The following is a 57,671-nucleotide window of genomic DNA, read 5'->3' as shown; positions in this document are numbered from 1 at the left end:
TGGAATTCCGACCTCATCATCACCGGTGTGGTATCTGGTTCGGGTCAACTCACCATCGAAGGGGATTCCGGAGTCAATCGACTTACCAACAATGCTAATACTTTCTCTGGCAATATCGTATTGGATGCGGGTACGTCAAGAATCGCTGTGGGCTCACTTGGGGGAGGAACCTACAGTGGTGTCGTCAGCGGAGAAGGAACTTTCGAATATACCGGTTCAGGCATCCAGACTGTGACCGGAACAAGCTCCCATACAGGTTCCACTACAATCAGCACCGGCACATTCTTTGTTGACGGTGACTACTCAAGTTCATCCTTCACAATAGCAGGAGGAGCAGCCCTCGGTGGCTCAGGTGACTTGGGGAATGTCTTCTTTGACGATGGCGCTTTGCTTGACGTCTTTGGTGGTGTCTTGACCCTCGGCAGCGCAGCGACTCTCTCATTTGCTGACTTTGGATTCGATGACCTCGTGAATAGCTCTTGGATGACCGATGGCGAAGGAACCTACACCCTTATCGATGGTGAATTCACCCTTGATTCTACTGGATTGCAAAACTTTGGTGCCGCCAACGCATTGGACCGGGGGGATGGCTACAAGGTCTACTTCGGCGAGGGCAGCCTGGTCTACTCCGTCGTTGCTATTCCTGAGCCTGGGGTATCTTTGCTGGCTGGATTGGGAATGTTCGCACTCATCCGCCGCCGTCGTTCTTAGAACCGAATTGTCTCTCCGCCTTGAGGGACGATTTATTTGGGCTCGGTCACATTTTTGATAGCCGGAAGTCGTTTCGATGACTTCCGGTTTTTTTGTCTGGGAAGACTGGGTTGGTTTTGCAGAATGAAAAATGCCTGACCCGAATAGCGCTTGGTCAAGCGGGCTTTCGATAGGTCGAGCGGTGCGGGATTTCTTCGAAAAGGTGCCGGAGTTTGGTGAGCATTCGGGAGCTTTTGGCTCTTCTTTTGACAACTCGGGGTTCTCGTCGATCTGGTCGAATATCCAAAACCTTGGTTGCCCGGACTTCTAAATAACGTTCTCGTAAGTTCCTTCTGGTTAGATAGTGAAGTTTGTTTTGACATCACGCAGTCGGACCTCAATTTCCCAGAGCTTGGCGTAGAGATCGATGAGTTCCTTGTTGGGATGTCGAATCGGATCGAGGAGGTCGGCAACAACTACCAAAACCTTCTTCTCTCCACTTCGGCTTTCGTATCCCATCTTAATGTAGCGGAGAGTCAGGGTCTTGGGCAGCGCCTTCCAATCCTCTTGGGATAGCTCACAGGAGCTTGGCCGCGAAGATGGCTTTTGCCAACCGCAGGTCTCATAGCCCTCCGCAAAGTTGAACCGAGCTTCCGTCGAACGCTTTGAGTGTCAGTCCGCGCCAAAGGTCTCGCCGCGACACCCGTTCGGAAAGGTGCCGCGCAGTCTTGTGAGCGATGGCTTGCAGAAAATCCCCGGGAAGAGCGCGGCGAGCCTCGCAATAGGAGCCGGTGGACGACGAGGGTGGCTTGATTTTCACGACGGAATCCGAGAAAAGAATATCATCAAAGAACTCACTGAAACCTTCGAGATATTCGCGAAAAAATACTCACGAGTTGCTCGAAGCCGGGCTTGGCAACGACACTTGGCAGCGGAAAGAATGATAGTCGGAAAGTCGGTCAGAAGCGGTTGTTTGATCACGCTTTCAATGCGTTTCTTGGCCGGCTTTCCGTTCAATAGATTTTAACGAAATGCGGCTTAACCCAACTCCATTTGGGTTAAGTATTTTTAAGTCTGCTCCTCGTTAATCTTTCTTGGAATTGGCCATGGTAAGTCCTGTTCCAATCTTTCTGGTCTCCTCCAAATCCCAAGTTTCCCAGTAGTAGAACATTCTGTAGCTGGTGCGTTCGGGAGACCTATCAGTGTCGGATGCCCCGACCTCCAGAAGAGCAGTTTTACCATCATTGGCCACAGCTCCCAAGTCACTCACCCATCGATCCCGGATCTTCATGTCTGGATGCTTACCCAACATCACCACATCTTTCTCCCATCCATTGTCTGTTAGACGAAAACGCGTGATCCCCGAATAGAATCCCTTAGCGGTCATGATCTTCACCAGCATTACCGTCTTATCCTCACTAGTCACCACATCGGCAACTTCGTAGGGAGCCTTCCAACCAAAGATACCAGACCCGTCTGAATCTACGATTTTACAGCGGTCATCCTCCTGAACAAAAGTAAACGTTGTTCCTTTTAGCTTCCACGATAGCTTGTCCTTCAAATTGTCCTTAACCGAGTAGGAATGCGGAGCAACCGTTACCTCGCTTTCATTGGCGAGCATTGATGTCGCAAGCGCGATGATTAGGAGCAATGATCTCATAGTTTCCGACTAACGTTCAACAACACCCAATCCGTACGACTCAGCGTGCTTTTGATGGATCTATCACGTATCCCTCTCCGGTCAACTACAGCGAGGGGCAGAGCTTCAACTAGCGAGAAAAGGTGACGAATCCCCTACGGTCTAGGAAGTTCTCCCGATGGCGTGCGCTCCTTCTTCTCCGTCTGAGGGTCGAAAGAAAAAAGGCGGCTTCGTCTCCACGAAGCCGCCTTCCCTACACGGTCCTACCACAAGACGTAAGCTACTCTGACAATTCTTCGAGGCGGACAAAGAGTCTGCCCGGCTCATAATCGAATTCGACCGAACCTTGCCCGCTGGCATCGGTGGTGAGCGAGCCTCCGGTTGGCACGACGGTGGTCACGAACCCGGTCAGGTCTTGGCTCGACTTCAAAGTATAGGTCGTCGAGGGCTCGCCCGAAAAGGTCAACGCAACGGTTCCACCCGATACCGAAATCCCAGTAATTTCGAGATCAGCGGCAAGAACTCCAGGCTCCGCGTAGAGACGGACCAAGTCGAAACGAGGTTGGTCGTCCCCACCATCGGAGTTGTCACTTTCAATCAGCACCGCAACCTCCGAAGCAGTGGTGGTGGCCTGATAGCTCAAATAACGTTCATAGTATTCGTTCAACTCTTCTTCCGCATGCTCGAAGGCGCCAATCTCGATCGGGGTGCCATTGTCGAAAATGAGGGAGACGGTGTATTGCGAGGACCCATTCGACTGATTGTTTGTGGTATTCAGTTGGAGATGGAAGACCTCGCCAGGAGTCACCCCATGGGCGATGGGGGCGGATTGGAATTCGCCCACGGAATCATCATTCACGAATCCATAGAAAGAACCATCGTAGGCAACCGAGGAGCTATCGAATCCGATGAAGCCGTCCACGCTGCGCGCTGACCACCCGGGGAGGGTTGCGACTTGCCCCGCCTGACCCGCTGCGAAGCGAGTAGTCGCGGACGCGGGATTGGAGGGATTGGTGCCACCCGTGGTGTCCTCGAACGAACCGTTGGAGATGGAGAAATCCATCAGGATCGTCGGCGTGGGAACATCGTTCTCATCATTGGGGTCGGTGCCGAAGACGTTGACCTCGATCGAATCCGAAAACTCATCCCGGTCCGTATCTTGCTCAAAAGGATCGGATCCAGCCGCCTTTTCCGCGCCATCGTTCAGGCGATCGTGATCCGCATCGGGATCGAGCGGATCGGTCCCGTCGTCATTCAGTTCGACCCCGTCGGTCACTCCATCTCCGTCGGTATCCGGATTGTTGGGATCAGTTCCTTCATCAAACTCGAACAGATTGTCGAGACCATCGGGCTCGCGATCCCCATCCGCGCCATCGACCCCGATGCTCGAAGTGGGGTCCAACCCGTTGTCATTCTCCCACCAGTCAGGGAGATCATCATCATCGGTATCTTCCTTTGTCGGGTCGGTGAGATTGGCACTGCCGATTGCGGCGTCAACCTCATCCCCATCCTCAATGGTATCATCGTCGGTATCCTTCCGGTTCGGATCGGTGACATAACCACCTCCCAAGGAGGGAGACACCTCATCTCCATCTTCGATTCCGTCCCCATCGGAGTCCGCCGTCAAGGGGTCGGTTGGAGCCCCGCCATTGCCGACCCCAACGAAGTTCCCTTCACTATCGTAGGGATTCAGCAAGCCATTGATTTCTTCTTCATTGGTCAGGTTGTCCGAGTCTTCATCCGCATTGGGATCGAGAATGGGTTGGGTCAGAGTCAAGGTGACATCATCGAGATAGACCTGGTCCCCCTCGTTGGCACCGTCCGAACCATTGTTATCGACGAGAATACTCAGTTGAGCCGTGGTATAAGCGGCAGGAGCCAGGACGGACCCGAAAGCCGACTCGTCCCTCAAGATGAACCCAGTGGTCACGTTGTCCGCAAGGGTCCCCTCGGGAGCATCGTTTTCGGTGTGATTGACGATGGTAAAGGGCACCAGCTCTTCGCTCGCCAAACCAGCATCAAAGAGAATCGCAGGAGCTACGGAAAAGTGATTGTCGCTTGTCTTGTTCGCTCCGGTCCAGAGACTCAGTCGAAAGACATCTCCCCGAAATCCGCTACCGACGTCTTCCGAGAGTGCTTCTACCTCCACCGCATTGTTCACCAGAAGAACGCGCCGGCTATCGAGAAGCCCCCGGTTGGGAGAGCTATCCTGACCGTTGGCCGGGGGCGGGTCGGTAAAGTCATTAACCTGGGAGCCATCCAAGCCTCCGAAACCGGTCGAGTCGAGAGTCCAGCCATCGATAGTGATGGTGCCATTGCTAACCGCAAAGCGGTCGTCGGTGGTGCCATTCCCGCTCGTAGAGCCGGTCCGCATGCCAAGGTTTCCGTCCAGAAGCTCGCTTTCAAATCCCCCATTGTTCAGGGTAGGGCTGATTACTGGAACTTGGGCCAAAGCCACGGTGATGCCCGAACACATTAGGGCAGGAATCGTAAATAGATGGTTTTTCATACTGAATATAAAATGTTGTGAGTGCCAATTCCCACCAAGAGGCCCATCAATCACTTGGGGGGCTTCTTTGGGGGCCGGTTGCTCAACGGAAAGAATTTTTTCCCCTCGGCGCTATCGGCGACGGCGGAGAACGAAAGGAAGAGCCAAGAGACTCAGTAGGGCCGAGGAGGGCTCGGGAATGCTGGTGACGGTCAGGGTCACATCATCGATGTAGACTTGATCCGACTGATTCGCACCGTTGGAATTGTTGTTGTCCACATCGAGAACAAGCTGGGCTGTTGAATAGTCAGCGGGCGCAGCAACCGAACCGAACGCGGCATTGTCTCGCTCGATAAAGCCATTGGTGACGTTATCAGCCAACTGCCCGTTGGGAGCATCGGAAATCGTGTGAGAGATACTTTGGAATCCAACGGTTTGTTCGGAAGGAAGGCCAGCGTCGAAGACAATGGAGGCATCGAGAGTGAAGTGCGTCGCCCCAAGGTCGTTGGACCCGGTCCAGAGACTCAGCTGAAAAAGATCTCCCCCCAAACCACTGGTCAAGTCGTCCGACAAGGCGGTCGATTCCACCCGGTCATTGATGAGGAAGACCCGGCGTGATTCGCCCCGACCCCGATTGGGTGCGGCGTCTTGTCCGTTAGCTGGCGCAGGGGTGGTGAAGTCGTTGATTTGAGAGCCATCCAATCCTGAAAATCCTCCGGTGGAAATGGTCCAACCAGGGACTTTAATGGTGCCATTATTAGCGGCGAAGCGATCAGTAGCGGCATTGGAATTGCCATCACCACTGGACCCTCCAGAGAGAACCGTGCCGCCGAGGGCGACCTCGAACCCTCCGTTATTGAGGGTTGGACTAATGAGGGTGGTGGTTGCTGCACTCGAAATAGAAGTATATGTCCCGATTGCAGTTAGGGTAAGTAGGCTAGAGTTTTTCATGCGTTTTCTTAGGATTTAAGTTCATGGTTCGGAAGGGATTCTACCTTCTTCACCATTCGCCAGTATCCTAGGATACGCAGGAAAAGTTATGTAAGGGAGATTTGCGACTTTTGCTCTCTCCGCCAGATTCCGGGCGTCGTTCCAACTATCTTTCGAAAGTGATGCCTCAAGCTTTTCACATCCGCAAAACCAATATCTTCTGCAATTTCAGTAATTGCAGATGAGGTCGTAATCAGCAGGTGCTTCGCCCGATTGATGCGGAACTGGTTGATGATTCCGAGAGGCGATTCCCTCAGGTCTTTGCGAAACTGTCGTTCAAGAACCCGACGCGAAACTCCACAGCTGCGAGCCAGGCTTTCCACACTAAATGATTCGCAGGGATGGTTGTTGCGGATAACGACCAAAGCCCGGCGGGTCAGGAGAGAGAAAGCCACTCTTTCCCTTTCTTTCTGGGGATTTTCTACCACTTGGCCGGCCTTCCCAGTTGATGAATTTCAGCAATCTCCTCACTACTCATCGCCCGCCGGAGCAAGAAGAATTCGTCGATTCGACCGCAGAAATTTCGCTGCTTGGGCCAGCTCGGTCCTGCTGGCGAACCCCAATGACCGATGTTACATTTCCCAAAACGGACCGGACAATCCGGGTCGATCACGGTCTCTGCCACCAAACGGCCATCTACATAATATCTGACATCTCCTGAGGAGATACTAAAGGTAGCCGCGAGATGGGTCCATCTACCGATTGGAACCGTATCTTCTTCACTTTTGATTCGATATATTTCCGGTGAATTCAAACTGGGATTCTTTCCCAACTGAGACCCCTGAACCGCACCATCATCCAGCAACTGCCAGTGATGTTCGTGTCGTTCATAGTTATCGGTATTGAAAATGGCGGTGATATAACTATCGAACCGTTCCACCTTCAACCAGGTCGAGAGGGTAAACTCCGGGAACTCACCATCAATCTCGAGAAAGACCCGGTCGCCCACATTCTCAAAAAGGAGAGCACTGCTGTTCGGCTGCCTGCCCCGCACCCAGGTGGCGCCATGAATGCGACCATTGACCGCTTGCGGATTCGCGCGATTCACCAGTCTTCCGCTGGATGACTCGTCAGGTTGGAAGTCGTAGAACGCGACCATTTCCCCATCGGCGAGTAGCCTGTCAGTGAGCTGACGGCCGAGAGTTTGCGAGATGTCCTTAGCGGTCCGGAATTCCTCCTCGCGAGGTTGAGTCAAAACCACCGCTGCCGAGCCTTCTTCCCAGCCCGCGGCATACCCTTCCCGAACGAGCCGCGCTTCCTTGGAACCCTCTTCGTGCAATTCCACTTCCCCCGAGAAGACATGAACCTCCGTCTTCTGGTCCGGGTTGACCGCGATCCCAAACTCGGTGCCGAGGTCGACCACGTCAACCTCAGGGGCATCGATGCGGAAGCCGGTCGCGCGGTCGGAAATGCGGGCGCGAATCCGCCCCTCGGTGAGAAAGACATGCATATCGTTCTTGATGGTGAAATCGGCGGGCCCCTCCACCACGAACTTGGCTCCGGTGCGAAACTCCAGCTCGGCGATGCCTTCCTGCAACTCGTAGCGACCCACTTCGAACTCGTCTCCTTCCGGGGCGAGGTTGGGGGCGAAGCGAGTGTCGAGCTGGTTAATCATTCTGGCGAGAGCCTGGGTGGCCGGCTTCGCGCTATCCGCCACTTGAACGGGCGATGATTTCTTTTGCAGAAGAAAGCCAAGGAGACTTGCGAAGACCACCGCTGCCGCGACGGCGAGGAGAGCGCGTCTTTTTCCAAATCGAGGCGAGACAAGATTTTCAGCGCCTTCGGGAGGTAGAAAGCTCTGCGGCATCCCCAGCAGATCGCCCGTTGCATCGGAGAGAAGCTCGTTGCGCAACAAGGCCTCGGTCACCAGTTTGTCCGAAGCATACTCGACTGCGGTCACACTTTCCCGAAGGATTTGATTGAGGCGGTCGCGCTGCTCCACGGACAACTCCTCTTCATCAGCCAAGGCCAAGAGGCGGTCAAGCTCGTCAAACTCAGGATGGTCGTTGCTCATGATTGGGACTCCGGCGAGGTATTCATGCGGGTATCGATGCACTCCTTCAGGTTCTTGCGAATTCGGAGGAGGAGGCTTTTCACTCCATCAATAGAGCGATTGCAGCTAAGGGAAATCTGCTCGATGGACTTACGATGCGCGTAGTAGAGAGACAGAATGGTGCGCTGCTCATCCTTGAGCTTGACCAGACAAGAGCGGAGAGCTTCCTGCCGGCGGGGGACACTTTGGATCCGTTCTTCGGTCACGGTTTGGAGACTTTCCAGAACGTCGGCGTCGAAGATGAGACGGTCTCTTTGCCGATCCCGATAGAAAGACAAAATCTGAAAGCGCGCCAGGGTGAGGGCCCAAGGCAAGAAGGGCCGCGAGGAGTCGTAGGACTCATGATTTCTCCACAGCTGAATGTTGGTCTTTTGGAGAATATCCTGGCTGTCATTCGAGTTCGCCACCGACGCCATGATGTATCCCAAGAGCTGGGACTGGTTGCCAGTGAGCAGGGTCACGAAGGCTTCGTCTGGTTCTGGAGGTCGTTTGGTCAAGGGAGATCGGTGGTGCCTATCATCTCTTGTCCACCGCGAGAGGCAACGGTGTCACTTTCTACGCATTTTTTCGAAAAAACTTTTGCGAAGCGCTCTCTTGCCGATGGGCACTGGACCTGAAATGGACTGAAATCTCCGGCAACGAAACCGGCTATGATACGAAGTTGAGGTCTTCGCGGAAGGGAGAAATGCGACTAAGCGTGGGGAAAGTGACCAGGCGCTCAGGGACATCTCTTCGCTCGCTTTTTTCGATAGATTCAGGGAAATTTCGGGTCAGGTTTCTGGGAGTTGGGCAGTTCGGTTGTGTGATAAATGCTTCCCCTTTTCGTGCGGCTGCCTTCGGGTTGGCCCTTCCCGCGCTGCTGGTTTCGCTTCCCGCGGCCGAGCTCAATATCGCCCGCAAGGACGTTCATCCCTACGTGCGTTCGGAGGGCTCGCGGGCTGAACATCGCTACTCCGACGCTGCCGTGAACTCGGAGCGCGTCTATGATTTCTATCGTCGACAGGCGGAGTATTACCTCGCGATGGCTCCCGAAGAGGTGCCCGATCTCTTGCCTGCCTTTCCCGGTCTGGACCGGGGAGAGTTCGGGCATTGGGGAAAGTATAACCAGAACAATTATAAGAATGATGATTGGAACCGGATGGAGGTCGGCACCGTTGTTGGAGCCCCCCTCCATGCCTCCGGAGTGGGCGCTCTGAAGGGAGTCAATGTGCGTCTGGGTGAGGAGGGTCTCATCGCGGCCTGCTTCGATCCCGTCACGCTGAGCTATCCGGTGATTTGGGACAGCTCCAAGCAGTTTCTCAAAATCAATCCTTTCCGCTGGGGCCTGGCTCGGGGCACGCAGGCGGGGGGCCGGACTCTTTTCCACTACAAGCCTGCGGCCTATCCCGGCGACACGAACCTCCCCGTCTATCGAGGCTACTATCGCGCTGGGAGCGAGGTGGTCTTTGACTACGATTATGAAGAGAAGCCGGTTCTCGATCGTCCAGGCACCATCGTGCTCGGCGACGAAGCCGGTTCGGTCTTCACCCGCACGATGAGCTTTCCGCAAGGGGTGCCAGTTTCGGTCTTTCCACTTGTTCAGACGCCAGCTGACTGCGAGGTGTTAGAGGACGGCGTCTACCAGAAGGGAACGCAGACCACTCTGGTGACAATCAGCGGAGAGATCGCGGACACGGCCCTGACGCGCGATGAGAGCGGCCTTGTCTCGCTGCAACTAGGCGAGCAAAAGGACGCGGGTCTCATCCGAATTTCCATCTGGAGCGGCGCCAACGCGGACCTCGATCTCGCCAAGCAGACAATCACGGAGACTCCCCTTCGCATCCCGAACAAGGCTTTGGAGGAAAAGCCGCAATGGCCGGAGACCATCACCTTGAATGGCGAGCTCGGGGACGAGAGTGGAGCTTACGCCATCGATACCATTCCCGTCCCTTTCGAAAATCCTTACCGCTCCCTGATGATGTTTTCGGGAGTGGCTTTCTACGATGACGGAACCGCTGCGGTCTCCACGCTGATGGGTGACATCTGGACGGTCTCGGGATTGGACGCCGACCTCTCCGAGGTGAAGTGGAAGCGCTTCGCCACCGGCATCGCCATTCCCTTTGGCCTGCAGATCATCGACAACGAGCTTTTCGTCTGCGGCAAACAACAGATCACCCGCCTCCACGACCTAGATGGAAATGGCGAAGCGGATTTTCATGAAAACTGGAGCAACAAGTACCTCGACGACCACGGTCACCCGCACATCTATGGACTGGAAAAAGACGACGAGGGCAACTTCTACCTCATCTACGAATACGCGATTGCCCGCATCGACAAAGACACCCGCGAGGTGGAAGTGATCGCCACTGGAGTTCGCAATTGCATGGGCTTCGGGTCGACCACCCTGGATGACGAGTTCACCATCTTGGCTGCTCCCCAAGAGGGGGACTGGACCCCGGCCTCCATGATTATCCGACCCCAACAGGGCGGCTTCTATGGCTTCGAGCCCGGTCGCAAAAAGGTCGATTCGGTCTCGCTGCCTCTCTGCTACATCCCCCGGGGAGTGGATAACTCGACGGGTGGTTTTCTCACCATCAAAGATGAGCGGTGGGGACCCTTGAGCGATTCGGTCATTGGATTGAGCTACGGGAGCGGCAACCACTATCGCGTGTTGTTCGATTCCGGCCTCCACGGTCAGGCCGCCACAGTTCCCCTGCCCGGAGACTTTCCCGCAGGGCTGGTGCGAGCTGTTACCTCCCCCACCGATGGGCAGGTCTACACCGTCGGCACCGATGGTTGGGGAGACTACGCGATGCAGTCGGGATGCTTCGGACGGATTCGCTACACGGGCAAGGCGATGGTTTTGCCCGACTCCTTCCAAGCTGTGGCCAATGGACTCCACATCCGCTTCAATGAGACCCTGGATGCGACGAGTGTGGAGGAGCTCTCGAACTACTTCGTGCAACAATGGAACTACGAATATGCCTCCCGCTATGGGTCGCCCGAGTTCTCGGTCAAGGAGCCTGGAAAGCTTGGTCACGATCGGGTCGAAGTTGCCTCCGCCCGCTTGTTAGAAGATGGACGCACTGTGTTTCTCGAAATCCCCGAGCTCGCTCCAGTGATGCAGATGCATGTTTATATGAAGCTGAAGACAGCAGCAGGTCAGGAGTTCAAAAGCGACCTCTTCCCCACCATCATCGAGTTTGACGAAGCCACCCGGTTCGAAGGAATGCAGGAAGTTCCATTCAAAGAGACCACTCGCCTCGTCGCGCGCATCAAGGGTGCGAAGCCTCCCCGGACGAAAGGCTCTTTGACACCACCGGACGAAACCTGGGGTGACGCCACTCGCATTTTGATCGAGACCAAGGAGGGGCTGCAATTCACGCCCAATGCTTTTCGAGCTCGCCCGGGAGAAAAGCTGGCGGTGACGCTGCGCAACCCCGACGTCATGCCTCACAACTGGGTGCTCACCCAGGTCGGTACCGAGAAGTTGGTGGGAGAAGCCTCGTTCAAGATGCTCAACGATCCCGAAGCCCAGGCGAAATCCTATCTGGAGGACGAACAGCAAAAGAACGTGGTGGCCCACACCTCCGTCATCGATCCCAGCTCCGAGCAGACCATCTACTTCGAGGCGCCAAGCGAGCCCGGCGACTATCGCTACATCTGCACTTTCCCCGGCCACTGGCAGGTCATGCAGGGAGTGATGACCGTCAGCGAGTGATCCGAAAGCGGAAACCGCTTTCCCTCCCAAATTGAAAAACCGCACTCCTCCCGGAGTGCGGTTTCGGGGTCTTTTTTGCTATGTGGGTTACGGGATGAATAACAAATTCCAGAATCGTTTCGACTAACGGCCGCCACGAGGAGGATGGGGAGGACGTCCTCCCCCTCCGGGACCTCCTTCTTCACCACCAGGGCCGCCAGTGGACTCGTCAGGCTTCATCTCCTCTTCCTCGAGCTTGCCACTTTCGTCTTCGTCCAGTTCGAGCAAGGACTTGGTCGCCCTTGCGATCTCTCGTTTGGAAAGAGTCCCATCACCATTCTGGTCTAAGGAAGCCATGACCGGATCGACCGGAGGAGGACCGCCGCGACGGGGTTTTTCTTTTTCCTTATCATCGCCCTCGGGCTTAGGCGGGGCCGTCTCTTCCTCGGAAAGCCGCCCGTTGTCATCGGTATCGAGTGAGGCCAGAATCTCGGAGGCATTGGTGATTTCTTCCGCAGAGAGCGCGCCGTCCTTATCGACATCGAGGGCCTCGAAAACCGGAGACTTGGGTCGCGGTGGGGGCCCTTGACCTGGTTGGTCTTGTGCGAGAAGGATGCCGCTGCCGGCCATCAGAATCAGGATTGTCGCTTTCATATTTTTCGTTTGGTTGGATTACGACGACAAAGTGCCTGCGCTAGATTTGGATTTGATGTCAGTGGGGGCCCTTTCTGGTTAAGAGTTTGTAAAGTTGCCTTCACTCCGTTCGATTTTTCTTTGGCGAGACGGCCACTTCCCGCTATGCCATCGCCATCATGGCTCGCATTAACGAAAACTTCCTGAAGCTGAAAGCTGGTTACCTTTTCCCTGAAATCGCCCGCCGGGTGAAGGCCTTCAACGAGGCCAATCCTGAAAAGGCAGCCCGTCTGATCCGTTGCGGTATCGGCGACGTCACCGAGCCCCTCCCCGAAGCGGCGCGCAATGCGATGAAGGCGGCAGTCGACGAGCTCGGCTCCCGCGACACTTTCCGCGGCTACGGTCCCGAGCAAGGTTACGACTTTTTGCGGGAGTCCATTGTGGAGAATAATTACTCCAAAGTCGGAATCGGCGCGGACGAAATCTTTGTCTCCGATGGCTCCAAGTGCGACTCGGGCAACATCCTCGATATCCTGGGACCAAACAACCGCATCGCGATCACCGACCCCGTTTACCCCGTCTATGTCGACACCAATGTGATGATTGGCAACACCGGCGAAGCCGATGAAGACGGTCGTTACGAGGGGCTCGTCTATCTCCCCTGCAATGCGGAAAACAACTTCGTCCCCGCCATTCCCGAGGAGCCCGTCGACCTGATCTACCTCTGCTACCCCAACAACCCCACCGGTGCTTCCGCCACTCGCGAGCAGCTGACCGCTTGGGTCGAGTATGCGCGCAAGCACGACGCCATCATTCTCTTCGACGCCGCCTACGAGGCCTTCATCCAGGACCCTGAGGTCCCCCGCTCGATCTACGAGATCGAAGGAGCCCACGAATGCGCTCTCGAGTTCCGCTCTTTCTCCAAGAACGGCGGCTTCACTGGCGTCCGTTGCGGTTGGGTAGTCGCTCCCAAGACTGTCTTTGGAACGACCGAAACCGGAAAGAAAATCTCCGTGCGCGACCTCTGGTCCCGTCGCACCTCCACCAAGTTCAATGGCGCCAGCTATCCCGTCCAGCGGGGCGCGGAAGCTCTTTACAGCGAGGAAGGCAAGGCGCAGGTCAGCGAATTGATCACCCACTACATGGAAAACGCGCGCCTCCTGCGCGAAGCCTGCGAAAGCATCGGCCTCTCCGTCTACGGCGGCGAAAATGCTCCCTATGTCTGGGTCGCCTGTCCCGAGGGCGTGAGCAGCTGGGAAATGTTCGACCGCATGTTGGACGAGGCCCAAGTGGTGATCACACCCGGTTCCGGATTCGGTGCCGCGGGTGCGGGTTACTTCCGCATCTCGGCCTTCAACTCCCGCGAAAATGCAATCGAAGTTTGCGAACGGATTAAGAAGAATTTGGGATAATTATAAAAATTCCCGCGCTTTTGAACGACTGTGATTGAATTTTGTCAAAATAGTCGCTAAGCAGGCACGGGATATGAAACAAAACAGAAAACCCCCTCTTTTTCTGTCTCTGGCGGCAGGGCTGACCCTGCTGACCGGCTGTGTCTCCGATCCAGATCACGAGGCTTCGCTTCAGGCCAAGGAAGCTGCGGCCAAGTCCCCACTTGCCCTCTTTAGTGCTCTAGAGAGCCAAAACGAAGAGCTTGCGCTTGGGATCTTACGGGTGAAGTCCGGCCAAAGAAGCTTGGACGAGGCGGGCCGTACTCCCCTGATGGTTGCGGCCCGAACCAACAGCACCCGGGTTGCCTGGGAACTTTTGCCTGAGAAAGCCACCTCTCTTCCTAAGGACGAGACCGGCCTCAATGCCTTGGTTCACGCCGCGCGCGCGGACGAAATCTGGCTGGTGGGAGAACTTCTCAAGCGAGGGGCTTCCCCGAATGTCTTTCTTCCTGGCGGCGGCACCTTGATTGCGGAATGCGCGGCCGAGGGTCGAAGCGCGGCAACCCAACTTCTGTTGGAGAATGGCGCCCAAATCAATTCCGAGGATTCCGAAGGCAACCGCCTCGTTGAAATCGCGGCACGCCAGGGATTGGTTTGGTTGGTGAAGGACCTCATTGATCGCGGCGCTTCCTTTGGCGGAGCCGAACACCTGGAGGACGACGAGCAAATCCATCTTTCCCACGTAGCGGCTGAAGCCGGAGAGCCCGAACTGATCGAGATTCTGGCCAATCGCGGAGCGGATCTATCCGCCACCAACCAATACGGAGAAAGCCCCGTCCACATTGCAATCGGCAGCGGTTCCTTCGACGTGCTCAAGCCGCTTTTTCAGCAAGGAGTTTCCCTCGATGCCGCTGATGACAGTGGCGCCCGCCCTATTCACCTCGCGGTGATGCACCGCGACCCTCTCAGTCTGCGGGAGCTTCTCAGCCTGGGTGCCAATCCGAATTCACCTGGCCCCGAAGGCAAGTTGCCCATCGAATATGCCTTGGAAATGCGGGACTATGAGTTCGCAACTCTCCTGATTCAGTACGGTTCCATTACTCCCTCCACCTTGCTGTATACCGCGATCGAGGACGGCGACCGGAATCTGGTTGATTTTCTCCTTTCCAATGGAGCTGACCCGAACGCGCTTTGCCGCCTCTCGGATGACACTCCCCTGGGCCTGGCTCTTCGTAAGGACGATCGCTGGGCGGCCTTTCGTTTGTTGAAGGCAGGCGCTCTACCTGATGCCCTCATTCGGGAACGTCAGACAGCCTTCCATCTCGCGGTAGCCAAGCTCGACCGGCCCCTGGTTGCGCTAATGTTGGAGAAAGGGGCGGATCCGAATCGCCCATTCTACAATTATCCCTCCGACGACTTTCTTCAGCATGTCGCCAGCAAGAACATCTCCCGATCCACTCTCGGGCATACCCGCAACTTTACTCCGATTGCAATGGCCGCCGACAGTGGTGACATCGAGCTAGCCCGATTGTTGCTCGCCCATGGAGCCGACCCCAACGTCTACACCCGTGGGGGACGTTACAACTACTGGGCGCCCATTAGCTGGGCCGCGCGACGCTCGGATGTGCCAATGATGCAAATTCTGTTGGGCCGGGAACCGTCACAGATCCGACGCCGGGCAGTGGTGGACCTCTCCAAGCAACGTGCTTGGGTCTATGAGGGCGACGAACAGATTTATACCACGCGGGTTTCCACCGGAAAGTCCGGTCACCGCACGCGCACGGGAGAATTCGTGATAACCAACCGCTATCGCAACTGGAACTCGACCATCTATGGCTCATCCATGCCCTACTTCCAGCGCTTCAGCTGCTCCGACTTCGGTTTCCATCAAGGATATGTCCCGGGCTATGCCGCCTCGCATGGATGTATTCGCGTCCCTGGCGGTAATGTGCGCAAGCTCTGGGAACTGCTTTCCCTGGGTGACCCCGTCACTATCGTGAACTAGGCTCTTCCGACCTGCGCCGCTCTCGACTTCGCCTTCCTGCTGGCTAGCATGGTCCTCCGTGCGCCTAATCGCTGCCATTTCAGCTTCACTACTTCTGTGGCCAGTCTCTCTGGTGACAGCTAGAAGTCCTGCCGAGCTCTATCAGGCAGGAGAATACCAAGAGGCTGTGATGGAGCTGCAATCGCGGGAAAAGGCATTGAATTCAGAGCCCCAACCCGAGTCCGACGACTCGCTGGAACTTGCCAACACCCGGCTCGCCCTCGGAATGTGCTACCTTGCACTTGGAGAGGAATCCGCAGCGCTTGAGAGTCTCACTGCCGCCGAAAGGGGCCTGAGTTCTCTTGATGTCGATCCAAGCGTGCGGGCCAATGCTCTCGATCTGCTCGCCCGAGCCCAGCAACAGAGCGGCCAGTTGACCAAGGCAGAAGCCGCCTTCCGGGAAGCCCTGAGTTGGAGGGAAAAGGCCGAGGGACCGGATTCCGCCTACTGGTTGGGGGTCACCCGGGATCATCTGGCCCTCCTCCTACTTGCGGCGGGGAGCTATCAGGAAAGTGGAAGAATCCTTAACGCATCCCTCGAGGCCACCCCTGAAAACGAGCCCAAGTTACTGGCCCAGAGGCATCACTACCTCGCCCGCTACCTTCTCACTATTCGCAATTATCATCGTGCCATTGTGCATGGGCGCACTTCGCTGGAAATCGCTCGCACCGTCGAGGGTTTGGACGTGGCTTCCTACCTCGATGTTCTCGCACTCGCCCAATTCCGCTCCGGAGACCAGGCAGGAGCGGAGGCTTCCCTCTTGGAAAGTCTCGAACACCTGCGGCAACAGCCCGATAGCCTCCATCGGGCGCGCGGAGAGGCCGAGATTCTTAATAAAGTGGGTGAATTTGCTCTCTCCACCGAACCCGCGATGGCATTGGAAGCCTTTCAGGAGGCTTTGCAGCGTCTCAAGCAATGGCTGCCAGCAGACCATCCCTCGCTAGCGACTTACCACAACAACATCGGGCTCGCGGCCATGAAAAACGGTGATTATGTCTTGGCGGAAAGAGAAATACGGCATGCCTTGAATCTGATTTCAAACCAAATCGACGGGCTGCAGCTGGGGCACCAACGTCAGGCGGAGTGGAAGCAGAATCTCGCCTGGAACGCTCTTCTCTCTGGAAACGCCTCCCTCGCATCGGAAGAAACCCGCGCAGCCTGTCTGGAAGCCGAAGCCACGCTGCAGCATCTTCTTGCAGAAGGTACTGAACGTGAAAGACTCAACTTCCTCGCCCATTTCGATCTCTATTCCCTGCCGGCCTGCGCCGGTGAAGTGGATGTTCTTCACCGCCTACTTGCCAACAACAAGGGAAGGCTGCTTGATAACTTGATATCAAGCAAGCAGGAGACGGGCGAATTCCCTTTTCATCAAGGAAACTTGGGTCGCAATCTGGTTTTCGTCGACTTTGTGCGCTATCGAAAGCCGAGCTCAGGCAGTTGGACTGCCGCCTACGGAGCGGTTGTGGAGTTGGCCAACGGGGAAGTCAGCTTCGTTCCGTTGGGAGAGGAACGTGTTCTTCTGCGCTGGCTAACGGCTCTGTCCGAGAGATTGAGCTATCGCTCTCTCGTCATTGGAGGTCAAGAGGTTGAGCCTCCTGTGATTCGAATGGAAGCGACCCTTCGCAAGCTCCACGAACTCTTTCTCGCGCCCGTCCTCGCCGCGTTGCCAGCCGAAACCCAGACACTCGTTTTCTCCCCGGACGGTTCCCTGCACTTTCTCCCCTTCGCTGTTCTTCTTGATGACGAGGGAAAATTCTTCAGCGATCGGTTTCGCAATGTGCTCTTCGTCTCATCACGGCGCGACCTCTTTGACGGCAAGGCCTACAAGACCTTGCAAGGCGGACGCTGGGACCTGGTGGGCATCAGTCGATTCGAGACGAGAGATCAGAACCCAGATGTTCCCTGGTTCATCGAGGATTTAGGAGACCTGCCCTTCGTTCCTGACGAGTTGAAAAGCCTGAAGGCAATAGCTCCCGAAGGCAGTCGCGAGTTTCTCGACCCCACCCATCCGGAGGAACTTCTCCGGAACATGGAACCCGGGGCAGCGGTGCTCCACTTGGCCAGCCACGCATTTTTCCGCGATCCCGACGGTGAAGAAGCGGCGTGGACGGACTTGGATGCGCACCCCGAGATTCTGCTTCGGTCAGGGCTCGCCCTCTCCCATCCTCAGGACGGGGACGATGGAATTCTCTATCCCTACGAGATCGCGCAATTGCCTTTGGAGCAAACTCGACTCGTGACTTTGTCGGCCTGCCACACCGGATTGGGAACTCCTTTGGCTGGAGAGGGAGTGCTTGGATTGCGACGCGCCTTCGCACTCGCCGGCGCACAGAGTCTTCTCCTCACACTTTGGCAAGTTCCCGATGAATCGACCGCCGACTTCATGTTTTCTTTTTATCAAGAGGCTTTGCGAACAGAATGCCCCAGTCAAACTCTCTGGAGCCTGCAGAGCCAGCTGTTGCGGCGGGATGGCGGCTTGCCGGGTGATGATGCGGCCTTGGAAGAAGCTGTTTTGCGCTACGGCCCTTTCCTGATCACCCATCGGGGCCCAATTCGGGAGGTGCAACCGAAACCGGCTGCCGCCAAGACCTCTTCCCAGGTATTTTGGTGGCGCTACCTTCTGTGGATTGCAGTATTCGCCCTCACGACTCTGGTTCTCACTTGGATCGCCGGACGCCGAAATCGTCGTCGACTGCTGGCCTCGGACTAGCGACGACGGCGGAGCATGCCCCACGATAGTGCCAAAATTGCAAGGGCAGCAGAGCTGGGCTCGGGAACAGCGGTGACGGTGGGGCCGGCGAGAGTATTGGAAATCCCAAGCAGGATGGATTGGGTATCCGAGGCGGGCTTGGCCCCTCCCTGGGGGCTTGCAACTGCAGTGACAGTTCCATTTGGGCCACCACTGACGACGTTGTTATTGTAGTAATTTTCCACCGTAGCGACCTGATACTGAACGTCAAAGACGAGAGCATTAATGACGTCGACGGAAGAAGCCAGAGCGGTATCCCGCGCGGTCTGGGTGTTAGCTGGTTGGACCGCCCAAAAGCCAGTCCCATCGTCGATGATCGACAACTGACGTACAGTGCCAGCGAAGGCGGAAGAGGCAATTTGAGCAGCGCCTGTCGTGATGGCACTCGCGTAGCTCGCATTCCCCCATGGAGTGGGATTGGACATACCGCGCACGGTGCTGGCAAAGCCCTGCAAGTCATTGGCGGAAGAGAGTTCCATCCAAGGTACTCCGACAGTCTCTCCCCCATTCGAATTGAAGAGGACCACACTCGCGGCAATCTTTCCATACTGTCCGGCGGCGACCGCGTTGATGAAGTTCTGGCTTTCGAAGGATTGGGCGACTCCTTCTAAAATGAGGTTGAAGTCGGATTGCGAATAGGTCTGCGCATCGACTAGAATCACCATCTCGGTATCCACTTGAATCTGCGAGTGGGCTTTCTCAAAAGTGAAAGCCGCCACGGCCGCAATCCAAAGACGGCGGAGCGGGAAGGAGGATTGACCAAAGTTCATCACTAAAGACATCTTAATTATTATGACAAATTAATCAATCGGATTTTGTCATGAACGCAATTTTGTCTGCTAGCGCGACTTCTTTTCCTGCGCTTGGGAGCTTCGCAGGCCAAAGAAGCCGGACCGCTGGACCAGCGCCCGCTTGTTTCCCTGGTTCTGCTTGGCCAGTTCGGAGCGGGAGTTGGCTTGGCTGGGCGGCTTCGACTTGCGGGAGGCTTCGGCACTGGCGGTCACCGGAGCTCCTTGAAAAACTTTCACGGGTTCACTCCGTTTGCTCTTTCGGTCGGTCGCATTTTCCTTTCTCAGGGAAGGAAAGAGTCCCACGGAAGGACTGCTAGTGCCAGGGGTATCGCCCTCGTTGGTTTCGAAGAGAGCGGAGGCGAAGGTGCCCGTGGTCTCCAGGGTCCCCGCTAGATTCGCATTGGGATTGAGGTCGATGCGACCGTCATCGACCCGAAGAAAGATTCGACCCTGACCATGGTTGGCGGAGATGGGACCGGTAATCAGCAGCTGGCTGCTCTCACTGGCACGAATTTCGACATCGCTACCCGCCGTGATGGTGCCGGAATGGCTCACGAAGCTGTTCTCATTCCCCGGCAAGGGAGTGATCTTTTCCCCAGTTGTTTTAGAAGGATCGTAGTTGATACGACTTCCGCCAAAGACCCGGGTTGCTTCCGCCGAGGTGATCGTCGTCGGCCGGGAACTGGTATTGGCAATGGTCACTCCCCGCGCGGCTCCCAGCACCACATCTCCGCCTGTGGAGGTGATTTGAGCGTTCGAAACCGTGAGCAACCGGCTAGTCGATGATGCAGTCGAATCGATTGCAAAGTCGACCGCTTGATTGCCCTGCAAGAGAGCAGCCTCCCCCGCCGGGTTCACCTCGTGAACGACTGCTACGAGTTCATCAGCCGTAATAACCCCCGACAAGCTGACGGCCGAACTGGGACTCAGAATCACCACTCGTCCGTTGGAAGTCAGGGTGCCATTGAACTGATGGGTCCGCCCAAGATTGAGAGGAGCCAAGCGGTTGAGAACCGTTCCTCCATTGGTGTCGGAGGAGAAGTTAAAGGTCAGGGAACTTTCCGGAGTGAGACGCACCCGCCGCCAGTCCAGAACAGCATTGCCATTGAGGGTGATGACTGCCGCATCGTTCGCGGCGTCATAGATACAACTCGCCATCGTGGGATCCACGATGGTTGGTCCGCTCGGCATATTGGGGCACAGAGGAGTCTGCCCTTCCCCGGTAGCGATGGCAGCCATCAAGACGATGCCACCACGAAGAAAAGCTGAGCTAGAACAAACCATCACCTGCACCAACCGGAGAGCATGGCATCCGGTTTTTACTTTTCCAGCAGGTTTTTGGAAATCCCCGGGCTTACTCGTCCAGATTCACCTCAAAGTTCAGCTCCTTGCTCAGGAAAGTAAACTTGTCGGTGGCTTGCTCGATGCGTTTGGAGGTTGGCGTGCCCGCGCCATGACCAGACTTGGTCTCAATGCGAATCAACATCGGATCGGGCCCTTCGTTGGCTGCCTGCAGGGCGGCCGCGAATTTAAAAGAATGCGAAGGCACCACCCGATCATCGTGGTCGGAGGTGGTGACCATGGTCGCGGGATAGTTCTCTCCTTTTTTCAAATTGTGGTAGGGCGAATAAGCCTTCAGCGCGAGGAACTCCTCCTTGTTGTCGGGCGAGCCATATTCCGCCTGCCAGGCCCAACCGATGGTGAACTTGTGAAAGCGCAGCATATCCATCACCCCCACCGCAGGCAAACAGGCGCCATAGAGATCAGGCCTTTGGACCATACAAGCACCGACGAGGAGACCCCCATTGGAGCCTCCGGCAATCGCAAGCTTGGGGGAAGAGGTGTAGTTTTCCTCGATGAGGTATTCCGCAGCCGCGATGAAATCGTCGAAGACGTTTTGCTTGCGAAGCTTCATCCCGCCCTGGTGCCAGTCCTCACCATACTCTCCGCCACCCCGTAGATTGGGCAAAGCATAGACTCCGCCCATATCCAGCCAAGTCATCACTACCGGCGAGTAACTGGGAGTTAGCGAAATGTTAAATCCACCGTAAGCATAGAGATAAGTAGGGTTCTGGCCATTGAGCTCAATCCCCTTCTTGTGGACAATGAACATGGGGACCTTGGTGCCATCCTTTGATGAATAGAAAATCTGCCTGGTCTCGTAGTTTGCCGGATCGAATTTGGACTCGGGCCGTTTGAAGATGGTCGAGGTATTACTAGAAATATCGTAGCGAAAGATGGTGCCAGGATCGGTGAAGGAAGAATAGGCGTAGAAGGTCTCCTTCGCCTCCTTCTTTCCGCGAAATCCGCCCGCGCTACCCAAGCCTGGCAGAGCGACTTCACCAAGGAGGGTTCCATCCTCCTCATAGCGCAGAATCTGGCTATGGGCGTCCTTCATGTAACTCGCGACCAAGATTCCGCCCACGTGCGAAACCGAGCGCAGGGTGGCTTCACTTTCGGGAATGACGGTCTTCCAGTTTTCACGCGCGGGGTTCTCCAAATCGATGGCGACCAAGCGTTGCTTGGGGGCGTCGAGGTCGGTGCGCACCAGAAAGGTGCTCCCCAGATTCGTCACATAACCATACGATGCATCAAAATCGGCCAAGAGCTCGACCACCGGCGAATCCGGTTGGGAGAGATCCTGATAGAAAAGGCCGTTCTTGGTATCGGTGCCTTGCGAAATGTAATAGATCAGATAGCGCCCGTCATCGGTGACACCAGCGGAGAGACCCCAGAGAGGTTGGTCGGGACGCTCGTAGACGAGGACATCATCTTCCTGATCGTCGCCGATGCGGTGATAGTAGATCTTCTTGTCGGTATTCTTGGCCGTGAACTCGTCACCCTCCTTTGGCGGGGCATAGCGGCCGTAGTAAAAACCTTTGCCATCCTTCGACCAATTGGCACCCGAAAACTTCGACCACAAGAGATGATCCGACAGGTCCTTGCCGGTCGCAATGTCCCGCACCTTCCACTCCACCCAATCGGAACCGGAACGCGAAATGGAGTAAGCCATCAGCTTGCCGTCGTCGGAGATTGAATAATCATCCAAAGCAACCGTCCCGTCCTCAGACAAAGTGTTGGGGTCCATCAGAACCGACCCTTCTTCCTCCAGGCTCAAGGTTGTATAGAGAACGGACTGATTCTGCAGCCCGTCGTTTTTCGAATAGAAGTAACGGTCCCCTTCATGGAAAGGCATCCCGAAGCGTTCATAATTCCAGAGCTCGGTGAGATGTTTGTTAATCGTCTCCGCGCCCGGAATCTCCGAAAGATAGTCTTCGGTGAGCTCATTCTGGGTTTCAACCCACGAAGCAGTTTCTGAAGAATTGAGATCTTCGAGCCAGCGATAAGGATCGGCGACCTCGACACCGTGGAGAGTCTCCACCGTATCGCCCGGCCGGGAGTCAGGATAAGTTAAAGTCATTTCAGATTCTGCCAGAAGGGTCAGCGGGGCGAAGGCGAGGAGCGTTCGGATCATGTGCAAAACTCTACGGTCGGATCAGACGCTGTCTCCCCTTTTATGACAATTTTGTGGGTCCTTTTTCCCGCTCTCGACTCCCCGGCACTTCACTTGATCACTCCTTTGGCAGCGCGGTCACCGGCCCGGAAGTATCCGACAAGTTTCTTGTCGAGTGTGGTGATGACCCAGACTGAACCCGGGCGCCCTTTGAGCTCCTGCTCGGCATTTCCTTCCACTTTTCCTTTGGTCTCGAGTGTCCCATCTTCACCGACGCGATTGATGATGAGTTCCATCGACCGCTCGTTGACGAAGACCAACCGCATCAGATTTCCGTCAGGCTTTGAGGGCGGCACGTCAGAGGCTTCGGTCACTTGCACCCAACGGAGCGAGGGCAGATCCTTCACCTTCACCGGAGGCTTGGGAACCATGGTCTTGGGGAGGAAAGACTTCAGGGTTTCCAGTTCATCGCGGTGCTCAGCGGACTGGGCGAGGTTTTTCCATTCATAGGGATCATTGACGATGTCATAGAGCTCTTCGGTGCCGTCCCCGTAGCGGATGTAGCGCCAGTTTTCTCCACTGAGGGAAAGGCTCTTGGCATCATCGAGATAGGTGGCCGCCGGTGGGGTGGGAAGGGTGGCATCCTTGAGCAAAGGCAGGAGCGATTCGCCATCACATTGGTCCATGGCCGGCAAGCCACAGAGCTCGACCAAGGTCGGATAGAGACTGAGCAGGCTGGCAGGCTGGTTGCACTTGACCCCCACCGGAGTGCCTTCGGGGAGAGCTGCCGACAGAGAGGCGGGCACTTTCATCATCAATGGCACGCGGGTGCACTGACGCCAACCGGTATACTTCTGCCAATGCTCTTTTTCACCCAAATGCCAGCCGTGGTCCGACCAGAGAACGACAATGGTATTGTCGCTGTTCGGTCCTTTTTCCAAGGCATCCAAGACGCGCCCCAGCATCGCATCCGCGAAATGAATGGAGGCCAAATAGGACTGAACCCCCTGCTTCCATTGGTCATGCTTCTGGATGTGAGGAAAGTAGCGATTGTGGGCAACCTTCTGGCCCAAGGCCGGAACGTCCTCCAAGTCGTCGGAACGATAGCCGGGGGGGAGCTGGATGGACTCGAGGGGAAACTTCTCGAAATACTTCGCGGGCACGAACCAGGGTTCATGGGGGCGATAGATCCCACAGGCGAGGAAGAAGGGCTTTTCATGCTCCTTTGAAAGATAGTCACCGACATACTGACTGACGGTGTAATCGCCCCCGAACTTTTCATCGCTGGTTTCCAAAGGGCCCCAATCGGTCTCGATGTATTGCCAAGGCCCGGCTTTGGGCAAATTGAGGGGGCGGGTTTCCGGATACAAGGTGTCCGGGATGGGCATCTCGGTTTCCCGTTTGGGGTAGTAATCATCCCAGGACTGGGCATCGATGAAGTAGTGCAACATCTTGCCTGAGCCCGTGGACCAATAGCCATTGTTCGAAAAATGTTTGGAGAGCAGAACATCATCGGGCAGGACATCCCGCAGCTTTTGGGCATTGGTGTAAACTCCACTGCGATGAGGCGAGCGGCCAGTGAAGATCGCGGTGCGGGAGGCATTGCAAGCCGGAGCGGCACAGTGAGCATTGGTGAAAAGCAGTCCGCTCTCCGCCAGTCGATCCAAGTTTGGCGTGATGGTCTGCGGATGCCCACCCAAGCAACCAATCCAATCGTTGAGATCATCGAGGGCGATGAAGAGGACGTTGGGCTTTTTCTCTTCCGCTTGCGCAAAAGATGAGAACAAAGCACCGGAAAGGGTGAGCAGGAGAATGGAAAGTTTCATGAGGTCTGATGATGGCTGACACCGGATACGACACGTTCGGAGCATCGTTTTTGGGTGATTTCATTAAAACAATGAGGTTATGATTCTGATTTCACAAGCCCGCTTCCAAAAATAATCCTCAGGAAGCAAATGCAGAGGTTCCTTGGACGCTGCGAAAAGCGACCCGGGGTGTGAATTGGAGACGAATAGCGTCACTCCCAATCAATATTACATCGTATTAGCGCTAAAATTGTAATTAATTACGATTCTGACTGACATTTTGATTGAAGATGGTTCAAACGGGGCGATTGGTTTCCGCGCTCAAATGAGCATCTGCACACCATGATTACTCGAAACAAAAGGCATTGGCCCACCTCTACCCTCCGGACGAACACTCGATTCAACGCTCGCCGCAGCGGAATTCTCTCCAGCCTCCTCTTCGCAGGAGCTTCTCTTTCTTTGAGCGCACTGGACCTCGTTTACCAGGATGACTTTGATGGAGATGGCGTGGAGCTTAATTTGGGAACCGGGGCCGGTATGGAGGTTGTCTTCTCGGGAACTTCCGGCAACTGGACGGACAACAATGAGAACTTGGAATTCATCGCCACCACATCCGGTGGGTCCCGCGCGGGAATTGCCACCACCGGGCAGTTCGACCTGTCACAGGGCTTTCGCCTGGAGGTGACCTACAACGTCGCCAGTCTGACGGTTGTGAAAGAAACGGGTCACACCACTCTTTCCAACCGGGTGAATTTCGGCTTGGTCGATGAGCTGATCAAAAACGAGGAAGACGAAACCACCACTCGCGATGTCTTCGGCGTTTCCCCCTCGAACCACTACGGCCTCGGCTTCAATCTGACGGACAGCGCGTCCTCACCGACCGCCACCTCGCCCCCAGTGGGACTCAACTTTATCGGAGGAGATGGAATCGTCGTTCCAATTAGCAACGGACAGCCCTTCACCGTTGGAGTTCACACCTTGGTTTTGGAGGCCGATATGGAAGGCAATTGGTCCTATAGCATCGATGGTGCCGAGGCGACCGCCGGCAATTTCTCCGAGGCCGGTGTCACCTTTGATCTCACCCGTGACTATCATTTCTATGCCTATGGGCAAAATGATGAAAGCGCCTTTCAGATCGTCTCCTTGACCGTCGAAGCGACCCAGAGCGAAACCGAACTTGAGCTTGAAATCGCACGGAGCTCCGATGGCTCCGAGCTCGATTTTGCCTGGAGCAATTCGACTGGAACCTTCTACGACTTGCTTTCTACCACCGACCTTGGTCTCGCGCTCGAGGCCTGGACTCCGGTTGCGAAAGGTTTAAGCGCCGACGGTTCAGGCATCAACACCTTCACCACCGCGCTTCCTGCCGACCCCAAGACCTTCTACGTGGTTCAAGAAACCGAGCCTCTGTTCTATGCTTCTTTCGAGAATGACAACGGAGGCTTTACTGCGATCAACAATTCCACGGAATCCATTTGGGAACACGGACTTCCTTCCGGTGGTGGCATCGGAGGATCGGTGACTTCGGGCAACGGCGGTTCTGCAGGAGCTTGGGGAACCGCTCTAACAAGCTACTATTCTGTGGGAACCGACACTTTTTTACGTTCTCCAGTCATAGATTTGACCAATGTAACAGCAGCTAGTCTGAGCTTCGCCGAGGCTGCCGACTTCTTGCCAGCAGACACTGCGGAGGTCTACCTCATCGATGATGAAACCGATGCCTTGATAGAATCCACTCCCATTTATATCTCTACCGACACGCGTCTCACCAACGCCAGCTGGACCATGGTGGAACCGATTTCGCTTCCGGCCTCGGCCTACGGTCAAGCGGTTCGATTGGAATTCCGTTTCGTAGGGACCAACCCAGGAAACTTCTTGGGATGGTATATCGACGACGTTCTCGTGGCAGAAGACTAAGACGCGAAAGAAGGCTATTTTTTGCGAAGGCAGCCATACCGAGGGGCAGCCATTTTGAGGAACTCACTGAGCCTTGAAAGCCCCGACGGTATGGCTGCTTTCTGCAATAAAACAAATAGCTGAACCTAAAGACGGGCCTAGTCTCGCCGGAGTAGCCCCCTCACCCGAATATCAGCACCAAATTGTTGGTAGCTCACATTCTTCAATCGCGGGCGCTCATCCAAAACGGAGCAGCCTTCCCCGCCCACTGCCACGACATCACCCCCGGCTACCAAAGGAGCCAGATAAGTCACCCACTCATCGACGAGACCCGCGTCTAACAACTGGCCCACCAGCTTGCCACCGGCTTCTACCAATACGGTCTGCAATCCATCGGCTGCCAGGCTCGCCATTATTTCACGCAGGTCCCCGCTCACAAATCGAGTGGCTCCACTTTCGTTTGGCTGCAAGAGATGGGCTTCAGCTGGAAGACCAGCCAACGGGTATTCGGTAGCAACCACTCGCACTGGCTGTTTCTTCCCCGGGCGCTCTCCCCGGTAGTCCAGGCGGGGGTTGTCTCTGCGAGCGGTTTCTCCACTAGTTAGAATCGCATCCACCTCACCCCGCAGGATCTGGACATCAGCCCGGGCCTCGGAACCAGTCAGCCACTGTCCCTCCCCTGATGGGCGGGTGATTCTCCCATCCAGACTCATCGCAGTCTTTACAATGACCCAAGGCAGTCCCGTTCTTTGCACTTTGAAAAATCCCCGGTGAAGATACTCCGCCTCATCTACTAGAACGCTAGTAGCAACCTCGATCCCCGCTGCCTCCAGAATCTGCCGCGCCGCGCCACAATGGGCAGGATTGGGATCATCGGCAGCCCAAACCACCCGCTTGATGCCAGCTTGCAGAATAGCGCTCGTACAAGGAGGAGTGCGGCCCGTGGTGGAGCAAGGTTCCAACGTGACGAAAATCTCGCTGCCTGCCAAGTCATGTCCCTGCGACCTCGCATTCGCAATCGCATGCACCTCGGCATGAGGGAGCCCGGCTCCAGGATGATAACCTTTTCCTAATATTTCACCCCCACGGACCACCACCGCTCCCACGCTGGGATTGGGTGCCGTTTGCCCCTGGCCCTTCTCTCCTTCCCGCAGGGCCAGCTCCATGAAATGTTCGTCCGTTGAGCTCATCATGGGGTGGGCAAAAGACTGTGAATAACTCGTGGGTAAAAAAACGACAACTTTACCGGTCCTCCAAAAGAGGGGTTTTCAAGGCTGGGCTCGCACTTGTTTGTGAGGTTGTTGCTGGCGGGGAACACTGACGGTTGCAATGGGGAACACAGGTTTCGGGCAGTTATTCGCAAAGAGAAGAAGAAGGTTTTGATGATAAAAATAAAAATTACTGATCCTTCCTTTGGGCACAAGTCTCGACCAGAGCCTGTACCAGGGACTCAAACTCACGACTTTCATCTCCCTTGAGAGGCCTCTTGCTGAAACGTTCCCGATCATGGAATTGAAAGAGCTGCCGATAGGATTGCTTCGGAAAGTCAGGGAGAGTCTTTTGCAACCAATCTGAAAGCACCTGCCCAGGAGGCCGCTGGCCGAGCGTCTTCTCCAATTGGGGTAATGAGAGGGTCAGAGGTGTTGGGGCTCCTTCAGGTCGGCTGGAGTCGTCCTCAATGGCATTCTCCCTCCGCACTCGGGAGCCACTCAAACGCCAAATGACGAACGCTGCCAACGCCAGCGCAATTATCACGAGGGTGAGGTTGACCCAGCCCCGGTTTTTTTCATTGGCCCGCCAAAGCTGGAAGTCTTCCCGCATCCGCTGGAAGCTGTCGGCAATTCGTTCCTTCAAGTTGGGCTTGGGGGAATCCATTGCGAGCCACACCGCAGGAGTGAGGTCGACGTCGGTCCAGCGACCACCAGTCCAGACTTCGCGTGACATGGAGATAGTCTTTTCTTCTCCGTTCACATTCACGGTGCGCTCTTCGACCACCGTTTCCTTACGCCCACCGAGATAAGCCCGGCACCAGGCGTGGGCGTGGGTTCCGCGCAGGACATATTCTCCCGGTCGGTTCGACTTTTCCTGCACCGCAAAGCCGACCGCGTAATGAGCCGGCACCCCTGCCGCACGAAGGAGAAGAGTAGTTGCGGTGGCAAAATACTCGCAGTGTCCTTCATGCTTGGTATCGAGGAATTGAAGAAGGGCACTTTTGGCCTGGGTGTCGGCTATTTTGAGGTGGGTGGTATAGCGATAGTTCTCTTGGAAGTATTTCGCGAGAACCTTGACCTTCTCTTCGTCGCTCAGCTTCTTGAGACCCAACTTCTGAATCAAGTCCTCCAAAAGGACACGCTCCTTGGTGGAGTGGTAGGACCCACTGGGAAGGGAAAGCGCGGTCACTTCCAACTTTTGCGCATTGCGGATTCGTTGGATGGGAGGGGCTTCGCGCAAAGAAGGATCGTCGCCAGTCCAGATCTCCACATCAATGACGTTGGCAGCGTTGATGGCGAGAATGGTGCCGATTTGGCTTTGCTCAATGCTGTCGATCTCATTGGCCTGGGCGAAAAGAACGGGTGAGGAGGGACAGGGCAATGCCTTGCGGTTGTTGTCGACGGCGCCTAACAGGCGGATTGGAACCTGGTTTCGGGCTGGTTGGTCATTGACCTCGAAGTCTTCGGTATTGAATGCGAATTCCCCCTTGTCCTTCTGATCGGCAATGGTCAGGAGGTCGGTGTAGGAGCGCTCGTAGTCCCCAAAGTCAGGGTCATAAGTTTGCCAACTGTTGGAGCGATAGTTGTTGTAAGCCAGTGTCATCAGGCGCTTGGGCGGGGATTGGCCCTCGGGGACTTTGACCCGCCACTGGATTCGGCGGCTGAGCTTCAATTCGCCGAGACGCCCGATGGCAGTGTTGTGTTCAATCGGTGGCCGGGATCCCTTTGAACCGAGGAATCCTCCCTCCTGCACCCACCTGGAAAGTTGGACCAGACCGCTGCTGCTAGCCATGGAGCTCAGTCCAATCATGGTGAGCATGAATAACCAGGGAAAGAGTCTCCGCTGTGAACTCCGATGGCTATAGTAGAAGCCAATTCCTGCCAAGACGACCATGAGACTGAAATAGATCCATTGCTGCTTCATGTGCTCAAGGTTGCCGGAGATGGGAAAGGCCGAGGCGATGAGGACGAGTGAGAAATAGGGATATCCCAGATGAATCCGGGACTCAGCAATGACCTTTCCCAACTTCCGTTCTCTCTTGAGCCGCTGTCTGGCGATAACGGAGAAAACCGAGGTGGGGACGGCAACTTCTTCACCATATTGTTGGGCCAACATCAGGGGGAGAAAGATGAGGGGAAGCCACTCGATGAAGGCGAGGATTGCAGTGGGGCCAGAGAGATTGAGGGAGTGAAAGCCTACCGTTCCGGCTAGGGCCATGAGGGAGAGGATCCAGGCCCGCGAATAACCCCGGAGGTCGAATTTCCAGCGCCAGTTGAGCCAATGGCAACCCTCCACCAGAAAGGCCGCGCCCAAGGCGAAAAGGGGATGGTCTGTTAGACCTCCCCACACCAACAACGAAACCCCTAACAGAAGTCGGGGCGGGCTGGGAAAGTGAGTGGGCTGATAGAGGTTCATGACGAGAACTTGGAGGCGGCTAACGTGAGGTCCCGGGCGACCTGGTTGACGTGCAAAGGATGGACGTCCGGGACGGGGTGGTCTTGAAAGGTCTTTTGCGAAGCGTCATTGACGATCACAAAAGCAGTGGTATCCAATCCGCGGGATCGCAGTTGATTGAGAAACTCGCGTCGTTCGTCCGACCAGTCGGGGAAGATAATGAGTATGCCGGTGAGGTGCTCGCTCTCGCGACAAACGAGTGCTTCCAGGGCGGTGAAATCAGCAGTCAAATGCGGCTGGACTCCTGCCAAGACCTCCAGAAGCTTACCCCGACGGGCGACCCCTTGCCCGGCGGTCACGCGATAGCTTTTTTCCCCGATAAAGATGAGGTCCAAGAGGCATTCCTGGGTATCCATGCTGGCAACGAAGGACGAAGCGACCGAGATAGCCTCCTCGAATCGTTCGCCCGGAGGCCCCGAGGTATCGAGAACTACGCCGTAGTGGGGAAAGAAGTTGTCTTCGTATTCCCGCACGACAGGAATGCCAGTGCGAGCCCAGGATTTCCAATCGACCGAACGCATGGCATCTCCGGAACGGTAGTCGCGCAAGTGGAGAAAATCGCCCGTTTGTCCCACGCTGTTCGAAGCGGCTTCTCCTCCCAGGTGAAGGTGAGCTCGTCCAGGAATGGAGAAGTGGCCGAGTGGATAGCGCTTGGGCAAAACGATGATGTGGTCTTCTTCCGTGTCCACCTTGCGACAACGTTGGAACAAACCGAATGGATCGGGTAGCAAAACCCGGAGTTCGGCAAGCTTGAGGATGCCCCGGTGTTGGGGAGTGAGGTGGAAAGTGAGCTTGCCTGTCTTTCCCGCTTCGATGGTGCGAGGGGATTGCGAGGCTTCCAACAGGTTGTATCCCCGTTCCCTCTCCTGCAGCCAGGTCCAGCGATAGAAAAGCATCTTGCGGTCGACAATATTGCGTTTCTCTTCTCCGGGCTCGGGGGTGTTGGCGAAGGTCTCGAAGTCAGGCCTGGGATCCGGGGGCCACTCTTCGAAGAGCATGGCCTTGAGAGTGCGACGGCCTTCATTTTTGACCTCCACGGTGTATTGCATCTCCTGCCCCACACTCCCGAACTCTGGCAGGTGACGCTTTCCCGTTAGCTTTGCCTTGCGGCCGATGGCCCATATCAACCCCATGGCGATGGCGCAAACGGTGAAGCAAAAGATCATGTAGATCGCTGACTTCTCGACATCGGTCCCGAGCACTGCCGTGATGGTGGCCAGCATGGCCAAGCCCCATCCGAAGGACCTGATTCGGCGCGCGATGCGCCAACCCCACCGTCCGGTGCGGCTGTAGGACCGGTGGAGAAATCGCAGTCGGGCTTCGCTCACTGCTGCAAGCTAACCCCAATTTACGACTATCTCCAATCCGGAATCGAAGGTTGGCCCTGATTTGAGGAGAAGTTCCTACGCGGGAACAATCAGGGTCGGAATGGAGGTGTGGCTGATCACACGCTGGGCGGTAGAACCGAGAAGCATGCGGGCCACGACCCCATGACCATGACTACCGAGGATCAAGAGATCGGCGTTTGCTTCCTTGGCGTAGTCGAGCAGAGTTTCGAGGAACGGGCCTTCCAAGACTTTGTAGTCAACCTGTTCCGCAGGAAGTTGCAGAGTCTTTGCTCGTTCCGCGAGAGAGTCCTCCGCCCGCTCCCGGGCGTGGGTCTCGAAGTTGGCGGCATCGGGGATGGTATATCCATAGATGTCGTAGAAGGCGGCAAGCTGCTCAATTCCATGGACCAGAGTAACCTTTGCTCCAGTGGCTTTGGCGAGTTCGCTCGCTTGCTTGAGGACTTTGGCGCTGACGTCGGAGAAGTCGATTGCGGCGATAACTGTTTTCATAGCAGTACCAATCTACTGTTCTTCTTCAACTAAGCAAGAGTGACCCAATCAATGCACGGAGAATGATAGTTTATGCCGAGTCGCCAATCGGCTACAACGACCGATGGAAAGTGAACTTGAAATTTTGATTTCCCTTTCTGCGGATTATCAATTGAGGGGAAGGTCCATTCGTTAGATAGGACAATCGGAAGGGATGCAGACCCTTTTCCAGTCTGACTGTGCCCTTGGCAGAGTCCACTGGTTTGGTCGAGGGAGAATCAGTATCAATCATGATGGCCTGATGGAGGCGGAGCACCGCTTGAATCGAACCCGACAGTTCGAAAGTATATTCCCCTTCTTCGGAAATTTCTAACAATCCGGAATACTCAACAGCCCCTGCCACGGGAGCTTGGAAATTCAAGGTCTCAACCTCCGTTTCATTCAGTTCGTTCAGCCTGGGAACCCAGGGAAAGGAACCGGCTTGGAATTTCACCCTGAGACCCTGTTCAGTCTCGATGGGAGAGATGGAAGGGATGGGCAATGAATCATAAGGGCGGCGGGCGCTGGAGTCGGGTCGTCGGATCTGGAGGACCCGCTTTTGCATGGTTTCCTGGAGTTTTTCGAATCGGGTTGAGCTGCCGGCGAGGTTGTCCTTTTCCCTTTGATCGGTTGTCAGATCATAGATGCGAAAGGGTTGGTCGGGCTGGGAGATATGGGTGCGAATTCCTTTATAGTGATCGACCAGAACGACCTGCATCTCTTTGCGAGGCGCATTGCGATGGTTCTCTTCGAAGTCGGGATAGTTCGGAGTGCGACCTACCACGGCATATTCCACATAGACCGTCGAGTCTTCCTGTTCTCCCTGACCAGTCAATGTAGCTAAAAGAGAGACCCCATCCGCCTGCGCAGGCAAAGGCAATCCAGCGGCGGCGAGAAAGGTGGTCATCCAGTCATGGAACTGCGAGGGCGTGTCATTGACTTTACCGGCAGGAATCTTCTCAGGCCAGCGAACGAGGGTTGGGGTCCGGATTCCTCCTTCCAACACATCGCGTTTGATGCCGTTGAGGGGGCCATAGGACTGGAAGCGGGTGGCATCGTATTTGGCTTCGGCGAGGTAATGGACGTCGTGCGGCCCGTTGTCGCTGGTGAAGATGACCAGGGTGTTGTCGTCAATCTCGAGGTCTTTCAAGAGCTGCAGCAAGTCACCCACCGAGTCGTCGAGGCGCCGAATCATACCCGCCTGCCGTTTCTCAGTTTTGGTCCAACCGGGTTGTTTGTGATCGGGGTGAACCCACGAGTCGATCTGGCCTTGGGCGGTATTGATCATGGCACCGGGTTTTCCAGTCCACTGCAGGCCACCCTTCAGTCCTCCACCCTCGGGATAGGGGCCGGTGGGCAGTTGCAAGGCGGCATGGGGAGTGTCGTAGGCGAGATAGAGAAAGAAGGGCTGATCTGGTTTTTCCTCCAAGCCTTCCACGATCCATTTCTTGGCAAAGGCTGTGAAAAGATCACCCGTGAAGCACTTGTCGAGGGTGGCCGAGACTTCCAGGTTGTTCCACCACACCTGCTTCTTGGAGCGGTGGCCGGCACTGTTTCCCAGCGGCCATTCGTGCGCGGGATAGTGCACATGACCATCGGCATGGCGCACGTAGCCAAAGAAGTCGTCGAAGCCGCGCTTGGTAGGATAGGCCGGCCACTCGGCGGCGTTCTTGCCTTTACCCTGCAGGCCATACTTGCCCACCAGGGCGGTGCGATATCCACCGGCCTTCAGGGTGCTGGCCACGGTGTGATCGTTGGGCAAGGCTTTGTCGAACTGGTTGTTGCGAATCCCACAGTGCCCTTGATGAAAGCCTGTTAGAAACGACCCGCGCGAAGGAGCACAGACGGGCGCGGGACAGTAGTGCCGGTCCATCAGCACTCCCTCCGCCGCCATGCGGTCGAGGTGGGGGGTGTGATGTTTCTTGCTGCTGGAGCGTTCGTTCTGCCAAGTGACCCCCAAGTCGCCATACCCGAGATCATCACAGAGTATGAAAATGATGTTGGGCGCCGCCGTGAGCCCTTGCGCGGCGAATAAGAGAAGGGTGAAAAAACGCATCACAAGAACCTACTTGCCAAGGAGCTGGGGTGTTTCAAGAGGAAAGAAAAACAGGCCTCCCCATGGCCTCCTGTCATTGACGGCCTCCAGTCCATCGTGTAGGCAGTGGCTGCAGACGCGCTCATAGCTCAGCTGGATAGAGCAACGGACTTCTAATCCGTAGGTCGCAGGTTCGAATCCTGCTGGGCGTGCCATTTCTTTCTGATTATGAGTAAAGAGATTGGAGCTGCAGGAAGTTCGCGAAATTGGAGCCAAGCTTCCTCGGCGACGAATTTTAACCCCAATCTTTTCCGCTATGTTTGGTTCAATGAGACTTGGATGTGCAAGTTCACTCTTTGGTCCTTGTTGATTGCAGGTCTTTTAATTGGAGCGGCGATATTGCTGGCGGGTATCCTGGCTTGGCTCTTGGGAATTCTGGGTGCCTTGATTGGCCTTGTGGGTCTGGCGGTGGGAACATTGATGGGAATCTTTGCGTGGGTTTCGCGAGATAACTTTAAGAACGGTCTTCTCACGGCGGCGATGGTGGAGAGCGTTTCCGAACCTTCGCTGATTCAAATCGGAGTCCTGAGCAGAGGTGGCCGCAAGCAGGACTATCTTTATGGGGTAAAAAGAATCAAATACCTGACCCTCCCCAAATCGCTGAGGAAGGTGGGTCTGGCGGTGCCTTGTGTTTCGACTTTTAGCGATGAGGTGCGACATCCCGGGACGTGGCACGACTTCGATCCGGTGCCGGTGGCTTTTGGAACTTCGGATCGGAAGAAGCTGAAGCATTGCCTGGAGGCGGTGACATCTAGCGAGGATGTGGAAAGCGACTACTTCACCCTCCTACAAGCGTTCCTCTCCCATCACCCCTTTCCGGCGGACTTCGAGGACCTTTATGTCTGTGATGGGGCGGGTCGCTTGGTGGAAACGCGGACGATTGCCAAAAAGGCGCACCGGCCTGAGCCTTCCTAATTACTTCTTGGCACGTTCCTTTGAAAAACAGCTCGGGTCGGGCTGGGTGGGAAGGGTTTCTTTCCAGGCCTTTAATTTCGCGAGAAGCTCTTGGGTGGTTTCGGGCTGCTTGTCTTTGAGGTCGGTTTTTTCGAGCGGGTCGGTGGCGAGGTTGTAGAGCTCGGCGTAGCTGCCGTCTTTGTTAGAAAGCAGTTTCCAATCTTGATCGACGATGGCAAAGGATGCCCAGTGTTCTGGCTTTCTCTTGTTCTGGGGCCAAGTGCCATTGATTTTCCAGAAGAGAGGTTTCTCCCGTTGCGGAGCGGCTTTTCCCTGCAAGGTGGAGGCGTGGCTAATCCCATCGGGCACGTAGTCCCCCGGAAGGTCCGCTCCCGCGAGTTCGCAGAAACTGGGCAAGAGATCGACTGCTGAGATGAGGGTGTCTTTGTCGACCTTGCCTGCGGCAATTTTGCCAGGCCAGCGGGCGATGAAGGGCACGCCCACTCCCCCTTCGTAGATGCTCGCTTTGTATCCCTTGCGGCCGCCGGTGATGCCTTGGGAGGCTGCGATTCCGTAACCCGCTCCGGTGGCGGTGTCGTAGCTGAGGGCGAGCTCGGCTGCGTCGGAGGCTCGGGCGGGACCATTGTCAGAGCTGAAGATCACGAGGGTGTTCTCGGTGAGCTTGAGCCGGTCCAGAGCATCGAGAACTTCGCCGATGCGGTCGTCGGCGTGGGAAAGGACGGAGGCGTAGATGTTGTCTTTCTCCTCGAGGTCGGGAAAGCGGTAGCGGTATTTCGGAATGACGTGGAAGGGAGTGTGGGGCTCGTGGATCCAGAGATTGACGAAGAAGGGCTTTCCTTCGCGCTGGCTCTTTTCGATGAAGTCGATGGTGTGCTGCGAGTCCTCGTGGACTGGCATTTGCTCGCCGGCACAGTTGAAGGCGCCGTAGGCATCGTAACCGTATTCGCTGGGCAGCGGAGAATCGGGAATCATGTCGTTGGAGAGGTGCCACTTGCCATAATGCGCGGTGGCGTATCCGGCCTTTTGCAAAAACCGCGGCAGGAGCGGGGCTTGCGGGCTCAGCCAATCCGGCATCCCGCGCCGGGCGTTGCTGGGCACCCAGGCGAAGTGTCCGTCGATGTTGTAGCGTGCGGGAAAGTGCCCCGTCATCACGGCCGCGCGGCTGGGTGAACAGACGCCGCTGGCGACGGTGAAGCGATAGAAGTCGGTGCCCTCCTCCGCCAGCCGGTCGATATTGGGCGTCTTCACAAAAGGATGTCCGTGGCAGCTCAGGTCGCCCCATCCCCAGTCGTCGGCAAAGATGAAGAGGATGTTGGGCTTGCTTTCCGCGAGGGCCAGGGAGGAAGTCAGCACACTGACGAGGAGAAGGAGAAGTGGTTTCATGAGAAGGAGCCGAGGGGTTGGAAAAGAGAGGGATGAGTATACTTCATCGCCGTCTCCATTTCTTTCGAAATACGAATTACGCTTTTTTGGCGGGAGGTTCGCGCGGGGTTCGGTTAGCACTCGTAGGAGATGCTGATCGTCTTTGAAGGAATCGATGGAACGGGGAAGTCTGGTTGCATCCGGAAGGGATAGTTGGGGCAACGGACTTCTAATCCGTCGGGCTAATTCCCTTTGAGCAAGCGCATTTTGAGTTCAAATCAAGAATTTTTCGATTGGCAGTCTTGTCAAAGGAAGCCTAGAAATGCCCATCGCTAATACTTCCAGAAAAATTCCGAATGGGCTCTTGATTGTATTTGAGGGAATCGATGGCTCGGGGAAAACAACCCATGCCGCTAACCTTGCAAGCCGTCTTAAGGACGACGAGTTTGAGGTGGTTTTGACTAAAGAGCCGACAGATGGAACGTGGGGAAAGTTACTTCGTGATTCGGCGTTTTCTGGCAGAAAGGATGCGGGAGAAGAACTCGAGCTTTTCATTAAAGATCGTCAGGAGCACGTTACCAACAAAATCCGCCCTAGTTTGGCTGAAGGTAAGGTTGTGATCATCGACCGTTATTATTTCTCGACGATCGCTTACCAAGGAGCACGAGGATTAGATCCGGTTGAAATTAGATCATTGAACGAGGCTTTTGCTCCAAAGCCGGATATGCTCTTCATTTTAGAGATTACTGTCGACGAGGCTTTAAACCGTATTGGTATTCGTGACGGTCAAGGAAATGAGTTTGAGAGCGTCGAAAATTTGAAGAGTTGTAAGTCGATTTTCGACTCGATCACTGATGATTTCACGGTTCGGATAAATTCGCAGACTTCAGTACCTGAGGTAGACTCACAAATTTGGAACAAGGTCTCCGAGAAGCTCAAAGAGGTGTGCGCTCTTGCACCTTTAAGCTGTGATAAGAGGTCTTGAATTACAATGACCTCGCTTGATCGGTTCATCAATGTCGTCGTGAAACTGGCGCAACCCGGTTCCATTGTGGCCCGTTATCGCTTGGGGGTGGGACTGCTTTATCGCAAATTCCAGCACATCAAGAAGCGCATCAAAAGCCGTCATCTGCCGACCGATGGCTTTCGCGATGACCTTTGGAAAGATGGCCAGGAGGGGCAGATGTATCGCCACCTTTACTTCCATATGGCTTGCTATCTCATGGGGCCCTTGGGATGGCTGCTCTCGTGGTTCATTGGGTTGACCGATATCAAACAGGCGTCCTCGGGGCGGCTCGAGTCAGCTTCGGAAGTTCGCGACAATATCGCGGGGCGGGAGTGCGGCCGCATCCTGACCGCCTACATGATGCGTCGCATCGATGAGCGAACGGCGCGGGCACAATTGCGGCGCGTGTTAGGCTGAGCCCATCTTGCGCTTGGTCACCACGAAGCGGTCCCCAATTCCGCGATGGAGGGTGAAGGTCTCGCGGGTGGCGAGCTTGCGGTCAGAGGAACCGTATTCGACCTCCGCCGTCACACTCAGTCCATTGTTGCGCATTGCGAGCAAGCGAAAGACCGGTTCGCGGCGGAAGCGGAAGAAGCAGTGAAAAGGCACGTCGCGGTGATCAGCATTCCATAGCAAAATCGCCGGCGGAAAGTCGGGGACCTCGGCGAGAGCGGCGAAAATTTCGCGCGGTAATCCTTCGCCGTGTTGACGCCGGATTTTGCCGGCCTCGCGCTTGATGAGGAGGTCCTCGACGTAGGCGGCGACGGGGTTGCGACGCATTTCTTCGATCTCTGCAATCATCTCGCGTTGATGGAGCGCGCAGGTGGCTTGCAGTTCGGCGCGAGTGATTTCACCCGCCTCGAATTGGCGAAAAAGCTTCTGCGGCGGTGGAGGGACGTTGACCTTCATCGTTCTCTACTGTGCCCGACTTCGGGAGATGCTCCAGTAGTTTGTGAGATTTTCAATCCGCCATCTCCCGAATGATGGCGAGAAACTGCTCGCCATACTGCCCGGCTTTGGCAGGTCCGATGCCGGGAATCTCGAGGGCTTCGTTGATGGTTTTTGGTAAGGCGCGGGCCAATCCTTCCAGGGCGCGATTGCTCAGGACCATGTAGGGCGCGCAGCCTTCTTCCTTGCAAAGACGGGTGCGCAGGTCGGCGAGCCGGGAGTAGACGCGCGAGTCAAAGGGCCCTTCATCACTCGCGCTGGCGACCTTGCGGCTGGGCCAACTGAGACGGACCTCGCGCTTGCCCATCATCACGGCATGACCGCGCTCGGTCAGGATCATGAGTGGGTAATCACCCTTGCGAATGGTCTGCACGAGACCGGCATCGGCGAGGGCGGGGAAAAGTTCATTGAGAAAGGCCGCTCCCTCTTCCTTTAAAATGCCATAGGTGGACAGGCGGTTGAGCCCCGCGTTCATGATCTCCTGGCTTTGGCTGCCGGTGAGCATGAGGATGATCTTTCCGCGACCAAAGCGCGGTTGCCAGGTGCGGCCGAGGCGTTCGCTCATGCGGGCCACTCCGCTGAGGGCCTTTTTGACAATGAGCTTTTCGGGTTCGGTGAGGTCGCGCTTGTCTCCGCTCTGTCCGCTGCGGCAGACATCGCAGGTGCCGCATTCCCTTCCCTCTTCGCCGAAGTAGTCGAGGATCCACTCCTGCCGACAGCCTCCCGATTCGCAAAGGGCGATCATAGAGTCGAGCTTTTGCCGGTCACGGCGCTCTTTCTCCTCCATCGCGGCCTCGTCGAGCTCGAGGGGTTCGTTGGGCTTCAGGAGACGAGTCCCGCGCAAGCGTTGGCCGGGGACATCAAACCGCTGGACATAACCGATGCGCGCGAGCAGGGAGAGGGCGCTGCCCACGGCCATCCCGTTGGAGACGCCGAGCTCGTCGCGCATTTCGTCGAGGCTGCGGAAAACCTCGCCCTTGCTATCGGCGGAGGAGCGTAACCACTGGTAGAGGTCGCGCACCACGCCCGGGCCGGGATTGACGCCTTCCAGGAAGAACTCCTGCGTGCGGGTGTCGGCAAAGTTCCAGAGCAATTCGCACCAGGCCGCCTCGCCATCACGCCCCGCGCGCCCCGCCTCCTGATAGAAGGCTTCCACACTGCCGGGGACCTCGAAGTGGGCCACGAAGCGCACGTCGCTGCGGTCGATGCCCATGCCGAAGGCGTTGGTAGCCACCGCGACATCCTTGCGGCGGGAGATGAAGGAGTCCTGCACCTTGTCGCGCTCCTTGTCGGACATCCCGCCGTGATAGGCCGCGACCTTTAGCCCCCAGCTGGCGAGGGTCTCACTGACTTCGTCGACTTTCTTGCGGGTCGCGCAGTAGATGATGCCTGTTTTGTATTCGAGGATGATTTCGCGCAGGCGCTTGTATTTGTCGGCCTTTTTGGAGACGGCGGTGATGTTGAAGCTGAGGTTGGGGCGCCCGAATCCGGTGATGGTTTCGAAGGGGTCGTCCAACGCAAGGACCTTCAGAATATCCAGCCGGACCACGGGAGTGGCGGTCGCGGTGAAGGCCACGCACTGGGGGTTGCCCAGCTCCTTGCGGGCTTTGCCAAGACGGAGGTAATCGGGGCGGAAGTCGTGCCCCCATTGGCTGAGGCAGTGGGCCTCATCAATGGCCAGCATCGCGATGTTCACCTGCGACATTGCGGAGGTGAAGCTCCCGGCGCGAAAGCGTTCTGGCGCGACGTAGAGCAGCTTGATCTCGCCCGCCCTCACCTCGTCGAGGATTTGCTTTTGCTCCTCCCAGCTCTGCGTCGAGTTGATGACGGCGGCTTTGACTCCTTTGGCTTGTAAGGCATCGACCTGATCTTTCATCAAGGCGATGAGGGGGCTGACCACCAGGGTCACGCCCTCTTTCACCAGGCCGGGGAGCTGGTAGCAAAGACTCTTTCCGCCCCCGGTGGGCATCACTGCGAGGCCATCGCGACCTGCGAGGATATGGTCCACGATCTCCTGTTGGCCGCTGAGGAATTCCTCAAAGCCAAAGACATCACGGAGAACTTCGCGGGCGCGTTCAATCACGGCCCCATCAGAAGAAAGCCAGCCTCGCAAGGCAATCCCGAACTGTTCAAAGATACGCCAGTAGTTCGCTAGGATTCCGTGCGGTCGAAGATGACGTGCTCCTCGGTGAGAAAGACCGAACACTCGCGCAGTTCGCAGAAGGTCGCTTCATCCTCGATGAGAGTTTTGTTCGCCTTCTTGCCTTCCTCGGTCAGCAGCATGTTGGCGAGTGCCTCCGCTGACTCGAACCAGACTTCGGTGATGCCGTCATAGGCTTGTCGCATGCCCCGCACCTCGCGGCCAACCTCATTGAGGACGGTGTCGATAGTGTGGCTTTGGACATACTTCAGAGAGCCCATGGTCTCGGCGAAGCTGCGCACCAAGGGGCCATGATTCTCCTTCCAGTAACGGTAGAATTCCTCGTCGGAGATGCCTTCCTTTTTGCGCACGCAGTAGACGAACTTGATCATGGCTTCGAGGGATCGTTACTGCCCCATGGCGGTCAACTGCTTGACGGCAGCCAAGCCCACTTCTTCTTCGGTAGAGTTCTCTTCGAATCCGAGCCGGATTGCGAGCCCTTCCCCTGAACGCAAAATGCTCAGATGTCCGCCGGAGGCTTCAACCTGGAGACAAGCTTGCAAGAGCGAAGCGAGGACGGGCGTGCTATCGGGGTCGGTGGCGAGGATCAACTGACCGTTCTTCAACGGGAATCCTGAGAAGTGGAAATCGACGGTATTGAAGTTGGTTCTGATCTCACAGCTTCCGCCAGGCAGCTGGGAAAGCATGTTCGAAAAGGCTACCATGAGAGGGCGCAGAGCTTCGGCGAGGAGGGGCGCCGGGCCCGGCCAAACAGTAGAATCGCTGCCGCCGGCCTTGAGAGTGATGCCGTCGCACCCGATGGCAGCCGCCTGAATGGCAGCTGATGGAGGCGCGGGGCGCGACCAATCGAGGGTGCCCTGGGTCTCCAAGGTGGCAGCACTTTCGCGGAAGACCGTGCGGAAGAAGTTGCTTTGGGTTTGGTAGCGGGCCACCCAATCGACTTCGCCGCCCTCACCCAAGCCTTGCCAACCCAGCATTGCCAGGAAGATGGCTCCAGCCCGGATCCCGTGCGGGCGATCGGTTTCGGAGGCAGCCGCTTGGGAAAAGGCCAAGCCGGTGACGCGTTGATTGAGCAAAACAGAATCGACATCAAGGCTGCCGGTACTGTCGTGGGAGGCCTGTTGCTTGCGGAGGGAAAAGAGTTCCATTGCCCGGCGCAGGGTGATCTCCAGTTCAGGAACATCCCAAGGCTTGGTGACATAACGGTAGATGCCTCCTTCGTTGACCCCGGCGACCGCTGCATCCAGTTCCGCATAGGCTGTGGAGAGAATACGGACGACATCTTCGTCAACCGCCGCCACCTTCGCCAAGAACTGCACCCCTGTTTCCCGCGGCATCTTTTGGTCCGTGATGATGACGCCGATCTCATCTTGCCTCTCCATAAAGACCTCGAAGCCTTCCGCGCCATCGCCAGCCAGAAGGATTTTAAATTCGTCTTGGAAAAGCCGGGTAAAGGCCTTCCGGGTCTTCTCCTCGTCATCGACAAAGAGCACATAGTAGCTCTTTGAGTTCAGTGCGTTGGTGTCACTCATGATTGATCGTATTCGGTTCTTCTGTTGGAGGTTGAGTCAGAGACTCTTGAAATTCGCGGTCATCCAGGATAATCGGAAAGTTGAGGGTAAAGTGGGTTCCCACTCCGACATCGCTTTTCAGTTCGATTTTTACTCCGTGCTGATCGAGGATGCGGTAGCAGATGCTGAGTCCAAGCCCCATTCCTTGGCCAATATCTTTGCTACTGTAGAAGGGATCGAATATCTGCTGCTGATTTTCAAGAGAAATACCACAGCCGTTGTCTTTCAAGTGCAATGAGATCCATTCACTGCTCTGGGTGACCTCGACCTGAATCATCCCCTGTTCATTCTCGCGTTCGGCCTCCTGGAGTGCGTCGAGTGAGTTTTGGATGAAGTTGACCAGAACTTGGCAGAGCTGGTTGGAGTTTCCGTTGATGTGGATGTGGTCTGGAACTTCGGACTTGAATTGGACGTGGGACAAGCGGTTGCCTAGGAGGCGTGAACTCGCTGCGACTACTTCCGCGAGGTTGACGTCATTGAATTGGGTTTTGTCTTTAACGGCGAAGCTGCGCAAATCTTTGACAATTTGAACGACTCTTTCGAGGCCCTCTTCCACATCGGAGGTGATTTCGTTGAAGTCCTCCTTCTCGTCGGGCGGAAGGAGCTTTGCAAAGGTGCGCAGGGAATAGAGATTGGTCTTGGCGTAATTGAGCGGGTTGTTGATCTCGTGAATGATCCCGGCGCTCATCTGTCCGAGGGAGGAGAGCTTTTCGGCCTGCACCAGCATGGACTCCGATTCCTTCAGTTCGGCGAGGGCGGCTCCCAGCTCCTGTGACTTTTGCACCACTTCTTTTTCGAACCGACCCGTATTGAGCAGGTGGCTGATGCGGAGCTTCAGTTCGGTGGGGGCAAAGGGCTTGGTCAGGAAGTCGTTTGCCCCCGCTTGGAGTGCCTCGATTTTGGAGCGCTCGTCGATCCGGGCGGTCAGCATGATGATGGGCGCTCTCTCCAGCGCGGTGGTCTTGCGGAGGATTTGGCAAACCTCCAGCCCGTCCTTTTCCGGCATCATCCAGTCGAGAAGGAGCAGGTCCGGCAGATACTGGGTGGCCAACTCGATGGCTTGATTGCCGTTGGTGGCGATGAGGAGCTTGTAGCTCGAGAGCTGGGAGACGATGAGTTGGCGGACATCGGGCTCGTCCTCCGCCACCAGAATGACTGGGGTCTTGTTGTCCGGAGCATCGAAGAAGAGAGGATCGACCACTGGCATGGCGTTCGCCTCCACGATGAGCCCGCCGAACTGGGCCTTGCGGTTCAGCTCCTCGATGGGGTCGAGGTCGTCGTCGTCGAGGGCAATGGAGCTGGTTTGGGTGGATGGACCGAGTGGAAGCTTCACCGTAAAGGTCGTCCCTTCATCCATTTCGCTGCTGACCTGAATCGTTCCCTCCAGCAGGTCGACGAGTCCCTTCACTAGAGAAAGACCGATTCCAGCCCCCCGATGTCTGCGTTTGGAACTGGCATCCGCCTGCCAGAAGCGGCGGAAGACGTTTTCTTTCTCCTCATCAGACATTCCCGCGCCTGTATCCGCGATTTCGAACTCCACCTCACGGCCTTTGGTCTCTCTGGCGATGAGTTTGACGGTGCCTCCCGGTTGGGTGAATTTGATAGCGTTGGTCGCCAGATTGATGAGGACTTTCTCGAACTTCATCCGATCGATCTGGAAGGTCCCTTTTGGAGCATTTTCCAGATGGAGTTCCAGATTCAGTCCTTTCTGCTCGGCGGTGGGGACAAGTGATCGGTAGATGGAACCCATCAGATCATCGATCTGCGTGAGTTCGGTCCGGACTCCATATTGCCCTCCATCCAATCGAATGATGTCTAGCAGCTCGTTGATGAGGCGAAGAAGACGGAAGCCATTTTCTTCCATCGATTGAACCAAAGTATTGAGCTTGGGATTGTCGCGCACTGGGGCGTAGGACGCGAGTTGCTCGATAGGACCGAGAATGAGAGTGAGGGGGGTCCGGAGCTCGTGACTGACGTTGGCAAAGAAATTGGTCTTGCTCTCGTCGAGTTCCTTGAGCTTCTGGTGGCTCTTTTCCAAGCGTTTTCGCTCGGCTGTCAGTTCCTCCCGAAGGCGGAATTCGTTCAGCCGGAGCTCATAGAGAAAGTAGGTTCCCGCAGCGGTGAAAAAGCCCGTGACGTAGAGAAAGAAGGTATGGACCGCCAGATGGCTGCCCGACTCCATCGCATTATTGACCGGGAACAGAACAATCAGGAGGCTGTAACCCCCACAACAGAAGACCACATTGACCACACCATGCATGATGGACCACCGCAGCAGAAGACTGGCCCCGACCATCACGAGACAGAGGCCGGCATAATAAGGAGAGGAGGCACCGCCGGTGCGACCCACCATGGCCATGATGCTGAGAATGAGGGAGCCTTCGATGAAGTGGCCGATGATCAAGTGGCGGCGCTCGCCCCACTTCGTACCCAGCAGGCAGTAGAGTAAAAGAAGAGTAAAGGCACACTCGCCGCGTAGCAGGACGAGAGTGTGCCAAATCTCGGGGAACGCCAACCGATCCATGACGGAACCGGCCGCGATGAAAATGGCCCCGAGTCCACTGGCAATTCTATAATTCGGAACCCGCGAGATGGCTTCCTCCGCTTCGAACCGTTCCAGAAAGGCTGGATCGACCGTTCGTCGCTGCATCAGTTTTTTCAGGCGCATCCACATCACTTCTCAGAGCGGCAGGCTTGCGCAGCTCAAGGAACAGATTAATGCGAGTCACATCCGATTTCAATTCTTTAAGTATGCTTAAATTTTCGGTGGGCGCTAATGCCAACATTTCCTCTTCAGTTCGCTCAATAATGCTCCAATCCAAGAAGTCCTCCATCACCGAAGGGATGGTGTTATGCTTGGAGACATTGGTGACTACGACCAATCCGTCCTGTTTGATCAGCTCGGTAAGGACGCTGGTCAGTTTCGCACAGAAGCGTTGCTGGAGGTAATCAAATAGACCTGCGCAGTATACTAAGTCATAGCTGTTTTTGTCATATTCCTCTCCTCGACTCGCCTGGCGCAGGAAGCCCTGGATCGATTCTTGAATGAGCGAGAAATTGATGTGGCGACCGCTTCTTTCCTGACTTTCCCCAATCTCCCGCTTGGTGTGGCGGAGAGTCTCGGCGCTGAAGTCCAGCAACTCGAAGTCGCACATCTCGGAAACAGCTTCTTCTTCGATAAAGCGGCGGATTTCTTGCGCAGGACCGCAGCCCAGATTCAGAACGCGAGTTCGCAGACCTTTTGCCGCCCGCTCGGTAGCCACCTCGCGCAGAGTATCCACCAAGTAGTGAATTCGGTTCTGGTGTGCGGTAACGGGCCCGGTCTCCAAGAACGCATTGTTCAGCAGCTTGGCGAACAAAGTGGCTCCCTGATAGGGGTTCCCCAGCATCAGATTGACCATTCCGTAGTCACCCGCGTAGCCAAGAGGCTTTTTGAAGCAGCGGTAACTGAAAGGAGACTGCAGGATGAAGCGGTGAACGGTTTTCATGAGGTGGGCCCGATGAGCAACCCGCAGGTCAGCGTCCAGTTTCTTCACCACCCGCTCGTAGTCGGCGAAGTGGGAAGCAATCTCACGGCTCACAATTGGCCCGACCCGCGTCAGGATTTGTTCTTCCCGGGCCTCCCGGTCGCTGCGATTGGCCAAGCCTCCACATTCGACCTGTTCGCACCAAGTTTCCAATCCCGTGAGGTAGGTCTCCAAATCGCCCACCATGGCCCGGAAGACCGGACGAATCTCGTGGTCTCGGGCCCACTCGACGGTGTGATTCTCGAGGTTCTCCTCAATATTGGCCAGGAAGTCATCGGTGGCAAAGCTGTCGAGGAGCCAGTTGCCCGACAAGCGAGCATCGCAAACAACCATTACACCAAGGGGCACGATACCGGTCACGGTCAACTCGCCCTGATAGGCCAGGCGTTCTCCGACCTTGATTTCAACCTCTCGGAGAACCTCGGACATCTGCAGGATGTTCTCCGCGCTCAAGAGCTCGAAGGCCAGCGAGTCCGCCCGAAGGTCCCGGACTCGTGCTTTAACCCTTTGACCCCGGCTGGTGAGGAAACTGATGACACCCGATGATAGCTTTTTTTCTAGTGAGTCTGTGGACATGTCTAAATGTGGATATGTGGGACTTTGCCGGATTTCAGAAAAACGGCGGAACATCTGACAAGTTTCGGTTCTCGACTATTATTTTGGCCTTAAACTCCAACTTCTCTGAATGCTCACGTATGTTTGATTCGAAACTCCACGAGCTGAAAAGTTCAAAATATTTCGGATTTTGGGACCCTGTCCGCGCTTTTATTTTAAATAAGTCACTTATTTCTAGTAATATTTGAAGTAAGATTTTCCTTATTATTTAGTAGACAAACCCCGTGGTTTAAGGCATTTTCAGTTCAAATGGCGGAAAAAAAAGGTAAAAGAGCTTCTCTCAAATTAGTTCGCGAGGGTCATCGTTTGCTGACTGACGACGGTCAGGACATCATGACTTTAGCTGAACAAAATCAATTTAAGGTCGCTGCAGTCGCCTCCGCGATCGGCGCGCAGGTGCAAGAATTGGAGAATGCGATCAAAAAAGCTACCGGTTCTGGGCCGAAAGAATATTTCAGAACACATCGCATTATTTTAGCTCAACGCTATCTAAGAATGGGTTATGGGGCTGATCAAATTGTCTCTCTCCTCGGGTTTTCGCACTACACCCACCTCGCCCGTGAAGTGAAATTGTTCTACGGAATGACTATCACCGCATGGACGAAAACCGAGCAGGCCCGCTGCATGGACCCCGGATTCTCCTTCGGCTAGGACTGAGTCCGCTTCCTGGCTGCTCGTTCTCCGTTGCCAAGGCCGATAGCTCATCGAATCTTCTGTGCTCGCTCCTCGGGCGGAATTCGCTTCGCGCCCCACTTTTTGGTCACGGAGCAGGTTGATAGCGTCCATCGGCAGTCGCAAGAGTGGTTACACGCCAACCCCACTCTAGAGGTGGTCTCTATTTTTAACGGACATCAAATTTTCGCCGAGCCCGCTACCGTCTTTATCGCCGTTTATTACCACGAACCGCAAAGCGGGTAAGAATACCATTTCCCTTTCCGGTCCGAGGCGCTAATCCTTCCCCACTTATGTGGAAAGGCCGCTTCGCTCAAAAAACCGCTGATCTCGTTCAACAATTCGGAGAATCCATCTCCTTCGATTGGCGCCTCTATAAACACGACATCCGGGGCTCCATCGCTCATGCCCGCGCTCAGGTGAAAGCGGGCATCCTGACGCAGGAAGAGTTCGAGAAAATCGAGGCTGGGCTCAAAGCCATTCAAGAACGCATCGAAAAGGGCGAGTTCGAATTCTCCACCGAGCTGGAGGACATCCACCTCAACATCGAGTCTGCCCTCACCGCCGACATCGGCCCCACCGGAGCGAAGCTCCACACTGCCCGCTCCCGCAATGACCAGGTTGCCACAGATACGCGCCTGTATTGCCGCGAAGAAATCGACGAGATCACCCGCCTTGTGGTGCAGCTTCAGAAAGCCCTTCTCAGCCAAGCGAAGAAACACGCCGAAGACCCCATCCCCGGCTACACCCATCTTCAGCGCGGTCAACCCGTCACCGTCGGTCACCACCTTCTGGCCTATGTCGAAATGCTTTCCCGCGACATCAGCCGCTTGGCCGACACCCGCAAGCGTCTCAACGTCAGCCCCCTCGGCTCCGGCGCTCTGGCAGGTTCCACCATCAATCTCGATCGCAAGGCCATTGCCGACGAACTCGGCTTCGACGACGTCACGAACAATTCGATGGATGCAATCTCCGACCGGGACTACCTGGCGGAAATCCTCTTCAATCTTTCCCTCATCGGAGCGCACCTTTCGCGTCTCTCCGAGGATCTCATCCTTTGGTCCTCGGCCGAGTTCCACTTCGTCACCCTCTCCGACGCCCACACCACCGGCTCGTCCCTGATGCCGCAGAAAAAGAATCCCGACGTCTCCGAGATCACCCGGGGCAAGACCGGCCGCCTTTACGGAAATCTTATGGCCCTCCTCACCGCAGTCAAAGGACTCCCCCTCACCTACAACCGCGACTTGCAGGAAGACAAAGAGCCCCTCTTCGATTCCATCGACACCATCGTCCTCACCCTCAAGGTCAATGCCGAGATGGTCGAAGCGATGACCATTCACACCGGCAACTGCGCCAAGGCCGCCGCCGACCCCATGTTGCTTGCCACCGATTTGGCAGACTGGCTGGTGCGCGAAGGAGTCCCCTTCCGCCAGGCCCACGACCTCGTCGGTCGGGCCGTCGCGGAATCCATCGCCACCAACACTCCCCTCGATCAACTCGACCTCACCAAGATCGACCCCGCCTACAAACCCGAGGCCAACGCCGTCTTCGACCTCGCCACCGCCCTCCGCGCCCGCACCAACCCCGGCGCCCCCAGCCCGGACAACGTCAAAGCTGAGATCGAACGCTGGCACGCTGCCATCGGCTAAAAAAGCAAGTCCCCACCCAGAACGGAGCACGGGCTTCAGCCGCTCCAGAACTGCTCTCTTCTGAGCTCAAAAAATCCGAAGACTCGCGTGTCGACGGAGCAGGGACATTCCTGTCCCTGAGCCCAGCCTTGGAGTCTCAAAGCCCCGTCGAAACAAAACCGGACCCGACGATGCTCTGGGGCGGACTGAAGTTCCGCGCTCCGTCTGGAAGTGGGCTCATAGGTCCTTTTCTGAATCCCATCCATCCCATCCATTCTGGTCCCAAAACCAAAACAGAGAAAACCAAAGCCCCGTCCTCCGCGGCCCTCTCTGAGCCTCCGCGCCTCTGCGTCGAAGAAAAAACTCCCGGCTAGCTGCGCCAAAAAATCCGAAGACTTGCGTGTCGACGGAGCAGGGACATTCCTGTCCCTGAGCCCAGCCCCGGAGTCTCAATGTCCCCGTCCAAACAAAACCGGACCCGACGATGCTCTGGGGCGGACTGAAGTTCCGCGCTTCGTCTGGAAACGAGCTCATAGGTCCTTTTCTGAATCCCATCCATCCCATCCATTCTGGTCCCAAAACCAAAACAGAAAAAACCAAAGCCCCGTCCTCCGCGACCCTCTCTGCGCCTCCGCGCCTCTGCGTCGAAAAAAACTGACCCGCCTCCAAAACCCTTCCCTTCCCTCCCTCGTCCATCCCTGCTAATTCTCTCGCCAGATGCACTGGACCGAACCCGCGACTGCCGACGACTCCCACGCCGAGCTCGAAAAAACCCTTTGGGACGCTGCCAATAGCCTCTGGGCCAATGCCGCCCTCAAGCCCTCCGAATTCTCCCCCATTGTCCTCGGCCTCATCTTCTTGCGCTATGCCGAGACCCGCTTCGCTGCCGTCGCCGAGGAGATTCAGCCCAAGCCCGGCTCCCGCCGCAAGATTGGCCCCACCGACTACCATGCCAAGGGCGTGCTCTATCTACCCGAGGAAGCCCGCTTTCCCCATCTCCTCCAACTCCCCGAAGGCTCCGCACTGGGCAAAGCGGTCAACGAGGCCATGCGGGCGGTGGAAAAGGAAAACCCCGACCTTGCCGACGTTCTACCCAAGACCTTCCAAATCCTCGAGAACCGCACCCTCGCTGAACTCCTCAAGGTCATGGCCTCCATCCCCATGGATCAGGAAGGCGACACCTTCGGGCTCATCTACGAATACTTCCTTGGCAAGTTCGCGATGTCCGAGGGACAAAAGGGCGGCGAGTTCTACACCCCCACTTCCATCGTCCGCCTCATCGTCGATATTCTCGAACCCTACCATGGCCGCATCTACGACCCCGCTTGTGGGTCCGGCGGCATGTTCGTTCAATCCGCTCGCTTCGTTGCTGAGCATCACCAGAACCCCACTGCCGAAATCTCGGTCCACGGCCAAGAGCGCGTCACCGACACCAGCCGCCTCGCCCGCCTCAACCTCGCGGTGCACGGGCTCAGTGGCGACATCCGGCAGGGCAATACCTACTACGAAGACCTCCACGACTCCGTGGGGCGCTTCGACTTCGTGCTCGCCAACCCACCCTTCAACGTCAGCAAGATCGATAAAGAACGCCTCGCCGACGACCCGCGCTATCCCCTTGGCCTGCCGCGCACCGACAATGGCAACTACCTCTGGGTTCAGCACTTCCACTCCGCGCTCAGTCCCCGGGGCCGGGCCGGATTCGTCATGGCCAATTCCGCCGCCGACGCCCGCGCCTCCGAGCAAGACATCCGCGAAAAGCTCATCCGCAGCGGCCACGTCGACGTCATGGTTAGCATCGGATCCAACTTCTTCTTCACCGTCACCCTGCCCTGCACCCTCTGGTTCTTGGACAAAGGAAAAACCGGCACCCCGCGCGAAGACACCGTCCTCTTCCTCGACGCCCGCCACGTCTTCCGCCAACTCGACCGCGCCCACCGCGACTTCACCCCCGCCCAAAACGAATTCCTCGCCAACGTCGTCCGCCTCTATCGCGGCCAAGACCTCGAATTCCACCACGGCTCCGAACCCAAATTCCGCGAAGTCTTCGGAGACCCCTCCGACAATTCACCACTCACTCGTCAAAATTCACAATTCAAAGACATCCCCGGCCTCTGCAAAGCCGCCACCCGCGCCGAAATCGAAGCGCAAGGCTGGTCCCTCAACCCCGGCCGCTACGTCGGCGTCGCCAAAGGCGAAGAACTCAGCGACCAAGACTTCAAAGAACAATTCGTTGCACTCAACGACGAGCTCGAAGTCCTGAACGGCGAAGCGCGGGAGTTGGAGGAAAAGATTGCAGAGAACGTGTTAGAAATTTTGGAGACGGTATGAAAAATAGACTCACTACTACCGCCCTCGCTGATGTTTGCTCCTTAGTAACTGATGGAACACACGATACGCCCAAAAGGGTGGAAGAAGGATTTCCGCTAGTTAAAGCGAAGGAGATTGTAGGAGGAACGATCGACTTTGAAACTTGCGATCAGATTTCCGAGCCCGACCACAGGAAGGTCATCGCACGATCAAAGCCTGAGCAGTTCGATACACTTTTTGCCCACATTGGAGCTTCGTTGGGCGAGGCCGCACTTGTGCGCACGAAACGTGAGTTCAGCATCAAAAATGTTGCTCTCTTTAAGCCGGACCCAAAGAAGATTGATGGACGTTACCTCTACTACCTTGTTGTAAGCCCACAGTTTCAAGCTCTCGCGAAAGGGACGAAGACTGGATCTGCTCAGCCCTTTCTCGGGCTAGGCCAGTTACGCGTTCATCAGATTCAATATCACGCAGACCTCCCCACCCAACGCCGAATCGCAGGCATCCTCTCGGCCTACGACGAACTGATTGAGAACAACCTGCGGCGCATCCGGATTCTGGAGGAGATGGCGCAATCCCTCTACCGCGAGTGGTTCGTCCACTTCCGCATCCCCCCCGAAGTCCTCACCCAAGCCGGCCTCCCCCCCAAACTCACCCTCACCAACTCCCCCCTCGGCCCGATTCCAGACGGGTGGGAGGTGAAGACGGTCGAAGATGCGCTAAAAAGATTCCCAGCAGGAAAGAAATACAGTCAGAAAACAGTCGATGAGACGGGGGCTATCCCTGTTCTCGACCAAGGAAAATCTGGAATCATTGGCTATCACAACGATGAACCTGGTTTTGTTGCCACCGAGGACAATCCTGTGATCGTCTTCGCTAACCACACCTGCTACCAGCGGATTATTCAGTATCCCTTTTCGGCAATTCAAAACGTTCTCCCTTTTCGTTCAGCGCCTGATTTGGCACGAAACCTCTATTGGCTGCACTGGGCCACAAAGGACTTGATCGAATTTAACGACTACAAAGGCCACTGGCCTGAATTCATCGCAAAAAACCTTCTAGTTCCTCCCACTGAAATTTGTAGCGCGTTCGGAGTCTTTGCGGAAAAAATTGTTCGCTCAGTCTATTCTCTTGAACGCCGCAACCAAACCCTCCGCCAAACCCGCGACCTCCTTCTCCCGAAACTCCTAAGCCCTCGTCAAGGCATTAAATAGATCCCATCTGGTGATATGCCCGCCCAAGAATTACAGTTCAAAGTAGTAGAAAGCTTCAGCGACATCGAGGCGGCTCCTAACCTTGTTGTTCTCGTTGAGCACGGCTGGGACGACTGGTTCACCTTCAATACAATGTATACAGCCTACTTTTATGATGAGCTGGAGGAGAGACAACGGATAGGCTCAGTAAAAATTGGCAAGTTCCAGATGGGTAGTCTGAGCCGACCTGATATTCCTGCAAACTTCGCTGCTCTTGAAGAGCTCTACTTTTCGCTGGGGCAAGACGACGAGTACTATGACAACCTAAACAAAATAGGTGAATCCTTTCGAAAATCATTCCTTTCCTCAATGAATGATGTCGCCGCTGACCTTACTCTTTGGCAACGAGCCGCCAAGGAACGAGTAACAAAAGTTTCGCTTCTTCGTTCCGTCAGCAGAACAGAAATCGAAGGGCAGTTTCATCGTATTACCCAAGGAGGAGCCCGTCTAACCAAATTCAATTTTAGCTACACGGCACCGAAGAGAGAGGCTCATGGAAGTGCTGAAGTCAAGATGACGTTTGAAGTGGAACCAGAGTCATCTCCACCATCAAATATTCACGTGATCATTGGACGCAATGGCGTTGGCAAGACACACACGCTAAACTTGATGACTAAGTCATTGGTCGCAAAGCGTTCCATTGCCGCGCGTTCTGGGCAGTTCGCAACTCTGCTATCTCGCGCTTCGCGAACCGACGCTCCCTTCTCAAATCTGGTTTCAGTTTGCTTTAGCGCCTTTGACGGTTTTGCTTTGGCCCCTGACGAGCTTGAAAAAAATGGTGAGGTGGAGTTCTCATATATAGGTTTGCGACGAATCAGAAAAATTGATGGCAAATCTCTTGGCACGAAGAGCCCCGCAAGCTTGGCAACCGAGTTCGTAAATAGCGCAATCGAATGTTCAATTGGATCAAGAGCAAACAGATGGCGCTCAGCTTTAATTACACTCGAGAGCGATCCTATTTTTGCAACAGCCAGCATCACAGGTTTTATTGGGAAACTTACAAGAAAAGAACATCAAGAGGAGGCTAAGGCGGTCTTCAAAAAACTAAGTTCGGGACATCAGATTGTTCTCTTGTCTATTACTCGACTAGTTGAATCCGTGGAAGAGATGACCTTAGTTTTACTCGATGAACCGGAAGGACATCTTCACCCACCTCTTTTGTCTGCATTTATTCGTGCGCTTTCGAATCTCCTCACGGATCGGAATGGAGTAGCGATAATAGCGACGCATTCACCCGTAGTTCTTCAGGAAGTCCCACAAGATTGCGTTTGGAAACTCCAACGTTCAGGACACGCCGCCAAAGCAGAAAGGCTAGAATGCCAAACCTTTGGAGAAAACGTAGGAATACTGACGAGGGAGGTCTTCGGTTTTGAGGTGACGGATGCGGGCTTCCACCGATTGCTTCGAGAAGCAGCTCGAGATTCATCATCCTATCAACAGGCAGTGCGAAAGTTCGGTGGGGCTCTTGGCGCCGAAGCTAGAGCCATTCTGCGTGTGATGTTCTTAAGAAAGGAGGCTGAGAATGAGGAGTCTTCCTAAACCCACTCATGATGCTGGGACGACCTACGAGCTTTGTATTAGCAAAGTTCGAAATGTTGCCTTGAAGAGGAAATTGTCAGCTCTAAAAGACTCGGTTGAGAGAGCTTCAGATGAATACGACGCCGAAGCAACCCTAGGAAAATTGCACCTGATATCGGCGTCAGAAGACATTGAAGGAGTTTCAAAGAAAGAGATTCTTAAGGTTTATACCAATCGAATGGCTAAGAGTGGAGCGCCGGGGCGCTCTGTATACGATAAAATATTGATATCTTCTCCTCAGCGGAGATGTCCACTATGTGGGCAGCGAGATGCGTCTACGTTAGATCACTATCTGCCTGAATCTCGGCATTCCTCTCTTGTTGTAACCCCCTTAAATCTTGTTCCGTCCTGCAAGGACTGCAACTTCAACAAGCGCGCAGTCTATCCGAATTCCCGTGAAACTGAGACCTTCCACCCCTACTATGACGACTTCGATGATGGTTTTTGGCTAAGAGCAGAGATGGTGCAAAGTGATCCTGTAGGGGTGTTATTCGATGTCCAGAGACCCCACGATTGGGATGCAGCGAAGTTCGAGAGAGCTAATTACCATTTTAAGACTCTAGCTCTGAGCCAATTATATTCTGATCACGCTGCCGGAGAGTTAGTGGGTCAAAAGCCGCTCTTTAAGGAACTGTTTGAAGTTGGGGGTAGTGACGCTGTCAGGCAAGACTTGGAGGGAAGAGCGCGCTCATTGCGAATCACGAGGCCTAATTCGTGGCAAGCAGTCTTATACGATACCGCAGCCACAGACTCTTGGTTCTGCGCTGGTGGCTTTGAAAACATCCCCGATTAAAAAGCTGAAGGGCCGAATGTTCAGTCTTTCAACCGACTATAAAAATAGATAAGTTTTCTTAAGCACTTGAAACATGGCTATTCCTGACTTTGATCACAACCTCGTTCTCCCGCCTCATCTGGGAAGTCCGGTTCAGTTTTCGGATCTATCGCCGTATCCCTGCAGCACGGTCGAGCTCGTGGACAAATTTGCCACCAGCCCGGAACGGAAGGCTATTCTAGATGGCTTTCTCAAGTTCCGGGAACGACTGAGAACCGAGGGACTTCGTCAGGGATTTCAGTGGCTCGATGGAAGCTTTCTGGAAGATATCGAGACTCAAGAAGGCCGGGCTCCCAATGACTTGGATCTGGTGACGATCTATTGGGGCTATGACCTCGCCTTTCAGCAAGGGTTGGCTCAGCGGTTTCCGGAATTCGGGAGCCCACAGCTCTCCAAGGCAAATTACTTGGTGGACCATTACCCCTTGGACGCCAGCTTCCAGCCCGCAAACACCGTCGAGATGTCTCGCTATTGGGCCCAGCTCTTTTCGCACAATCGGCAAGGAGTCTGGAAAGGAATGCTCAGAATTGACCTCGATACCGATTCGGACGATAGTTTGGCAGCTCAGAAACTTCAGCAACTCTAGGAAATGACCTCACGGACCCAGCGCGAAAAGCTCAACGCCTTGCTCGTCGATACGCGACGAATGCAAGCGCTGTCTGGTGGTCACCCGCTGATGGCCGGAGCTTTCGCGGAACGGGAAGAGGAGCTCAAGGCCCAGATCGAGTCCATCCCTTTGGGCGGAAAGGAAGCCCGCACCATTCTCTTTTTCTCGGGTGAGCCAGTGCAAGGATCGCAAGGAATTGACGCTTCCTTTGCGGGGCGAGTTTTGGAGCCCTTCCAAAGCATGGTGATGGCAGATTATGCGGACCGTTATCACGGAGTGGTAGGCTCCAGAGGGCGACGGGTTGGTGAAGCTGACTCTCGCCTCTTGCTGACGGGCCTTCCACGCGGCTCCTTCGGTCTCGAACTGAGCAAGGCCGAGAATGATGAAATCTTTGAGGAAGACCAACTTGCTGATACCCTTTCTCATGTTTCGCGTTTGGTTGAATCGGCCGCAGAAAGCGATGAAGACTTTGCTGCGGAATTGAATGATACTGCACCACGGGTAATTCAAAATCTCCGCTCTTTTCTAGAAGTGGTTGCTAGAGGAAAAGCGGGCCTCCGATTGGAGAGCGGAGACTATCGCTGCACGATGAATCCAATTCAGGCGAGTGAAGCCTTCGAGCGGGTTAATTCAACCATCTCAAACCCGGAGACTGTTGAGAAAACAGGCATTTTTAAAGGGGTCCTTCTCGAGTCTTGGCGCTTCGACTTCATGACTGACGATGCTCACAAAATCTCGGGGAAGATCGATGACGAGCTATCAGCAGAACAAGTTGCGAACCTCAATCGAGAGTTCTTTGATCGTCAGTGCAAAGCCGTCTTCGAGGAAACTACAGTCCTATTCCGTAACGGCCGAAAGCGCACGACCTACATCCTGAAAGGGTTATCAGAGGTTTCCTAGGCGTTCTTTTTCACGAAAAAGTGGTGTTTCACGGCACCGTGAAAATAGGATAAAACGTGAAAACAATCTATGTCGTCCGCCTACACCGAAGACCATCTCGTCGAACAGCCTGCCATTCAGTTGATGGCGGACGAGTTGGGGTGGGAGGCGGTGAATGCGTTTGGGGAGTGGGCTTCGGGGAAGAGTAGTCTGGCACGCGAGGCGAAGCGGGAGGTGGTCTTGGTAGCGCGGTTGCGGCCGGTGCTGGAGAAGCTCAATCCAGAGTTGCCCGCCGAGGCGCTGGATGCGGCGGTGGAGGAACTGACGCGGGACCGCTCGGCGCTGAGTTTGGTAGAAGGCAATCGCGAGATCGATAAGCTGCTGCGTGGAGGCGTGAAGGTGACTATCCCCGACCGCGAGGTGGGTGGCCAACGGATGGAGGTGGTGCGCGTCTTTGATTGGGACGAGGCGGCGGCGAATGAATTTCTCTTGGTGTCGCAGTTCTGGATCAGCGGTGACCTCTACACGCGGCGACCGGATTTGATTGGCTTTGTGAACGGGCTCCCGCTGGTGCTGATTGAGTTCAAGAAGCCGGGAGTGAATGTGCGGGAGGCCTTTGACAAGAATCTGGCAGACTACAAGGGGGCCATTCCGCAGCTCTTTCACTACAACGGCTTTCTGCTGGTCTCCAATGGGGTGCAAAGCAAGATCGGCAGCCTCACGGCGGAGTGGGAGCACTTCGGAGACTGGAAGAAAGTGGCCGAGGAAGAAGAAGTGCCCGACATTTCGCTCAAGACTTTGCTGCGGGGAACGTGTGAGAAATCGCGCTTGTTAGATTTGGTGGAAAACTTTACTCGCTTTTCCGAGAACAAGGGCGCAGTCGGGAAGTTGGTGGCGCGCAACCACCAATTCCTTGGGGTTAATCGAGCCGTGGAAGCACTCCGCACCACGGAGGATGGTCGCGTGGGGGTCTTTTGGCACACACAAGGTAGCGGCAAGAGCTACTCCATGGTCTTCTTTGCCGAGAAGGTCTTTCGCAAGCTGGCAGGGAACTGGACCTTTGTGGTCATCACGGACCGAACAGAACTGGACACCCAAATCTACCGCACCTTTTCCACCTGTGGAGCCGCGAGTGAGCTGTGTCAGGCTACGAGTGCGACCCACTTGCGCAAGCTGCTCGGCGAAGACCATCGCTATGTCTTCACCCTCATTCACAAGTTCCGCACCGATCCAGGGACGCTGCATCCGGTGCTGAGCGAGCGCGACGACATCATCGTACTGACCGACGAGGCCCATCGCAGTCAATACGACACCCTGGCAATGAACATGCGCACCGCTTTGCCGAATGCGAAGTTCGTGGCCTTCACTGGAACGCCGCTGATTGCTGGCGAGGAGAGAACGCGTGAAGTCTTTGGCGACTACGTGAGCATCTACGACTTCAAGCAAAGTGTGGAAGACGGCGCCACGGTCCCGCTCTACTATGAGAATCGTACCCCTGAGTTGGAGATCACCAACCCCGAGCTGAACGAGGAAATCTATCAGGTCATCGACGAAGCCGCGCTCGATGACGAGCAGGAGGAGAAGCTGAAGAAGGTTCTCGGCCAACGCTATCACCTCATCACGCGCGAAGAACGGCTGGATGCGGTGGCGAAGGATATCGTGCACCACTTCCTCAATCGCGGCTATCAAGGCAAGGCCATGGTGGTCTCCATCGACAAGCTAACCACCTTGAAGATGTTCGAGAAAGTGAGGGAGCAGTGGGAGGCCGAGAAAGAGCGGGTCATCACTCGAATGGCGGCGCTAAGTCCCCTGCTTCCCGAACACCGGCAACTCAACGAGCGCCTACGCAATCTGCAAGAGACCGACATGGCGGTGGTGGTCTCTTCGGGAC

Annotated in this window: 42 protein-coding genes and 1 tRNA gene (2 of these 43 running past the window's edge); 19 read left to right on the top strand and 24 right to left on the bottom strand. The window is 55.7% G+C overall.

Annotated features, from left to right (window positions below; translation table 11 throughout):
- Positions 1-711 carry the 3' end of a PEP-CTERM sorting domain-containing protein gene (locus IE099_RS10795; protein ID WP_189569939.1) on the top strand. It extends 1,206 nt beyond the left edge of the window, so 711 of the gene's 1,917 nt are visible here — the last part of the coding sequence; its start codon lies beyond the left edge, outside the window; it ends in the stop codon at positions 709-711.
- 336 nt (positions 712-1,047) lie between these two features.
- Here the strand turns inward: IE099_RS10795 and IE099_RS10790 are convergent, their stop codons facing one another.
- The 7 genes from IE099_RS10790 to IE099_RS10760 all read right to left on the bottom strand — a co-directional run bounded on the left by IE099_RS10790 (position 1,048) and on the right by IE099_RS10760 (position 8,357).
- The gene (locus tag IE099_RS10790; protein ID WP_189569938.1) at positions 1,048-1,209 is read right to left on the bottom strand and encodes a hypothetical protein; all 162 of its coding nucleotides are present in this window, start codon (positions 1,207-1,209) and stop codon (positions 1,048-1,050) included.
- A gap of 565 nt (positions 1,210-1,774) precedes the next feature.
- Positions 1,775-2,350 (bottom strand): hypothetical protein, encoded by a 576-nt coding sequence (locus IE099_RS10785; protein WP_189569937.1) that lies wholly within the window; start codon positions 2,348-2,350, stop codon positions 1,775-1,777.
- Positions 2,351-2,609: 259 nt separating this feature from the next.
- Complete coding sequence (locus IE099_RS10780) at positions 2,610-4,838, bottom strand: hypothetical protein (RefSeq protein ID WP_189569936.1); 2,229 nt, start codon at positions 4,836-4,838, stop codon at positions 2,610-2,612.
- A 111-nt stretch (positions 4,839-4,949) separates the two neighbouring features.
- The gene (locus IE099_RS10775; RefSeq protein WP_189569935.1) at positions 4,950-5,768 is read right to left on the bottom strand and encodes a hypothetical protein; all 819 of its coding nucleotides are present in this window, start codon (positions 5,766-5,768) and stop codon (positions 4,950-4,952) included.
- Between the two features lie 86 nt (positions 5,769-5,854).
- Entirely contained in the window at positions 5,855-6,202 is a 348-nt protein-coding gene (locus IE099_RS10770) for a helix-turn-helix domain-containing protein (RefSeq protein WP_189569934.1), read from the bottom strand.
- Positions 6,203-6,228: 26 nt separating this feature from the next.
- Positions 6,229-7,821, bottom strand: a complete 1,593-nt coding sequence (locus IE099_RS10765) for a LamG-like jellyroll fold domain-containing protein (RefSeq protein ID WP_189569933.1) — start codon at positions 7,819-7,821, stop codon at positions 6,229-6,231.
- Positions 7,818-8,357, bottom strand: coding sequence for a sigma-70 family RNA polymerase sigma factor (locus IE099_RS10760; RefSeq protein WP_189569932.1), 540 nt, complete (start codon positions 8,355-8,357; stop codon positions 7,818-7,820). Before IE099_RS10760 ends, IE099_RS10765 begins: the two co-directional genes overlap by 4 nt.
- 305 nt (positions 8,358-8,662) lie before the next feature.
- Here IE099_RS10760 and IE099_RS10755 point away from each other — a divergent pair, with 305 nt between their 5' ends.
- On the top strand, positions 8,663-11,560 hold the full coding sequence (locus tag IE099_RS10755) for a plastocyanin/azurin family copper-binding protein (RefSeq protein WP_189569931.1): 2,898 nt from the start codon (positions 8,663-8,665) through the stop codon (positions 11,558-11,560).
- A gap of 123 nt (positions 11,561-11,683) precedes the next feature.
- Here the strand turns inward: IE099_RS10755 and IE099_RS10750 are convergent, their stop codons facing one another.
- Positions 11,684-12,193 carry an EF-hand domain-containing protein gene (locus IE099_RS10750; protein WP_189569930.1) on the bottom strand — a complete coding sequence of 170 codons (510 nt, stop codon included), beginning with the start codon at positions 12,191-12,193 and terminating at the stop codon, positions 11,684-11,686.
- A gap of 158 nt (positions 12,194-12,351) precedes the next feature.
- Here IE099_RS10750 and IE099_RS10745 point away from each other — a divergent pair, with 158 nt between their 5' ends.
- From IE099_RS10745 to IE099_RS10735, 3 genes are all read left to right on the top strand, one after another.
- The gene (locus IE099_RS10745; protein ID WP_189569929.1) at positions 12,352-13,584 is read left to right on the top strand and encodes an LL-diaminopimelate aminotransferase; all 1,233 of its coding nucleotides are present in this window, start codon (positions 12,352-12,354) and stop codon (positions 13,582-13,584) included.
- A 73-nt stretch (positions 13,585-13,657) separates the two neighbouring features.
- A complete protein-coding gene (locus IE099_RS10740) occupies positions 13,658-15,568 on the top strand; it encodes an ankyrin repeat domain-containing protein (RefSeq protein ID WP_189569928.1) in 1,911 nt (636 codons plus the stop codon).
- Positions 15,569-15,680: 112 nt separating this feature from the next.
- Entirely contained in the window at positions 15,681-18,317 is a 2,637-nt protein-coding gene (locus tag IE099_RS10735; RefSeq protein ID WP_189569927.1) for a CHAT domain-containing protein, read from the top strand.
- Here the strand turns inward: IE099_RS10735 and IE099_RS10730 are convergent.
- From IE099_RS10730 to IE099_RS10715, 4 genes are all read right to left on the bottom strand, one after another.
- Positions 18,314-19,126 carry a DUF1194 domain-containing protein gene (locus tag IE099_RS10730; protein WP_189569926.1) on the bottom strand — a complete coding sequence of 271 codons (813 nt, stop codon included), beginning with the start codon at positions 19,124-19,126 and terminating at the stop codon, positions 18,314-18,316. The two genes, IE099_RS10735 and IE099_RS10730, sit on opposite strands and share 4 nt — an antisense overlap.
- A 69-nt stretch (positions 19,127-19,195) precedes the next feature.
- Positions 19,196-20,386, bottom strand: a complete 1,191-nt coding sequence (locus IE099_RS10725; protein WP_189569925.1) for a hypothetical protein — start codon at positions 20,384-20,386, stop codon at positions 19,196-19,198.
- Between the two features lie 115 nt (positions 20,387-20,501).
- Positions 20,502-22,622, bottom strand: coding sequence for a prolyl oligopeptidase family serine peptidase (locus IE099_RS10720; RefSeq protein WP_189569924.1), 2,121 nt, complete (start codon positions 22,620-22,622; stop codon positions 20,502-20,504).
- A gap of 89 nt (positions 22,623-22,711) precedes the next feature.
- Entirely contained in the window at positions 22,712-24,427 is a 1,716-nt protein-coding gene (locus IE099_RS10715; RefSeq protein ID WP_189569923.1) for a sulfatase, read from the bottom strand.
- Positions 24,428-24,748: 321 nt separating this feature from the next.
- Here IE099_RS10715 and IE099_RS10710 point away from each other — a divergent pair, with 321 nt between their 5' ends.
- Positions 24,749-26,323 carry a choice-of-anchor J domain-containing protein gene (locus tag IE099_RS10710; protein ID WP_189569922.1) on the top strand — a complete coding sequence of 525 codons (1,575 nt, stop codon included), beginning with the start codon at positions 24,749-24,751 and terminating at the stop codon, positions 26,321-26,323.
- A 137-nt stretch (positions 26,324-26,460) separates the two neighbouring features.
- On the opposite strand, the gene ribD is transcribed toward IE099_RS10710, so the two are convergent.
- The 5 genes from ribD to IE099_RS10685 form a co-directional block, all read right to left on the bottom strand.
- Positions 26,461-27,495, bottom strand: a complete 1,035-nt coding sequence (ribD, locus tag IE099_RS10705; RefSeq protein WP_189569921.1) for a bifunctional diaminohydroxyphosphoribosylaminopyrimidine deaminase/5-amino-6-(5-phosphoribosylamino)uracil reductase RibD — start codon at positions 27,493-27,495, stop codon at positions 26,461-26,463.
- A gap of 205 nt (positions 27,496-27,700) precedes the next feature.
- Positions 27,701-29,929, bottom strand: coding sequence for a transglutaminase-like domain-containing protein (locus IE099_RS10700; RefSeq protein WP_189569920.1), 2,229 nt, complete (start codon positions 29,927-29,929; stop codon positions 27,701-27,703).
- On the bottom strand, positions 29,926-31,296 hold the full coding sequence (locus IE099_RS10695; RefSeq protein ID WP_189569919.1) for a DUF58 domain-containing protein: 1,371 nt from the start codon (positions 31,294-31,296) through the stop codon (positions 29,926-29,928). The genes IE099_RS10700 and IE099_RS10695 overlap by 4 nt, the downstream gene beginning before the upstream one ends.
- 75 nt (positions 31,297-31,371) lie before the next feature.
- A complete protein-coding gene (locus IE099_RS10690) occupies positions 31,372-31,806 on the bottom strand; it encodes a universal stress protein (RefSeq protein ID WP_189569918.1) in 435 nt (144 codons plus the stop codon).
- Positions 31,807-31,897: 91 nt separating this feature from the next.
- Positions 31,898-33,880 (bottom strand): sulfatase-like hydrolase/transferase, encoded by a 1,983-nt coding sequence (locus IE099_RS10685; protein WP_189569917.1) that lies wholly within the window; start codon positions 33,878-33,880, stop codon positions 31,898-31,900.
- Between the two features lie 117 nt (positions 33,881-33,997).
- Here IE099_RS10685 and IE099_RS10680 point away from each other — a divergent pair.
- Positions 33,998-34,074 (top strand) — tRNA-Arg (locus IE099_RS10680).
- 13 nt (positions 34,075-34,087) lie between these two features.
- Positions 34,088-34,834, top strand: a complete 747-nt coding sequence (locus IE099_RS10675; protein WP_189569916.1) for a DUF3239 domain-containing protein — start codon at positions 34,088-34,090, stop codon at positions 34,832-34,834.
- Here IE099_RS10675 and IE099_RS10670 read toward each other — a convergent pair whose 3' ends face one another.
- Complete coding sequence (locus tag IE099_RS10670; RefSeq protein ID WP_189569915.1) at positions 34,835-36,217, bottom strand: sulfatase family protein; 1,383 nt, start codon at positions 36,215-36,217, stop codon at positions 34,835-34,837.
- A 301-nt stretch (positions 36,218-36,518) separates the two neighbouring features.
- On the opposite strand from IE099_RS10670, the gene tmk reads away from it, so the two are divergent.
- Together tmk and IE099_RS10660 are read left to right on the top strand one after the other, a co-directional pair.
- Positions 36,519-37,181: a dTMP kinase gene (gene tmk, locus IE099_RS10665; protein ID WP_189569914.1), complete on the top strand. Its 663-nt coding sequence runs from the start codon at positions 36,519-36,521 to the stop codon at positions 37,179-37,181.
- A gap of 6 nt (positions 37,182-37,187) precedes the next feature.
- Complete coding sequence (locus IE099_RS10660; protein WP_189569913.1) at positions 37,188-37,619, top strand: hypothetical protein; 432 nt, start codon at positions 37,188-37,190, stop codon at positions 37,617-37,619.
- Here IE099_RS10660 and IE099_RS10655 read toward each other — a convergent pair.
- The 6 genes from IE099_RS10655 to IE099_RS10630 form a co-directional block, all read right to left on the bottom strand.
- Positions 37,611-38,111: a hypothetical protein gene (locus IE099_RS10655; protein ID WP_189569912.1), complete on the bottom strand. Its 501-nt coding sequence runs from the start codon at positions 38,109-38,111 to the stop codon at positions 37,611-37,613. The genes IE099_RS10660 and IE099_RS10655 overlap by 9 nt on opposite strands.
- Positions 38,112-38,163: 52 nt before the next feature.
- Entirely contained in the window at positions 38,164-40,233 is a 2,070-nt protein-coding gene (locus IE099_RS10650) for a RecQ family ATP-dependent DNA helicase (protein WP_189569911.1), read from the bottom strand.
- A 68-nt stretch (positions 40,234-40,301) separates the two neighbouring features.
- Complete coding sequence (locus IE099_RS10645; RefSeq protein WP_189569910.1) at positions 40,302-40,682, bottom strand: EthD domain-containing protein; 381 nt, start codon at positions 40,680-40,682, stop codon at positions 40,302-40,304.
- A 15-nt stretch (positions 40,683-40,697) separates the two neighbouring features.
- On the bottom strand, positions 40,698-41,843 hold the full coding sequence (locus IE099_RS10640) for a response regulator (protein ID WP_189569909.1): 1,146 nt from the start codon (positions 41,841-41,843) through the stop codon (positions 40,698-40,700).
- The gene (locus tag IE099_RS10635; RefSeq protein WP_189569908.1) at positions 41,836-44,550 is read right to left on the bottom strand and encodes an ATP-binding protein; all 2,715 of its coding nucleotides are present in this window, start codon (positions 44,548-44,550) and stop codon (positions 41,836-41,838) included. The genes IE099_RS10640 and IE099_RS10635 overlap by 8 nt, the downstream gene beginning before the upstream one ends.
- On the bottom strand, positions 44,453-45,985 hold the full coding sequence (locus IE099_RS10630; protein ID WP_189569907.1) for a methyltransferase domain-containing protein: 1,533 nt from the start codon (positions 45,983-45,985) through the stop codon (positions 44,453-44,455). The genes IE099_RS10635 and IE099_RS10630 overlap by 98 nt, the downstream gene beginning before the upstream one ends.
- Before the next feature lie 288 nt (positions 45,986-46,273).
- Here IE099_RS10630 and IE099_RS10625 point away from each other — a divergent pair, with 288 nt between their 5' ends.
- The 9 genes from IE099_RS10625 to IE099_RS10585 form a co-directional block, all read left to right on the top strand.
- A complete protein-coding gene (locus IE099_RS10625; RefSeq protein WP_189569906.1) occupies positions 46,274-46,675 on the top strand; it encodes a helix-turn-helix domain-containing protein in 402 nt (133 codons plus the stop codon).
- Between the two features lie 314 nt (positions 46,676-46,989).
- Positions 46,990-48,345, top strand: coding sequence for an argininosuccinate lyase (gene argH / locus IE099_RS10620; RefSeq protein WP_189569905.1), 1,356 nt, complete (start codon positions 46,990-46,992; stop codon positions 48,343-48,345).
- A gap of 696 nt (positions 48,346-49,041) precedes the next feature.
- Positions 49,042-50,652 carry a class I SAM-dependent DNA methyltransferase gene (locus IE099_RS10615; RefSeq protein ID WP_189569904.1) on the top strand — a complete coding sequence of 537 codons (1,611 nt, stop codon included), beginning with the start codon at positions 49,042-49,044 and terminating at the stop codon, positions 50,650-50,652.
- Entirely contained in the window at positions 50,649-51,845 is a 1,197-nt protein-coding gene (locus IE099_RS20790; RefSeq protein ID WP_229809478.1) for a restriction endonuclease subunit S, read from the top strand. Before IE099_RS10615 ends, IE099_RS20790 begins: the two co-directional genes overlap by 4 nt.
- A 15-nt stretch (positions 51,846-51,860) precedes the next feature.
- Positions 51,861-53,423: an AAA family ATPase gene (locus IE099_RS10605; RefSeq protein ID WP_189569903.1), complete on the top strand. Its 1,563-nt coding sequence runs from the start codon at positions 51,861-51,863 to the stop codon at positions 53,421-53,423.
- Complete coding sequence (locus IE099_RS10600; RefSeq protein WP_189569902.1) at positions 53,407-54,255, top strand: HNH endonuclease; 849 nt, start codon at positions 53,407-53,409, stop codon at positions 54,253-54,255. The genes IE099_RS10605 and IE099_RS10600 overlap by 17 nt, the downstream gene beginning before the upstream one ends.
- 73 nt (positions 54,256-54,328) lie before the next feature.
- Complete coding sequence (locus IE099_RS10595; RefSeq protein ID WP_189569901.1) at positions 54,329-54,880, top strand: DUF6932 family protein; 552 nt, start codon at positions 54,329-54,331, stop codon at positions 54,878-54,880.
- 3 nt (positions 54,881-54,883) lie between these two features.
- Positions 54,884-55,801 carry a hypothetical protein gene (locus tag IE099_RS10590; protein ID WP_189569900.1) on the top strand — a complete coding sequence of 306 codons (918 nt, stop codon included), beginning with the start codon at positions 54,884-54,886 and terminating at the stop codon, positions 55,799-55,801.
- Positions 55,802-55,870: 69 nt separating this feature from the next.
- Positions 55,871-57,671: the 5' portion of a type I restriction endonuclease subunit R gene (locus IE099_RS10585; RefSeq protein WP_189569899.1), read on the top strand. It continues 1,334 nt past the right edge of the window; the window shows 1,801 of its 3,135 coding nt (coding positions 1-1,801); its start codon is at positions 55,871-55,873; its stop codon lies off the right edge, out of view.

This window comes from Roseibacillus persicicus, assembly GCF_014651675.1.
GTDB classification, from domain to species: domain Bacteria; phylum Verrucomicrobiota; class Verrucomicrobiia; order Verrucomicrobiales; family Akkermansiaceae; genus Roseibacillus; species Roseibacillus persicicus.
This window is presented reverse-complemented; position numbering and strand designations above follow the sequence as displayed.

Bases quoted from the DNA above. Each gene is read 5' to 3' on its own strand.
- IE099_RS10790 (WP_189569938.1), bottom strand. From the start codon at position 1,209: ATGGGATACGAAAGCCGAAGTGGAGAGAAGAAGGTTTTGGTAGTTGTT.
- IE099_RS10785 (WP_189569937.1), bottom strand. From the start codon at position 2,350: ATGAGATCATTGCTCCTAATCATCGCGCTTGCGACATCAATGCTCGCC.
- IE099_RS10780 (WP_189569936.1), bottom strand. From the start codon at position 4,838: ATGAAAAACCATCTATTTACGATTCCTGCCCTAATGTGTTCGGGCATC.
- IE099_RS10775 (WP_189569935.1), bottom strand. From the start codon at position 5,768: ATGAAAAACTCTAGCCTACTTACCCTAACTGCAATCGGGACATATACT.
- IE099_RS10765 (WP_189569933.1), bottom strand. From the start codon at position 7,821: ATGAGCAACGACCATCCTGAGTTTGACGAGCTTGACCGCCTCTTGGCC.
- IE099_RS10750 (WP_189569930.1), bottom strand. From the start codon at position 12,193: ATGAAAGCGACAATCCTGATTCTGATGGCCGGCAGCGGCATCCTTCTC.
- IE099_RS10745 (WP_189569929.1), top strand. From the start codon at position 12,352: ATGGCTCGCATTAACGAAAACTTCCTGAAGCTGAAAGCTGGTTACCTT.
- IE099_RS10740 (WP_189569928.1), top strand. From the start codon at position 13,658: ATGAAACAAAACAGAAAACCCCCTCTTTTTCTGTCTCTGGCGGCAGGG.
- IE099_RS10730 (WP_189569926.1), bottom strand. From the start codon at position 19,126: ATGAACTTTGGTCAATCCTCCTTCCCGCTCCGCCGTCTTTGGATTGCG.
- IE099_RS10725 (WP_189569925.1), bottom strand. From the start codon at position 20,386: ATGGCTGCCATCGCTACCGGGGAAGGGCAGACTCCTCTGTGCCCCAAT.
- IE099_RS10720 (WP_189569924.1), bottom strand. From the start codon at position 22,622: ATGATCCGAACGCTCCTCGCCTTCGCCCCGCTGACCCTTCTGGCAGAA.
- IE099_RS10715 (WP_189569923.1), bottom strand. From the start codon at position 24,427: ATGAAACTTTCCATTCTCCTGCTCACCCTTTCCGGTGCTTTGTTCTCA.
- IE099_RS10710 (WP_189569922.1), top strand. From the start codon at position 24,749: ATGATTACTCGAAACAAAAGGCATTGGCCCACCTCTACCCTCCGGACG.
- ribD (WP_189569921.1), bottom strand. From the start codon at position 27,495: ATGATGAGCTCAACGGACGAACATTTCATGGAGCTGGCCCTGCGGGAA.
- IE099_RS10700 (WP_189569920.1), bottom strand. From the start codon at position 29,929: ATGAACCTCTATCAGCCCACTCACTTTCCCAGCCCGCCCCGACTTCTG.
- IE099_RS10690 (WP_189569918.1), bottom strand. From the start codon at position 31,806: ATGAAAACAGTTATCGCCGCAATCGACTTCTCCGACGTCAGCGCCAAA.
- IE099_RS10685 (WP_189569917.1), bottom strand. From the start codon at position 33,880: ATGCGTTTTTTCACCCTTCTCTTATTCGCCGCGCAAGGGCTCACGGCG.
- IE099_RS10675 (WP_189569916.1), top strand. From the start codon at position 34,088: ATGAGTAAAGAGATTGGAGCTGCAGGAAGTTCGCGAAATTGGAGCCAA.
- IE099_RS10670 (WP_189569915.1), bottom strand. From the start codon at position 36,217: ATGAAACCACTTCTCCTTCTCCTCGTCAGTGTGCTGACTTCCTCCCTG.
- tmk (WP_189569914.1), top strand. From the start codon at position 36,519: ATGCCCATCGCTAATACTTCCAGAAAAATTCCGAATGGGCTCTTGATT.
- IE099_RS10660 (WP_189569913.1), top strand. From the start codon at position 37,188: ATGACCTCGCTTGATCGGTTCATCAATGTCGTCGTGAAACTGGCGCAA.
- IE099_RS10655 (WP_189569912.1), bottom strand. From the start codon at position 38,111: ATGAAGGTCAACGTCCCTCCACCGCCGCAGAAGCTTTTTCGCCAATTC.
- IE099_RS10645 (WP_189569910.1), bottom strand. From the start codon at position 40,682: ATGATCAAGTTCGTCTACTGCGTGCGCAAAAAGGAAGGCATCTCCGAC.
- IE099_RS10640 (WP_189569909.1), bottom strand. From the start codon at position 41,843: ATGAGTGACACCAACGCACTGAACTCAAAGAGCTACTATGTGCTCTTT.
- IE099_RS10635 (WP_189569908.1), bottom strand. From the start codon at position 44,550: ATGCGCCTGAAAAAACTGATGCAGCGACGAACGGTCGATCCAGCCTTT.
- IE099_RS10630 (WP_189569907.1), bottom strand. From the start codon at position 45,985: ATGTCCACAGACTCACTAGAAAAAAAGCTATCATCGGGTGTCATCAGT.
- IE099_RS10625 (WP_189569906.1), top strand. From the start codon at position 46,274: ATGGCGGAAAAAAAAGGTAAAAGAGCTTCTCTCAAATTAGTTCGCGAG.
- argH (WP_189569905.1), top strand. From the start codon at position 46,990: ATGTGGAAAGGCCGCTTCGCTCAAAAAACCGCTGATCTCGTTCAACAA.
- IE099_RS10615 (WP_189569904.1), top strand. From the start codon at position 49,042: ATGCACTGGACCGAACCCGCGACTGCCGACGACTCCCACGCCGAGCTC.
- IE099_RS20790 (WP_229809478.1), top strand. From the start codon at position 50,649: ATGAAAAATAGACTCACTACTACCGCCCTCGCTGATGTTTGCTCCTTA.
- IE099_RS10605 (WP_189569903.1), top strand. From the start codon at position 51,861: ATGCCCGCCCAAGAATTACAGTTCAAAGTAGTAGAAAGCTTCAGCGAC.
- IE099_RS10600 (WP_189569902.1), top strand. From the start codon at position 53,407: ATGAGGAGTCTTCCTAAACCCACTCATGATGCTGGGACGACCTACGAG.
- IE099_RS10595 (WP_189569901.1), top strand. From the start codon at position 54,329: ATGGCTATTCCTGACTTTGATCACAACCTCGTTCTCCCGCCTCATCTG.
- IE099_RS10590 (WP_189569900.1), top strand. From the start codon at position 54,884: ATGACCTCACGGACCCAGCGCGAAAAGCTCAACGCCTTGCTCGTCGAT.